At 48.6% G+C, this 53,244-nt stretch carries 57 protein-coding genes and 1 pseudogene; 34 read left to right on the top strand and 24 right to left on the bottom strand.

The features are described from left to right. Positions 1-703: 703 nt before the first annotated feature. The 7 genes from C7B65_RS19060 (at position 704) to C7B65_RS19030 (ending at position 7,529) form a co-directional block, all read left to right on the top strand. The gene (locus C7B65_RS19060; RefSeq protein WP_143162091.1) at positions 704-1,066 is read left to right on the top strand and encodes a hypothetical protein; all 363 of its coding nucleotides are present in this window, start codon (positions 704-706) and stop codon (positions 1,064-1,066) included. A gap of 47 nt (positions 1,067-1,113) precedes the next feature. Beyond that, positions 1,114-1,557 carry a hypothetical protein gene (locus C7B65_RS19055; protein ID WP_073074305.1) on the top strand — a complete coding sequence of 148 codons (444 nt, stop codon included), beginning with the start codon at positions 1,114-1,116 and terminating at the stop codon, positions 1,555-1,557. Positions 1,558-1,617: 60 nt separating this feature from the next. Then, positions 1,618-1,779, top strand: a complete 162-nt coding sequence (locus C7B65_RS27970) for a hypothetical protein (RefSeq protein WP_181314443.1) — start codon at positions 1,618-1,620, stop codon at positions 1,777-1,779. 106 nt (positions 1,780-1,885) lie between these two features. After that, the gene (locus C7B65_RS19045) at positions 1,886-2,374 is read left to right on the top strand and encodes a GNAT family N-acetyltransferase (protein ID WP_223257449.1); all 489 of its coding nucleotides are present in this window, start codon (positions 1,886-1,888) and stop codon (positions 2,372-2,374) included. A 417-nt stretch (positions 2,375-2,791) separates the two neighbouring features. Then, positions 2,792-5,476 (top strand): MGH1-like glycoside hydrolase domain-containing protein, encoded by a 2,685-nt coding sequence (locus C7B65_RS19040; RefSeq protein WP_073074302.1) that lies wholly within the window; start codon positions 2,792-2,794, stop codon positions 5,474-5,476. A gap of 273 nt (positions 5,477-5,749) precedes the next feature. Next, positions 5,750-7,126, top strand: coding sequence for a dihydrolipoyl dehydrogenase family protein (locus C7B65_RS19035; RefSeq protein ID WP_073074301.1), 1,377 nt, complete (start codon positions 5,750-5,752; stop codon positions 7,124-7,126). 13 nt (positions 7,127-7,139) lie between these two features. Further along, positions 7,140-7,529: a redoxin domain-containing protein gene (locus C7B65_RS19030; protein ID WP_073074300.1), complete on the top strand. Its 390-nt coding sequence runs from the start codon at positions 7,140-7,142 to the stop codon at positions 7,527-7,529. Positions 7,530-8,595: 1,066 nt separating this feature from the next. Here the strand turns inward: C7B65_RS19030 and C7B65_RS19025 are convergent. Beyond that, the gene (locus tag C7B65_RS19025) at positions 8,596-9,108 is read right to left on the bottom strand and encodes a transposase (RefSeq protein WP_073074299.1); all 513 of its coding nucleotides are present in this window, start codon (positions 9,106-9,108) and stop codon (positions 8,596-8,598) included. 762 nt (positions 9,109-9,870) lie between these two features. Here C7B65_RS19025 and C7B65_RS19020 point away from each other — a divergent pair. The 3 genes from C7B65_RS19020 to C7B65_RS19010 all read left to right on the top strand — a co-directional run bounded on the left by C7B65_RS19020 (position 9,871) and on the right by C7B65_RS19010 (position 12,158). Beyond that, a complete protein-coding gene (locus C7B65_RS19020; RefSeq protein ID WP_073074298.1) occupies positions 9,871-10,959 on the top strand; it encodes a 30S ribosomal protein S1 in 1,089 nt (362 codons plus the stop codon). Positions 10,960-11,029: 70 nt separating this feature from the next. After that, the gene (locus C7B65_RS19015) at positions 11,030-11,770 is read left to right on the top strand and encodes an HAD family hydrolase (RefSeq protein WP_073074297.1); all 741 of its coding nucleotides are present in this window, start codon (positions 11,030-11,032) and stop codon (positions 11,768-11,770) included. Between the two features lie 25 nt (positions 11,771-11,795). Next, positions 11,796-12,158: a hypothetical protein gene (locus tag C7B65_RS19010; protein ID WP_083583119.1), complete on the top strand. Its 363-nt coding sequence runs from the start codon at positions 11,796-11,798 to the stop codon at positions 12,156-12,158. Here the strand turns inward: C7B65_RS19010 and C7B65_RS19005 are convergent. From C7B65_RS19005 to C7B65_RS18995, 3 genes are read right to left on the bottom strand one after another with little or no spacing between them, the layout of a single operon-like run. Beyond that, entirely contained in the window at positions 12,155-12,448 is a 294-nt protein-coding gene (locus C7B65_RS19005) for a hypothetical protein (RefSeq protein WP_073074296.1), read from the bottom strand. The two genes, C7B65_RS19010 and C7B65_RS19005, sit on opposite strands and share 4 nt — an antisense overlap. Positions 12,449-12,452: 4 nt before the next feature. After that, positions 12,453-13,253 carry a DUF3598 family protein gene (locus C7B65_RS19000; RefSeq protein ID WP_073074295.1) on the bottom strand — a complete coding sequence of 267 codons (801 nt, stop codon included), beginning with the start codon at positions 13,251-13,253 and terminating at the stop codon, positions 12,453-12,455. A 9-nt stretch (positions 13,254-13,262) separates the two neighbouring features. Beyond that, complete coding sequence (locus C7B65_RS18995; protein WP_073074294.1) at positions 13,263-14,165, bottom strand: cell division protein FtsX; 903 nt, start codon at positions 14,163-14,165, stop codon at positions 13,263-13,265. A 183-nt stretch (positions 14,166-14,348) separates the two neighbouring features. Here C7B65_RS18995 and def point away from each other — a divergent pair, with 183 nt between their 5' ends. From def to C7B65_RS18975, 4 genes are all read left to right on the top strand, one after another. Further along, positions 14,349-14,912 carry a peptide deformylase gene (gene def / locus C7B65_RS18990; protein ID WP_073074293.1) on the top strand — a complete coding sequence of 188 codons (564 nt, stop codon included), beginning with the start codon at positions 14,349-14,351 and terminating at the stop codon, positions 14,910-14,912. 160 nt (positions 14,913-15,072) lie between these two features. Next, positions 15,073-15,270, top strand: coding sequence for a hypothetical protein (locus C7B65_RS18985; RefSeq protein ID WP_073074292.1), 198 nt, complete (start codon positions 15,073-15,075; stop codon positions 15,268-15,270). Positions 15,271-15,422: 152 nt separating this feature from the next. Continuing rightward, positions 15,423-16,778: a PrsW family glutamic-type intramembrane protease gene (locus C7B65_RS18980; RefSeq protein WP_073074291.1), complete on the top strand. Its 1,356-nt coding sequence runs from the start codon at positions 15,423-15,425 to the stop codon at positions 16,776-16,778. Between the two features lie 157 nt (positions 16,779-16,935). Further along, positions 16,936-17,889 carry a hypothetical protein gene (locus C7B65_RS18975; RefSeq protein ID WP_083583117.1) on the top strand — a complete coding sequence of 318 codons (954 nt, stop codon included), beginning with the start codon at positions 16,936-16,938 and terminating at the stop codon, positions 17,887-17,889. A gap of 187 nt (positions 17,890-18,076) precedes the next feature. On the opposite strand, the gene C7B65_RS28465 is transcribed toward C7B65_RS18975, so the two are convergent. The 6 genes from C7B65_RS28465 to C7B65_RS18950 all read right to left on the bottom strand — a co-directional run bounded on the left by C7B65_RS28465 (position 18,077) and on the right by C7B65_RS18950 (position 22,215). Beyond that, positions 18,077-18,268, bottom strand: a complete 192-nt coding sequence (locus tag C7B65_RS28465) for a hypothetical protein (RefSeq protein ID WP_219898650.1) — start codon at positions 18,266-18,268, stop codon at positions 18,077-18,079. 98 nt (positions 18,269-18,366) lie between these two features. Beyond that, on the bottom strand, positions 18,367-18,795 hold the full coding sequence (locus tag C7B65_RS28460) for a glycosyltransferase family 2 protein (protein WP_073074290.1): 429 nt from the start codon (positions 18,793-18,795) through the stop codon (positions 18,367-18,369). Between the two features lie 91 nt (positions 18,796-18,886). Continuing rightward, positions 18,887-19,654 (bottom strand): methyltransferase, encoded by a 768-nt coding sequence (locus C7B65_RS18965; protein WP_143162090.1) that lies wholly within the window; start codon positions 19,652-19,654, stop codon positions 18,887-18,889. Between the two features lie 84 nt (positions 19,655-19,738). Then, positions 19,739-20,869 (bottom strand): iron-containing redox enzyme family protein, encoded by a 1,131-nt coding sequence (locus C7B65_RS18960; RefSeq protein WP_073074289.1) that lies wholly within the window; start codon positions 20,867-20,869, stop codon positions 19,739-19,741. Positions 20,870-21,029: 160 nt separating this feature from the next. Next, positions 21,030-21,998 carry a UV DNA damage repair endonuclease UvsE gene (gene uvsE, locus C7B65_RS18955; protein WP_073074288.1) on the bottom strand — a complete coding sequence of 323 codons (969 nt, stop codon included), beginning with the start codon at positions 21,996-21,998 and terminating at the stop codon, positions 21,030-21,032. A gap of 1 nt (position 21,999) precedes the next feature. Continuing rightward, the gene (locus C7B65_RS18950) at positions 22,000-22,215 is read right to left on the bottom strand and encodes a hypervirulence associated TUDOR domain-containing protein (RefSeq protein WP_073074287.1); all 216 of its coding nucleotides are present in this window, start codon (positions 22,213-22,215) and stop codon (positions 22,000-22,002) included. Positions 22,216-22,398: 183 nt separating this feature from the next. Between C7B65_RS18950 and gorA the strand changes: the two genes are divergently transcribed. Further along, positions 22,399-23,742, top strand: coding sequence for a glutathione-disulfide reductase (gene gorA / locus C7B65_RS18945; RefSeq protein ID WP_073074286.1), 1,344 nt, complete (start codon positions 22,399-22,401; stop codon positions 23,740-23,742). Positions 23,743-24,251: 509 nt separating this feature from the next. On the opposite strand, the gene C7B65_RS18940 is transcribed toward gorA, so the two are convergent. Further along, a complete protein-coding gene (locus tag C7B65_RS18940) occupies positions 24,252-25,553 on the bottom strand; it encodes a Zn-dependent hydrolase (RefSeq protein WP_073074285.1) in 1,302 nt (433 codons plus the stop codon). Positions 25,554-25,664: 111 nt separating this feature from the next. Here C7B65_RS18940 and C7B65_RS18935 point away from each other — a divergent pair, with 111 nt between their 5' ends. Further along, positions 25,665-26,063 carry a gamma-glutamylcyclotransferase family protein gene (locus C7B65_RS18935; protein WP_073074284.1) on the top strand — a complete coding sequence of 133 codons (399 nt, stop codon included), beginning with the start codon at positions 25,665-25,667 and terminating at the stop codon, positions 26,061-26,063. 65 nt (positions 26,064-26,128) lie between these two features. On the opposite strand, the gene guaD is transcribed toward C7B65_RS18935, so the two are convergent. Together guaD and C7B65_RS18925 are read right to left on the bottom strand one after the other, a co-directional pair. Beyond that, positions 26,129-27,475 (bottom strand): guanine deaminase, encoded by a 1,347-nt coding sequence (gene guaD, locus C7B65_RS18930; RefSeq protein ID WP_073074283.1) that lies wholly within the window; start codon positions 27,473-27,475, stop codon positions 26,129-26,131. Between the two features lie 234 nt (positions 27,476-27,709). Beyond that, positions 27,710-28,798, bottom strand: a complete 1,089-nt coding sequence (locus tag C7B65_RS18925) for a hypothetical protein (RefSeq protein WP_073074282.1) — start codon at positions 28,796-28,798, stop codon at positions 27,710-27,712. 288 nt (positions 28,799-29,086) lie between these two features. Between C7B65_RS18925 and C7B65_RS18920 the strand changes: the two genes are divergently transcribed. The 5 genes from C7B65_RS18920 (at position 29,087) to C7B65_RS18905 (ending at position 33,106) form a co-directional block, all read left to right on the top strand. Then, the gene (locus C7B65_RS18920) at positions 29,087-29,890 is read left to right on the top strand and encodes a GH25 family lysozyme (RefSeq protein ID WP_083583115.1); all 804 of its coding nucleotides are present in this window, start codon (positions 29,087-29,089) and stop codon (positions 29,888-29,890) included. Positions 29,891-30,224: 334 nt separating this feature from the next. Continuing rightward, positions 30,225-30,932: an IS110 family transposase gene (locus C7B65_RS18915; protein WP_219898649.1), complete on the top strand. Its 708-nt coding sequence runs from the start codon at positions 30,225-30,227 to the stop codon at positions 30,930-30,932. Between the two features lie 82 nt (positions 30,933-31,014). Then, positions 31,015-31,200, top strand: a complete 186-nt coding sequence (locus C7B65_RS28455; protein ID WP_219898648.1) for a hypothetical protein — start codon at positions 31,015-31,017, stop codon at positions 31,198-31,200. A gap of 206 nt (positions 31,201-31,406) precedes the next feature. Then, entirely contained in the window at positions 31,407-32,543 is a 1,137-nt protein-coding gene (locus C7B65_RS18910) for a chloride channel protein (RefSeq protein ID WP_317615836.1), read from the top strand. 344 nt (positions 32,544-32,887) lie between these two features. Beyond that, positions 32,888-33,106: a hypothetical protein gene (locus C7B65_RS18905; RefSeq protein ID WP_073074281.1), complete on the top strand. Its 219-nt coding sequence runs from the start codon at positions 32,888-32,890 to the stop codon at positions 33,104-33,106. Between the two features lie 60 nt (positions 33,107-33,166). Here the strand turns inward: C7B65_RS18905 and C7B65_RS18900 are convergent, their stop codons facing one another. After that, on the bottom strand, positions 33,167-35,122 hold the full coding sequence (locus C7B65_RS18900; protein WP_073074280.1) for a hypothetical protein: 1,956 nt from the start codon (positions 35,120-35,122) through the stop codon (positions 33,167-33,169). Between the two features lie 230 nt (positions 35,123-35,352). On the opposite strand from C7B65_RS18900, the gene fabG reads away from it, so the two are divergent. Further along, entirely contained in the window at positions 35,353-36,117 is a 765-nt protein-coding gene (fabG, locus tag C7B65_RS18895) for a 3-oxoacyl-[acyl-carrier-protein] reductase (protein WP_073074279.1), read from the top strand. A gap of 15 nt (positions 36,118-36,132) precedes the next feature. On the opposite strand, the gene C7B65_RS18890 is transcribed toward fabG, so the two are convergent. The 4 genes from C7B65_RS18890 to minC all read right to left on the bottom strand — a co-directional run bounded on the left by C7B65_RS18890 (position 36,133) and on the right by minC (position 38,944). Then, positions 36,133-36,564 carry a universal stress protein gene (locus tag C7B65_RS18890; RefSeq protein ID WP_073074307.1) on the bottom strand — a complete coding sequence of 144 codons (432 nt, stop codon included), beginning with the start codon at positions 36,562-36,564 and terminating at the stop codon, positions 36,133-36,135. A 69-nt stretch (positions 36,565-36,633) separates the two neighbouring features. Beyond that, positions 36,634-36,984, bottom strand: coding sequence for a cell division topological specificity factor MinE (gene minE / locus C7B65_RS18885; RefSeq protein WP_073074278.1), 351 nt, complete (start codon positions 36,982-36,984; stop codon positions 36,634-36,636). Positions 36,985-37,096: 112 nt separating this feature from the next. Continuing rightward, entirely contained in the window at positions 37,097-37,903 is an 807-nt protein-coding gene (gene minD / locus C7B65_RS18880; protein ID WP_073074277.1) for a septum site-determining protein MinD, read from the bottom strand. Between the two features lie 177 nt (positions 37,904-38,080). Further along, on the bottom strand, positions 38,081-38,944 hold the full coding sequence (gene minC / locus C7B65_RS18875) for a septum site-determining protein MinC (RefSeq protein WP_244913241.1): 864 nt from the start codon (positions 38,942-38,944) through the stop codon (positions 38,081-38,083). A gap of 88 nt (positions 38,945-39,032) precedes the next feature. Between minC and C7B65_RS18870 the strand changes: the two genes are divergently transcribed. Next, positions 39,033-39,773, top strand: a complete 741-nt coding sequence (locus tag C7B65_RS18870; protein WP_083583113.1) for a phosphatase PAP2 family protein — start codon at positions 39,033-39,035, stop codon at positions 39,771-39,773. A gap of 199 nt (positions 39,774-39,972) precedes the next feature. Here C7B65_RS18870 and hemW read toward each other — a convergent pair whose 3' ends face one another. Next, positions 39,973-41,193 (bottom strand): radical SAM family heme chaperone HemW, encoded by a 1,221-nt coding sequence (gene hemW / locus C7B65_RS18865; protein WP_073074275.1) that lies wholly within the window; start codon positions 41,191-41,193, stop codon positions 39,973-39,975. Between the two features lie 411 nt (positions 41,194-41,604). Between hemW and C7B65_RS18860 the strand changes: the two genes are divergently transcribed. Together C7B65_RS18860 and C7B65_RS18855 are read left to right on the top strand one after the other, a co-directional pair. Next, on the top strand, positions 41,605-42,684 hold the full coding sequence (locus C7B65_RS18860; protein ID WP_073074274.1) for a PIN/TRAM domain-containing protein: 1,080 nt from the start codon (positions 41,605-41,607) through the stop codon (positions 42,682-42,684). 12 nt (positions 42,685-42,696) lie between these two features. Beyond that, positions 42,697-42,876 carry a hypothetical protein gene (locus tag C7B65_RS18855; RefSeq protein WP_073074273.1) on the top strand — a complete coding sequence of 60 codons (180 nt, stop codon included), beginning with the start codon at positions 42,697-42,699 and terminating at the stop codon, positions 42,874-42,876. Between the two features lie 7 nt (positions 42,877-42,883). Here the strand turns inward: C7B65_RS18855 and C7B65_RS18850 are convergent, their stop codons facing one another. Next, positions 42,884-43,510: a restriction endonuclease subunit R gene (locus tag C7B65_RS18850; protein WP_073074272.1), complete on the bottom strand. Its 627-nt coding sequence runs from the start codon at positions 43,508-43,510 to the stop codon at positions 42,884-42,886. Between the two features lie 41 nt (positions 43,511-43,551). After that, entirely contained in the window at positions 43,552-44,802 is a 1,251-nt protein-coding gene (locus C7B65_RS18845; RefSeq protein WP_073074271.1) for a vWA domain-containing protein, read from the bottom strand. Positions 44,803-45,050: 248 nt separating this feature from the next. On the opposite strand from C7B65_RS18845, the gene C7B65_RS18840 reads away from it, so the two are divergent. The 5 genes from C7B65_RS18840 (at position 45,051) to C7B65_RS18820 (ending at position 48,626) form a co-directional block, all read left to right on the top strand. Further along, positions 45,051-45,734 (top strand): ATP-dependent Clp protease proteolytic subunit, encoded by a 684-nt coding sequence (locus C7B65_RS18840; RefSeq protein WP_073074270.1) that lies wholly within the window; start codon positions 45,051-45,053, stop codon positions 45,732-45,734. A 9-nt stretch (positions 45,735-45,743) separates the two neighbouring features. Beyond that, a complete protein-coding gene (locus C7B65_RS18835; protein ID WP_073074269.1) occupies positions 45,744-46,373 on the top strand; it encodes an ATP-dependent Clp protease proteolytic subunit in 630 nt (209 codons plus the stop codon). Positions 46,374-46,396: 23 nt separating this feature from the next. Further along, positions 46,397-47,005: an ATP-dependent Clp protease proteolytic subunit gene (locus tag C7B65_RS18830; RefSeq protein ID WP_073074268.1), complete on the top strand. Its 609-nt coding sequence runs from the start codon at positions 46,397-46,399 to the stop codon at positions 47,003-47,005. Positions 47,006-47,152: 147 nt separating this feature from the next. Then, a complete protein-coding gene (locus tag C7B65_RS18825; RefSeq protein ID WP_073074267.1) occupies positions 47,153-47,839 on the top strand; it encodes a J domain-containing protein in 687 nt (228 codons plus the stop codon). Between the two features lie 334 nt (positions 47,840-48,173). Further along, positions 48,174-48,626, top strand: coding sequence for an ATP-binding protein (locus tag C7B65_RS18820; RefSeq protein WP_073074266.1), 453 nt, complete (start codon positions 48,174-48,176; stop codon positions 48,624-48,626). A 173-nt stretch (positions 48,627-48,799) separates the two neighbouring features. Here C7B65_RS18820 and thrB read toward each other — a convergent pair whose 3' ends face one another. Together thrB and C7B65_RS18810 are read right to left on the bottom strand one after the other, a co-directional pair. Further along, positions 48,800-49,717 (bottom strand): homoserine kinase, encoded by a 918-nt coding sequence (gene thrB / locus C7B65_RS18815; protein WP_073074265.1) that lies wholly within the window; start codon positions 49,715-49,717, stop codon positions 48,800-48,802. Positions 49,718-49,792: 75 nt separating this feature from the next. Then, entirely contained in the window at positions 49,793-51,499 is a 1,707-nt protein-coding gene (locus tag C7B65_RS18810) for an alpha-amylase family glycosyl hydrolase (RefSeq protein WP_073074264.1), read from the bottom strand. 310 nt (positions 51,500-51,809) lie between these two features. Between C7B65_RS18810 and C7B65_RS27965 the strand changes: the two genes are divergently transcribed. From C7B65_RS27965 to C7B65_RS18800, 4 genes are all read left to right on the top strand, one after another. After that, positions 51,810-51,959, top strand: coding sequence for a hypothetical protein (locus C7B65_RS27965; protein WP_181314441.1), 150 nt, complete (start codon positions 51,810-51,812; stop codon positions 51,957-51,959). Continuing rightward, the gene (locus C7B65_RS18805; RefSeq protein ID WP_073074263.1) at positions 51,956-52,252 is read left to right on the top strand and encodes a hypothetical protein; all 297 of its coding nucleotides are present in this window, start codon (positions 51,956-51,958) and stop codon (positions 52,250-52,252) included. The genes C7B65_RS27965 and C7B65_RS18805 overlap by 4 nt, the downstream gene beginning before the upstream one ends. Before the next feature lie 83 nt (positions 52,253-52,335). Beyond that, the gene (locus tag C7B65_RS27960) at positions 52,336-52,479 is read left to right on the top strand and encodes a hypothetical protein (RefSeq protein ID WP_181314440.1); all 144 of its coding nucleotides are present in this window, start codon (positions 52,336-52,338) and stop codon (positions 52,477-52,479) included. Positions 52,480-52,628: 149 nt separating this feature from the next. Further along, the gene (locus C7B65_RS18800) at positions 52,629-52,859 is read left to right on the top strand and encodes a helix-turn-helix domain-containing protein (protein WP_083583111.1); all 231 of its coding nucleotides are present in this window, start codon (positions 52,629-52,631) and stop codon (positions 52,857-52,859) included. Positions 52,860-52,974: 115 nt separating this feature from the next. Here the strand turns inward: C7B65_RS18800 and C7B65_RS27955 are convergent. Beyond that, positions 52,975-53,244: pseudogene (locus tag C7B65_RS27955) on the bottom strand (hypothetical protein); the annotation flags it as partial.

The raw sequence follows: 53,244 nt of genomic DNA, 5'->3' as shown, positions 1-53,244 counted from the left end.
GCTCTAGAACAAACCTCATCTTATCGTTGATGCGGGAGAACAATCCAAAAGTCCATTTCTCAATCGTGGCGAGTATAGACTCCCTATTAACGCTTCGCTTTCAGTCCTTTCGTAACACGCAATCTGTGCCCTGATGCAGTATAGAAGCAGATTCTGATTATGAATCTATTCAAAAGAAGTGTAGTGCTCTACGAACAGAACTCACTAAAGATCTCCTTTCTCGACGTGGAGTTCCTGATGTCCTCTAATGGATTTCATAGATGAAAATATAAGTGATTTTGTAGAAATCATCTCTGTAGAACACTCACAAATGTAGTAATTAAACAATTTTTGATGCCAATAATTGTCTAAAATTGTCACCTAACAATTCGCTTGGAGCGGACTACGAAAGATCTTGGTGTTGAGTTCAAGGTTACTTACAGCCGCTCAAGCGAACCGTTAGACCGACAGCGCTATTTAGTTCACTTGTACTGTATGCTAAAATCTTCGTGACGCTACGATCTAACTAGCGTTGGAACCGACAACCGAATTTGCATTCTTCGTCAGTGAGCAGAACCGCTTGCGGTTGCGGCTCAACTAGGTATGCGGCTTCGACTACCCGGTGAAAGAATTGATGAATTCAGAGCATCTCTAGTGGACAAAGAATGTAAGACCTTCCGATGGGTGGGCTTACTGTGAATTTAAAAAGGGCGAATTGTTCAAATTGGCTTGGAAAGACGATGAAGCCAATGCCAATAGACTTAAAAGAGATGACTTAATTCTGCTTCGTCAGCATGGGTACGTCACTCATCTTGTTAAAGTGCTTAATCGTCAGGCTGAACGTGAAGATTCGTCAAGTGATTGGAATCTTTATCGAATTGTTGAAGTGGTTTGGGCGATCGGTGGCACAAAGCCACCCCCTTCAGTGAAGGCAGAGTTGATTTTTGGCTACCCAGAAGTTCTCGCCTACATGGGTGGTGATGTCATGAAGCTAGAAGAATTGCCCACATTCAAAAAGGCTTGGGATACTCAGGGCGGGCTTTTGGCTTTCCAGCAGCATGTCCAACACAAACTTGCAGATATTTAAATTCGATCGCTACAGCCCAATTTTATACAGTTCATGCACCGGAAATTATGACCCGAACTCCTCAATCAAATTCCAGCACCAATATCGATGCGGCAAATCCGGCACTTCTCATTACGGGCTGTGTCATCGTCGGTCTGATGATGCTCGCTTTTAGCCCTGCAACCCCAATTTTTCTAGCGCTCTTGGCTTTAGCGCCAGCGATGCTTGCGAGTGAAAAAGGCGGAAAGCCACTCAATTGGTACTGCTATGGGTTTATGCTTTGGATCGTCGCCATCATTCACGCTGCGATCATCCCAGGAAATCCAGAAAACGCCCCAGCAATGAAACGTCAGTTTTGGCAAGGTGTGAGGATTGGCGCAATCGTCGTTGCCGTCCTCAGTATCGTCATCTTTCCAACGATCGAAGAAGGCAGTCCCGCCAGAGCCTTTCTGGGGATTTCTGCGATCGTTGGGTCTGTAATGGGCGGGGTTGCTTGGACACAGAAGATTTAGGAGGTTGTCCATCTGGCTTTTTCGTTTGTTATGATGACAGAGAAGCAAACGAGTCCTCTTATGAAGTATCCACTCCATACCCAATCCCAACCTGTTTCGGGCGAAGCAGCCAAGAAACTGCTGGAAGCGATCGATTCCGGTAGTGCAGTGGTTAATGATCGGGTTCTTGCCCTTGCAAAGCGGATTGCTGCTCGTCGTCGCAAAGCCCAGAAACATGCCTAGCTCCGGTAAGTTTGATGGCTTAGACTTCTCCCAAATCGATATTGAGCTTCTAACCCCTGAACTTCGGAAACTTGGTCAGGGGTTTCGCTGTATCAGGGGTGAATTCGTGACCTATTGGAAACAGGGGCGCATTCATCGGGAAATTGATGCATCCCTTTGTCAGTGCTGGATTGTCCGGGTTGAGGATACTTTAGCTGGCTATATTACGCTGTTAGCGGATAAGTTGCAGGTTGAAGATCCCCTGTTGGCGAAAGAAGGCGTGAAGTATAGGACTTTTCCTGCGGTGAAGATCGGTCTACTGGCAGTTGATCGACGGACAAAAGGTCTTGGTATTCGGTTGATGGATTGGGCAATCGACTACGTGATTACCGAGGTTACGCCGATAATTGGCGTGAGATTCATTACCGTCGATGCGCTCTATGATGCTGATGTTGAACCCGCTTATGATGCATCCGGTTTCTATGCAAAGTTAGGGTTTGAGTTTGCCATTCCCACCGATCCTTTACCACCTGTGAATCCCTATCGAACGATGTACTTCGATCTGAAGCAATTGAGCGAAGCTCTCGTCACCGAAGATATGACAGAAGATAGCTGATGATCTTGTCGTTAAGTTGCCGCATAACAACCCCAATGCACCCGACCGCCGAGAGGTTAGCTGCTGATTGTTCAAGGCTACCTGCGGCGGGTGATTGGGAACGTTATTCTGTCTACACTTTAGATTGTAATAGTCATTTGAGATTCATCGTTAAGTTTTGGTTAGGACTCAATTTGTTTATCACTCTGCTCAAGTGATCGGTTCTAACCTAACTGATCGCACGTGCGCTTGAACTTTGAAGCCGCCAAAGGTCGATCCGTCATCTTTCTGCTCAAGCGATCGGTTCTAACCTAACTGATCGCACCCACTCATCTCTCAGACATTTCTCATCTCATCCTCAACTTTCTATTGGTTTTTAGGTAGATACTCCAATTAAGAGATTTAACACCAGATTTTCTCACATGGAGTCTTCCAACAATGGCAACCACAACCGCAGAAGCTCAACGACTACAAGAATCGCTGACTCATCAGGCACACTGGCGCAGATGGGGATCGTATTTGAGCGATCGCCAATGGGGAACCGTGCGCGAAGATTACAGTCCGCATGGAACCGCTTGGGATTACTTCACACATGACCAGGCACGATCGCGGGCTTACCGTTGGGGCGAAGATGGCATTGCTGGAATCTCAGACAACCATCAGCGATTATGTTTTGCGATCGCGCTGTGGAACGGTGAAGATCCCATTCTCAAAGAGCGGCTATTTGGGCTGACTGGCAATGAAGGCAATCATGGCGAAGATGTCAAAGAATATTACTTTTATCTAGACAATACGCCGACGCATTCATATATGAAAGCGCTCTACAAATATCCGCATCAGGCGTTTCCTTATGCTCAGTTAGTTGAGGAGAATCGCCGCCGCGATCGCCATCAGCCAGAGTTTGAGTTGTTGGATACTGGAGTATTTGAGGACGATCGCTATTTTGATGTGTTTATCGAATATGCCAAGCAATCGGCTGAAGATATTTTGATTCAAATTACTGTGGTTAATCGGGGTGCTGAGGCAAAACCGCTCCATATTTTGCCAATGCTCTGGTTTCGTAATACCTGGTCATGGGACACTGACGAAAGTAAGCCAACCTTGCAAGAGACAAAATCAAACGCGAACGCGAATGTGATTAGTGCAATTCATTCAACGCTGGGGAAACGATGGCTCTACGCATCTGGAAATGCAGAACTTTTGTTTACCGAGAATGAAACAAATTATGAACGGTTGTTTGGTACGTCTAATGCTTCACCTCATGTAAAAGATGGCATTAATGATTACGTGGTTCAAGGTAATACAACGGCAGTTAATCGTGATCAAGTTGGCACAAAAGCAGCCGTGCATTACGAAGGGTCGATCGCGCCTGGTGAAACTAAAACAATCCAGTTGCGCTTGAGTGATGCGCCCAGTTTAAGTGAACCCTTCGGCGGTGAGTTTAATGCAACCTTTGCAACCCGCAAACAAGAAGCTGATGAATTTTACCGAGGTATTGTTTCCGCATCTATTAGCGAAGATATGCGAAACGTGCAGCGACAGGCATTTGCGGGAATGCTGTGGAGCAAGCAGTTTTATCACTACGTTGTAGAAGATTGGCTGAAGGGCGATCGCTCTGCACCTCAGCCCCCACCCGAACGCAAACGGGGCAGAAATCAAGAGTGGTTCCATCTCTACACCGATGACATTCTCTCGATGCCCGACAAGTGGGAATATCCCTGGTTTGCTGCTTGGGATCTGGCATTTCACTGTCTTCCGATCGCTATGATTGATCCAGATTTTGCCAAATACCAGTTAGATGTGCTGACGCGAGAATGGTATATGCACCCCAATGGGCAAATTCCAGCCTATGAATGGGCTTTAGGAGATGTCAATCCTCCGGTTCATGCGTGGGCAACCTGGCGCGTCTATCAGATTGAGCAAAAGATGTATGGACGTGCAGATCGTCAGTTTTTAGAGCGTGTGTTTCAGAAGTTGATGCTCAATTTTACGTGGTGGGTAAATCGCAAAGATGTAGAAGGCAGAAACGTCTTTCAAGGTGGCTTTCTAGGATTAGATAACATTGGTGTGTTCGATCGCAGTACTCAACTTCCGACAGGTGGATACATTGATCAATCCGATGGCACCAGTTGGATGGGAATGTATTGCTTAAATATGTTGACGATCGCGCTCGAACTTGCCAAAACAAATCCCGTTTACGAAGACATTGCTACTAAGTTTTTTGAACACTTTCTCTACATTGCCGATGCCATGAATCACATTGGTGAGATGGAAGACACGCTTTGGAATGAAACAGAAGGATTCTACTACGATGTACTGCATCTGCCTGACGATCGCCAGATTGAGCTAAAGGTGCGATCGATGGTCGGGTTGATTCCTTTGTTTGCCGTAGAAACGCTAGAACCAGAAACGCTCAAACAACTGCCTGCGTTCAAAAAACGGCTGGACTGGTTCATCCAACACCGTCCAGACCTGCGCCAGAATGTAGCTTGTATGGAAACGGAAGGAATGCAGGCACGGCGATTGCTGGCGATCGTCTCCCGCGACAAACTAAGACGGATTTTGCAAAAGATGCTCGATCAACACGAGTTCTTAGGAGACTATGGCATTCGGGCAATTTCTCGCTGTCATGCCGATCGTCCCTATATTTTTGATGCCGATGGAATGCAGTTTCGCGTCGATTATGAACCCGCAGAGTCTACTAGCGGTTTGTTTGGCGGCAATTCTAATTGGCGAGGTCCTGTCTGGTTTCCAGTCAACTTTCTCCTAATTGAATCACTGCAAAAGTTTCACGATTATTTAGGAGACGATTTCAAAGTAGAGTATCCAACTGGGTCAGGTCAAATGCTAACGCTCTGGGACGTGGCAGCTAATCTCTCGCATCGACTGATCCAAACTTTCCTCAAAGATTCGTCAGGACAACGACCCGTTTACGGCAGCAATGGTAAATTTCAAACAGACCCACACTGGCAAGATTTGCTGCTGTTCTACGAATACTTCCACGGCGATAACGGCGCAGGCATTGGTGCCAGTCATCAAACAGGGTGGACGGGTTTGGTTGCTCAACTGATCCAGCAATTTGGCGAGATTGACGAAGCGCACAGTAAATCAGACGCGCCATAGAGCTTTTTAGAGCATCAGTTAGTAGACCTTTTGCGTGATAGCGAAGAAATTGCCCTGAAACTTATATGTCAAAAGACTTGTAGCCGTTTTCTGGCACTAATAGCTGAAATGCCTGACCCGTAAAGCTTTTAGCCATTTTTTAGCTTACGACGCAAAAGGTCTAGTGTTAGAGATATCTCAAGAAAATTAATCTCCTACTCAGTTTCTTTTCAGTGTTCTTTAAGAGCATGAGACTGTTATGAGAGAAGCATTCCCCAGTGAGGCAACTAATCGATGGAAACCGCAGATGTGATTGTGATTGGCAGTGGTCAGGGTGGTATTCCACTGGCGGCTGATTTTGCCAAAGAAGGACGCAAAGTGATGCTGTTTGAACGGGATGCTTTGGGTGGTAGTTGTATCAACTATGGCTGTACTCCCTCTAAGGCTTTTTTGGCAGCGGCTCATGCAGCAGGGCGATCGCGGCAGGCTGAGAAGTTAGGCATTCATACTCAAGTCGAAGTAAACTTTCCTGCGGTGATGGAGCGGGTGAGAGCAATTCGCGATCGCTTCAGCCAAGGAGCTCACAAGCGACTAGAAGGCGCAGGTGTCAACGTCGTCTGTGCAGAAGCTTCTTTTACAGGTGAACGCACTGTTATAGGCGGAGATGTGACGGTTCAAGCTCCCTTAGTGGTGATCAACACGGGCACCTCATCATTGATTCCTGACATTCCCGGTCTTGCAGGAACTCCTTACCTAACCAACCGCAACTTCTTTGATTTAAAGACACTACCCCCACGTTTGTTAGTAATTGGGGCTGGCTACATCGGCTTGGAGTTAGGTCAGGGATTGGCTCGTTTGGGCAGTCAAACTCACTTGATTGTGCGAGGCGATCGCGTTCTAGGTCAAGAAGAACCAGAGGTCAGCGAGGTCTTAGCTGAGGCGTTAAAACAAGATGGCATTCAGGTTCACTTTGAGGTCAATGTTGAGCAGGTGGCTCACGAGAATGATGTATTTACGCTGACCCTCAGCAATGGTGAACAACTTCAGGGAGAAGCCTTACTGGTTGTGATTGGACGGAAACCAAACACCGATGCTCTCAACGTGGCAGCAAGCGGAATCGAGCTAGATAACCAGGGGTTCGTCAAAATCAACGACCAGTTCCATACAACTGGTTCTGGGGTTTATGCGATCGGAGATGCAGCCAAACAGCCTGCTTTTACCCATGTGTCTTGGGAGGATTATCGTCGTCTCAAAGCAATTTTGTGTGGTGAAAATCGGACGCGCCACGATCGGGTTCTCGGTTATGCCATGTACACCGAACCTCAAGTCGGGCGTGTCGGCATGACGCTAGAACAAGCTCAGAAAAAAGGCATCAATGCTCGCTGTGTAACGCTACCCATGAGCCATATTGCACGAGCGATCGAGTGGGGTCACGACCTGGGATTCTACCGCATGGTGATCGATCGCGACACCGACAAAATTTTAGGAGCAACCTTAGTCGGTTACGAAACGGCTGAGTTAGTCCACGTATTTCTATCTCTAATGGAAGCGGGAGCAACTTGGCAACTACTAGAACGATCGGTACACATTCATCCGACTTACGGTGAAGCATTACCCAGCTTAGCGCGGTTGTTGGTTGGAGACGATATGCCAGGTTGCCCCAATATGTAAGGAAGATTCAACCATGACAACGAATTTGCAAGTAGGAAATCACTTTTCTGACGTTGAGTTAGCGAACCACGAGAACGAACAGATTAAACTCTCTAGCCTCACCCAAGCGAGCTTGATGGATCAGTATTTAGGGTTTCTAGATGGCTATCCCCTGATTGTCGTTTTTTACCGAGGCTTTTTTTGCCCGCGAGATCGACAGCAGTTCACCCAACTGGTTCACTTTCAGAACGAATTAATGGTTAATTATGGCAAATTAGTGACGATCTGTGTTGATCCGCCTTTGGTTCAAGCTGCATTTCGGGCAGGTTTGGGGGCGCAGTGGCAATTTCTGTGCGATGAGTCGCGAGACCTGATCAAGCAAATTAACATCCTGGACGAGACTGAACTATTAACCCGACAATGACAGAGAATGCAGGCATTGGAGGAGGATTATTAGCATAGGAACATGAAGAAACCTCTACTCCTACAAGTCAACTAGAATGAGAACATCACTCTGAAAATGACCTGCACCTAAGTTCCCGACAGTAGTAATAGCAAAGGATGATGACATTCCTCAGGACAAATTAGCATTACAAGGCTAATTTAGGCGAGGTTTGGCAATGCGATCGTACAGAAGTCATAGATCGAACCCGCACTAGACAACTACTAGGAAGACATCCCGCACCGCCGTCCATCGTGGTCTACTGGTGGGACTGAAAAAAGTGATTAAATCTCTTTTTAAGAGATACTCAAACTAGCTACCCAAGGGGATTTCAGGAATTGTTTAACTTCTTTATTGAAAAAATTCATATTTTCTTATGTCGAAACCCAAGAAAAAGCGAGAAATTGTTTAACTTTATTTTTTAGTGCTTCTAAATCTGAACGAAGAATCAGCACTTTCAGACTACAAAATTGTCTAACTTTTTTATCTCTCCACACGAACCCAAGCGCGGAATTTCCGTTTTGCTTGGGTTTCGCCTTGGCACAGTCTTTTAGAAATTGATAAAGTCATTCTTTGCTCACCCGAGGAAAGAGTAGATTGGCTGAAACCTATTGATAGGTGCTGTTTTGAAGTTGATAAATGGTCAGGCTTTTGCCGTTATAGCGCCAAAATTCGCTCACTCCGATTTCGGTTTAGAGTGCATTGGTTCGTTAAAAATGTAGTAGTATTTGTCTAGTTCTGTGCCTCAAGTCTTCACGGTCAAGCGTCGTGAATTGCATTGATTTAAGGTTGAGTTCCAACTCTTCTATCAGAATTTCAACAAATACTCAAATCAAGCAAGTGGCGTTCTTGTGTTCTTGACGGGAAGACATAATTTCTAGAATGATGCTGTCGTAGGCAATACGAGGTGATGAGCAGTCTCCTAGTGCATCTGAAATTCCTGTAAAATCTGCCAATCGCTGCTACGAATCAACACGCGCTGATTAGCCAAGCGCATTTGAAGTGTTTCGGAAGTGCTGACCATTAAGAAAGTGTTTGTAAAGGTTGGTTAAGCAGTTTTAGGCTCGCAAGCTCGTCGATTTTTGGCTAATCGTCGCAGCATTAGTCGAATCATGACGATATAAATCATCCCTTCGTGATTTTCCGGCAACCGCTCATAGTCGCGAGTCAGGATTCGGGCATTCTCCAACCAAGTCCAAGTCCGCTCAACAATCCATCGTTTGGGTTCGACCTGGCAACCTTTGGTCTCAGTTGGACGCTGACTCATCTCAACGCTCACTTGTCGCTCTGGCTCGGCAAAGTAGCGGGTGATTAATGCGCTTAAGACTTCCCGATCTCCTTGGTCTGCCAGCACTTTAGCAATCCGTTCAAACTGCTCCCACACCCAGACCAAAACCGCAGGAGCCGCCTTGACATCGGCGGTATTCGCAGCAGTGACATAACCGCCCAACACGAGTCCCAATCCCTCTACAACAAGATGGTGCTTGCACCCTTTCACCTTTTTGGGTCCATCAACCCCGTGTTCTTCCCCCTTTTGGTCCGAGTTTGACGGACTGACTATCGATGATCCCTAAGCGCGGTTGGGACTCTCGCCCTTCCCGAACCCGCACTTGCGGCACTAAAGCTGCATTCCTCATAAGGTTCACTCAATAAGGTTCACTGAGGGTCTCAACTGAGAAATAGTCGCTTCCTTTAGGTATCGCTGATCTATTCGCTCACTGGACTACTCCTTCATTTATATTTACAAACACTTTCTGAACAAGACTGGCAACCGAAGTTGCGCTCCACCCCAGACCCTGTTCCTGCATTGGCATAATTTCCTGAACATTCAAAATAATCGCTTCTCCTAGGGGAGAAGCGAGAAGGGAGAAAATTAGGCTCTTGCCCCCTCGCCCACAAGGGCGAGAGGGGCTGGGGGTGAGGGGTAAAGTCTCTCGCGACAATGAAACCACCCTGCCGGAATTGGGGAGCTAGGGGGCGTTCCCGGATTGGCAATCGCCGCGAGAAATTTCATCGAATTCACGTTAAAGAAAAAGCCCGTCTTCAAAAACGCGCGGTTTTGTAATTTTGAAGACATCATCGCCGTTTGTCTTCCATAAGCTAGATGATAAATCTTGCTAATAAAGTTTAGTCATTCAGAAATATTCAGGTGTGAAGAGGGAGCCGGGTTGCGTTATGATAATGCTTCTAAACTCTTAGTCTGTCTAAAAGCAAATCTCTTACAATGGTGGAGAGGTGAAGGTGTAGGCTGCACACAATTATTCTGTGCATCGCATCGACAGGAGGCGAACCCTTACGGAGATACCACTGGGAAACTATCAGCATGGTCAATCAGAACACTTTAACTATTGATGTCGGCTTTACTCACGAAGATTTCGCAGCTTTGCTCGACAAATACGACTATCACTTCAGCCCTGGTGATGTCGTCGCCGGGACCGTATTTAGTCTAGAGCCAAGAGGCGCTCTGATTGACATCGGTGCTAAAACTGCTGCATACATTCCCATTCAGGAGATGTCAATCAACCGCATTGACAACCCTGAAGAAGTGTTGCAGTCTAATGAAACTCGCGAATTCTTCATTTTGGCAGATGAAAATGAAGACGGGCAGTTGACCCTTTCCATTCGTCGCATTGAATATATGCGCGCTTGGGAGCGAGTTCGACAACTTCAGGCTGAAGATGCTACGGTGCGATCGCTCGTGTTTGCAACCAACCGAGGCGGTGCCCTAGTTCGCATTGAGGGTCTGCGCGGGTTTATTCCGGGTTCTCACATCAGCACTCGCAAACCCAAAGAAGAATTGGTGGGTGAAGAGTTGCCCTTGAAATTTTTAGAAGTAGACGAAGAGCGAAACCGTCTGGTTCTCAGCCATCGTCGTGCCCTCGTTGAGCGTAAGATGAACCGCCTTGAAGTGGGCGAAGTCGTCATCGGCACGGTGCGTGGCATCAAGCCTTATGGCGCGTTTATTGACATCGGCGGTGTGAGCGGTCTGCTGCACATCTCAGAAATCTCTCACGATCACATTGACACGCCTCACAGCGTCTTTAACGTCAATGATGAGGTGAAGGTGATGATCATCGACCTTGATGCCGAGCGTGGTCGGATCTCGCTGTCTACTAAGCAGCTAGAGCCTGAACCTGGCGACATGGTGAAAAACCCTGAGGTGGTTTACGAGAAAGCTGAAGAAATGGCAGCAAAGTATCGTGAACAGATGCAGATCAATCAGCAGGGCAGCGCTCCGGCAGCAGTTGCCGAAGAAGTGGCTGCGGTTGAAGAAGAAATTCCTTCTGCGGAAGAAGAGGCAGAAATTCCTCCGATCGAAGCTGTGATTGAAGAAATTCCTTCTGCGGAAGAAGAGGCAGAAATTCCTCCGATCGAAGCAGTCGAAGAATTGGTTCCCGCGATCGACGAATAGTTGCCGCTAATTGATTCACAGAAAGAGGGAGTAATATCCCTCTTTTTTATTGACCCTGATCACAAACGCTATGGCGACGATTCAATGTGGTGCCAAAACTTTCTATAACGTTGAGGCAGTTCTCTTCGACAAAGATGGAACGTTAGCCGACTCCCGTGATTTTCTGGTTGCTTTGGCGCTGCAACGATCGCGCTTTGTCGAGGCGCAAGTGCCCGGAGTCAAAGAGTCTTTATTAAAGACATTCGGACTAGTCGATGGACGAGTCAACCCCGTCGGATTGATTGCCGTCTCGACTCGTCAAGAAGATGAGATCGCAACGGCTGCCTGCATTGCTGCAACCGGGCGAGACTGGATCGAGGCAAAAACGATCGCTCACACTGCTTTGCTGGATGCCGATCGTGCCCTCCCTTGCAAAGCTGAACTGACTCCGCTTTTTGAAGGGGCACGTCTGTTACTCAAATCCTTGGTAGGTTCCGATCTCAAAATCGGCGTTCTCTCTGCTGACACCGAAGAAAACGTGCAAGATTTTGTCAAACTCTATGATCTCGCGGCTTATTTCCAGGTGCAAATGGGCAGCCGTAACGGACTGAGCAAACCTGACCCACGCCTGCTGCATCTAGCGTGTCAAGCGTTAAAAGTGTCTCCTGCTGCTACTTTATTGATCGGAGATTCTAGTGCAGATATTGAATTGGCGAGACGAGGCGGCGCGATCGCAAGTGTGGGAGTAACTTGGGGAGGCACCCATCCCCATCAATTGGCAAATGCCGATGTGATCGTCGATCGCTTCGAGCAAATTCATCAAATTCATTAAAACAATCCTGTGGAGCTTTTTGATCATGCGATATTTCATTTTATTAACGCTGTTGGTGTTTCCGTTTGTCGTCAGCCCGATCGTGCGTGCCCAATTCACCGATCCGATCGTTCAAGCCAAAGTTAAAGAAATCGAAGCACTCAGCCGCGCCAAAAATCTTGCACGTCAAGCGGGTGAAGCGGCGAATGGTGGGCTTGGCGTTTATCGGGCAGAGCGATCAATGCACGGCTCGGCCGCCCAATCTCCTTACGTTGATAAAGGTGACTTTTGGCTATTTACCTTCAAAGGAAGCGCTCCGGGTTCTGACACTCCATTTATAGAGACCGAAGTGCGCGTAGACAAAGCCGACTTCAAAACAACGGTGCTTTACAATGGTGCGATTCGTTAAGTCGTCTCAGCTTGAATCTCTTGTAAAATCGTTGAAATTTCTTCTTCCGATTGAATGTGTCTTGCTAATACTTGAGCCATTGTTTCTAGCACCCGTTCAGAAAAAACCTCAGTTAAATCTTGCCGCAGCCCTTGCCCGATATAGAGCCTCAGCAGCACTTCTAAAGGCATATCTCGACTATCTGCAACCCTTTTAAGCGATTCCAACACATCAACTGGAACTTGAAGCGCAACGGTTTTTGTCACACGAGGGCGAAGATGCAATTTGAGATTTTCTTCAGGGTTGTTCATAGGTTTAAGAAGTTTTCCTTTCGGTCAACAAAGTCAAGCTCACCCATTCTCCTTTATCGCTGTAGCGGCGGATCAGTCGTTGACGCAAATCGGGCTGAAGCAACCAACCCACTTCTAAAAACAATGGCTGACCCAATTTAATTTGCACCGGGCACGTCGAAGAAGCTCCACCTGGCAACAACAGCACTTGTATCTGCTCAAACGAAAGCACCGAACCGTGAATTGTTGCCGTTGACGCGATCGTCCTCTCTCCCCCAAACGATAATTCTTGCACCAGCCGATCGCTTCCTTCACGGTGCAGCTTTAAGGATGTTTGATAAGAGTCAGGCGATCGCCCGTCAGGATAAATCGTCACCGCTTCACCGTTCCACTCGCCCACGAGATCATCCACTGTCAAAAGCGGAAACTCTGGCGCATTCGTTCCGACTCGCTGCTCTCGAATCAGCGTTAATTGCTCAAGCTGACTCTCTTTGTTAAACAACTGCACTAGGCGAAGGCGACGATCGTCGTGCAGCAAAGCTAACTCTGCCCCAAACTGCGTGTAGGGCGCAAACTGCATTGATCCTGTAGAAAACGCCCCATTTTCACAAAATCGCAGCCCACCGCCGATCGTCGAATATTCCGCCACGAGATCTTCTTTACCTGCACGGCGCAGCGTCAGGCGCACCTTCTGATTATTGTCTAGCCCTTCTAGAGATAGCAAAGACGGCGTATCGCTGAGAATTTCTCCTCGCGGCGAGAATTGCGTAAACGAACCCTGCCACTCGCCTAGATTTTGTAGAAAACAGTCCCATTGAGATTTCATAAGGTTGAATTAGCGAGTTGCAAAACGACGAACGGCAAAGAGACTTCCTAACAAACCGACAGAGCCACCAAATCCCAGCAAGATCAGCGGCAGAGCCAGCGTGTCGATCGGGCGAACTGACAGATCCGTTGCCAAGAATTGTACAAAATCTGGCTGCTGCGCCAGCAAGCTTCTCAAAAACTGTTCGACCGCTCGAATCAAGCCCCAGGCGATCGTCGCGCCTACCACTCCAAACACCACGCCTTGCAAGATAAACGGTAGATAAATCCAGCTTGAGGTTGCCCCAACTAGTTGCATGACCTCGATCTCGTGGCGACGTGCCATAACGATCAGGCGGATAGTGGTGCTGATCACAGCGATCGCCGTCAGCGTCAATAGCCCGGTAATCATCAAACTTAGCCAATTTAAGCCGCGATTGAGTTGAGCGATGCGCTTGACGGCTTCGTCTACATATTGTACGTCTTCCACGCCCGGCAACCTTTTCAGCTTTTTAGCCAAGATGGGAACCGACTCTGAAGATTTAGCCCTGACTTTGAGTTCGTCTACTAAGGGGTTGCCTTCAAGCTGGCGATCGGCATCTTTGAGATCAGAAATGCCTAGATCTTTGACCAGGTTTGCCCAAGCTTCTTCTTTAGGAATATTCTTCACCGCCTCAGCTTCTGGAAACTTTATCACCACGGGTTTCAGGGTTGCGCCATCGACCCCAGTTTCTAAATAAACCGAAACCTCTAGCTGACTGCCCACCTGATTGAGCAAGCCTTCTAGCTGCCAAGAAGCCTGCAAACCCATGCCAAACAGAAACAGCAGCACTGTCACTGTGCTGACGGCTGCCCAATTCATCCAGCCACCGCGACGCAAACCGAGCAGCGTTTCTCGCCCCAAATAATCTAGCTTTGTCAAAAAACGAAACACACGCTATCCCCAAATTTTGGTCGTCTCCGTTATCTTTTATCACCAAGTTGGCAAAGCTTCTAAAAAATTTGGGCGACATCAAACATAAAATCTCTAACATTTGGGGGAGTCGCCAGAATTCGTTAAGATAGATTTAAAGCGGAATCAGTTCGACCTTTGTCATATTGTTGAGAAATTAAGTCCATGACTTCTGAAGTTTTGGTTGAGAAGAAAAAGTTAGCGAAGCCACCCTTAGAGATTTACCAACTGGGCGATCGGGTGTTGCGTCAGCCCGCCAAGCGTGTCTCAAAAATTGATGCTGAGATTCGGCAGATGGTGCGTGAGATGCTGCAAACCATGTATAGCGAAGATGGCATCGGGTTAGCAGCTCCGCAGGTGGCGATCAATAAGCAGCTAATTGTTGTAGACTGTGACCCTGAAAATGCAGCAACTCCGCCTCTGATTTTGATCAACCCGGTGATCAAAAAATCGAGCCGTGACTTTGAGGTTGGGCAAGAAGGCTGTCTGAGCATTCCAGGAGTCTATTTAGATGTGACGCGCCCAGAAGCGATCGACGTTTCTTTTAAAGATGAGCATGGTCGTCCACAGATCATCAGTGCCACCGGGTTACTTGCCCGGGCCATTCAGCACGAAATTGATCACTTAAATGGGGTGCTGTTTGTCGATCGCGTTGAAAATAAGCTGGCTCTCACTCAAGAACTCACCAAGCGCGGCTTTTCGGCTCATGCGGTCAAACCGATCGCTTAGGGCTATGGATTAAGTAACTTCTGATTCTATGGGTTAGGCATCTTGCCTGACCTCAAACAGCCGAGACGGCTGTTCCACCTTAACTTAATCCGCGATCGCTTAAAGTTTGAGTGAACCGATTAAATAAACTTTAGAATTATTAAAATTAGGGGCAAAATCTGTGACTCCAAAAAGTGGTGTGTTTTTAGGCGGATCGTGTGTGGCAGCGATCGCCGCAGTCGGTTCGGTTTTCGAGTTATCGTCTGGCAACCCTCAGCTAGGTGGACTGACCACCGGAATTATTCTCGCAATCAGTGTGCCGCTCACAGCAATTTTCTTTTACACTGCCGTCTTAGACACCAAAGCGAACCAAAAATGAACCTCAAGTCATTGAGTTTGACTGGCAGATTCTTCATTCAAACTTGATGATTTAGCCAAAAGGGTTCAAGATTATGTATGAAATGTTTCCTATAGCCTGACATCTTCTACCGGGTGCTTCTGGCTCATGCCATCCGCTGAAATCCGCGAACAATGACGGGCAACCCCCTTGCGATCGCTTCACTGCGACAACTGCCCAGTGGAAGCTTTTCTGCACAGAAACAGCCAACCTATTCTCTTTCTACTGAACAAATAATGGCGATCGGGCGTGACCCTCGTTGCCAAGTTGTTCTCGACTCGACTGTCTATGGCTCGGTTTCGCGTCGTCACGTTGAGATTCGCCCAACTGCCACCACTGCAAACGGGCGACCTACCTGGTGGGTGTGTGATCTCAATAGCTCAAATGGCACTTATCTGAATGGCAAACGGTTGCGAGGATGCAGAGTTTTGAATGGGGGCGATCGAGTTTCGTTGGGGCAAAATGGCCCAGAGTTTGTGTTTGACTATTGCGCTCCTCCAAACCCTTCACCGCCTGTCCAGACTCTAAAGGAGATGAAGCCGCTCCTACTCGTGCCACGGGTTCCTAGAAATTCTGTCACGTTTACTCAGCTTTTTCCGATCGCTTCGGCAGGGCTGAATCTGCACCAAAAAGCCTATCTTGCCCCCGCCATGATCACGGTTGGCTTTGTGGTCAGCCTGTTTGTAGCCGTCGGGAACGCGGTTCTATTTAACCTTTTATTAGCCACTTATATCGCCCTGGCTGCTTACTATTTTGTCTATCGACTTTGCGGCAAGCACAAACCCTGGTGGGTGCTGTTGAGCGCAGGGTTGACGACGGTGCTGTTGTTGCGAAGTCCGGTTTTGCCGCTGTTCATTGTGCTGTTTCGACAACTCTTGCCGGGGCAAGTTCCCGAAGCGGGAGAGCCGATGAACTTTATGGTGCTACTGATTCGGATGTTTTTTGGTGCGGGGTTAATGGAGGAGCTACTTAAAGCCCTGCCGCTTTTAGGTTTTTATCTTTTAGGACGATTGCTTCCAACTCCTTGGAAAGAGCGCGTTGGCATCTCAGAACCGCTCGATGGCATTTTGTTAGGGGCGGCTTCTGCTGTAGGCTTTACTCTGCTGGAAACTCTGGGGCAGTATGTGCCGGATATGATTCAAAACACAACATTGCAGCTTGGCGATGGGCCCCGGCAGCTCATGGGGCTGCAACTGCTGATTCCTCGTCTGTTAGGTTCAATATCAGGGCACATGGCTTATAGCGGCTATTTTGGCTATTTTATTGGGTTGAGCGTTTTGAAGCCTAGACAAAGCGCAGTTATTTTGGGGATCGGCTACCTTTCGGCGGCTAGTTTGCATGCTTTGTGGAATGCGATCGGTTCGGTGAGTCCTTTTGTTTTGGCACTCGTCGGAATTTTGTCTTATGCCTTTTTAGGGGCTGCCATTCTTAAAGCTCGCACGTTATCACCGACACGATCGCAAAATTTTGCCACTTATCTAAGGAGATAAAAAAAGATTTTTTCACCCTCTGAGATTGCAGATATTCCTTCTTTAGAGAGAGGGTTCAAATGACGTTCGTTCTTACGCTCTAAAAGTCAAGCTGAAAAGTCAACAGCGCTTTTTGGTGGCGATCATAAACCTACGTCTAGAATTTATTAGATAAGCTATGAAATTTAATCTGTTTCGGTTCAAACGTGTTTTCTTACCCCTAAGTTTTGTTTGCCTAGCTGTTTTTGCAGGCAACTTAAAAGCACAGGCAGAAGGCCCCAGCAGCGATCATGCGCCACTTGCAGAAAGCTCTGTTAGTGCGTCGATCGCTGCCCCATCACAACCGATCATGCCTCGCGTGGTTAAGCCAGTTCCGGGTAAAGTGGCTCAGTCTGCGATCGGGCTGTCGAGTCTCCGATCGCCTCAGGAAGCGAAGACTCCTGCTCAAGCCAATTTTACAGAATCTCCTATTTCACCTGGAACCGCTGTGGCTCAGAACACAAGCCCATCTGGGACTTCTCAACCTGACACATCGGGGACTCCGACCCAAACTCAGAGCGCTCCGCAGCCTGTTCAGACCCCAGTTCAAACTGAGACGACTCCCACTCAAACGACTCCTCAGATTCAGCCTACTGTTCCGACTGAGACGACTCCCACTCAAACGACTCCTCAAACCACACCAATTCTGAATCAAGTTTCTCCGGGGCAATCGACTCGATCGGGTTCTAGCTATGTGGGGATCGGCGGCAATATTGGCATCGGCAGTGGCGACACTTCACTGGGCGAAGGCAGCTTTGCAGTGATCAGCAAGATTGGCTTACTGCGTTCGTTTTCGGTGCGTCCTTCTTTGCTATTTAGCGGTGACGTGACAATTTTGCTTCCGGTTACTTATGATTTCTCGTTTGGCGAAGGCCCGACCGAAACGCTAGGCTTTACGGCTGCCCCTTATGTCGGGATCGGAGCCGCGATTTCGACCGGAGATGGTGGTGACGTTGCGCTGCTGCTAACGGGTGGAGTTGATGTTCCTATTAGCTCACAGTTTACGGCGACGGCTGCGGTAAACGCCACTGTGACTGGAGAAACGGCTATTGGCATTTTGGTAGGCGTTGGGTACAACTTTAGCGGGTTCTAACTGAACGTCAGTTCGACGAGGTTTTTCGCTTCGTTGTCAGCGGCTTCTGCCCCCTAAATCCCCCATTTTGGGGCACTTTGAACCGGAGATTTTGGCTTGAAGTGAGCCAGCTTTGGGGATTTAGGTAGCTCTCCCGAATTCACAACCGGAGCAACCCACTTCTATCGAACCGACGTTAATTGAAACGTCAGTTCGATGAGTTCTTTTGCTTCGTTCTCCAGCGCTTCAGCCCCCTAAATCCCCCAAAATTGGGGGACTTTGAACACTGTTGCCAAAACCGGAAGCCGCCCACAGTGCGAAGCTTGGCAGTGTCATACATCACACATCCGCCGACCCAGGCAACGCGATATTTGCGCGATCGCTCAGGAGTGAGTCCCATTTTTGCTGAAGATGATAGAGATTCGCTGCGTTGTGCAGCCGCCAGCGATCCCACTCAAGCATTCCAGGTTCTAGAGTTTCTGACTCAACTTTTCCCTCCTAAAACTCGATCGCTTGCTCATGAGTTCTGACATCTTCAATAAAGCTCAACCCGCTTGCGCTGCCCACAAAACCGCAGCCTTCTTCTTGAATCGCGGTTAGCATTTGTTGAACGACATAAGATTCTAAAATCAGATCGTCATCTAAGAATAGAGCATAGGGAGCCGTCACTTGGTCGAGCAGAAACTGCCGATGTTCTGCCATGCCCAAGCGTGGTAAATGCTTGTGAATTTCGATCGGTTGACCGTGCGATCGTAAGGCTCTTAAAACGGCTGTCACCTCCGCGATCAAGCCACTGTCAAAGTCTTCAGTCTGGTCAGAAATAACGACGCAAAAGTCGCGATAAGTTTGAGAGATTAGACTGGCGATCGTAATCGCTAATGCTGCTGGGCGATTATAATTAGGAATCAGAATATCAACGGTTGCCATTTCACACACGCCTCACCAACAGCTACAAAAAGAGAATAGGTAATGAACTAATTATTCATTACCTATAGATTCTGAATTGACCATGAAAACATCACAAAGATGTCATCACTTGAATCAGTTCGGTAGATATATCTGCATCACAAAGAGAATGTTTCTTAAACAAAACACCTGCCAAGAAGTAAATGTTGCCAGAATAAAAGGCTTTACGATTTTGGCGCAACTCAGAGATGTGATTTTTGACCTTGGGTTCTGAACTGTAATAACCGAATTTTAGCGGTGTAATCATAAAATCAGCAACACTATAACCATTTGCCCGTGCATGCTCGATCGTGCCAACTGGATTAGAGTAGCTAGAAATTAGCAGCATCACACTCGGATAGTTGAGCGATAGCAATCGATTGGTAATGGTTGCACCGTCAACCCCACCGTGTAATAAAGGCATGGAAATATTGTTATCGGGTGCGGGAATGTAAGGCGGATTAGCAATCAGATATTGAGCATCAGGTTGAGATGTTTCAAAAAAGGACTGATTGTAAACTGTGTATTGATGGTTGAGATTGTGTTGGTTAATTCTAGATTGAGCAACTGCATGCGCTGAAGAATTCAGTTCATAGCCGTGCACTTTGCTGTTAAAATTAATTCTGGTTAAAGAATTGATAACCGGAGTGCCATCACCACAGCCAAACTCTACGACTAAATCAGAATTGCTGCACTGATTAAACACCAAACGCTCTAAACAATGGGAATAGAAGTGGGATTCTTCAGGGCAGAAAAAGACTTCCTTTTCAGAAAAAGACTTTTTAGACTCAGGGGATTCGCTTTGTGAAGCTCCAGAAGAGCGCAGCAATATTCCAGTCAAGGTAATAACCTCACTTTGTGATAGGGAGTTAATAACAAAATTTAGTGAAGGGCAAGCGATCGCCCGTCCTAATCAAATCGAGCGCTAGGGTGCTGGAATGACGGGCAAAAGGTCAGTCTGTTCACCCTGACGAATCACTTGCACAGCCGCAGCGCTGGCTCGATCACCCATTAATTTTTCCTGTTCATAGCCCAGCACGATCTGCCAAGCCTGATCGGGATACATCTGCACCAAAGGCAGCGTGACGTTTTCGATCATCCAGCGTCCGTGCCGCTCGTCTTCTTTGATGTGCAAATCCCAATAGCCCATCGCCCCATCAGAAAGCTGCAACCGTTGGGCTGCTGCTAAATAAGTGCGATAAGCTGACGGGCCTGCCACCTCAAAATAGGCAAGTCCTCCGTTGTAGCGCAGAAAGTGGCGCTTACATTCTGTGAGCAGGAAGTTGTGATTAATGCTGGCCAAAACTTCCCAGGGCACCAACTCAAAATAGGCTTCTGGCTGGGTGCTAAGTCCGAGTTCGGTCAGCATTTGAGCAAAGAATGTGGAATGTTTTCGCGAGAGACGACCATTGCCATATTCTTCAAGCAGCACTTTGGTTAAAGTGGCTTGTACCTCATTAGCTGCGCCTCCTAAAATCCGAGACAGCCGACTGGCTTCGATTAGCCCATCAAACGACGTAATGGCAAGTAAGTAACGATAGCCCTCAAAGGTCATTTGCTCGCGCATATAATGAGCATCCGACGAGAGAGGCGGATCGAGGTCGGCGGCAAAGCGATCGAGCAGTGCCTGTTTTGCATCTAGCGATCGATAGTCATCGACTGCCAGCTTTGACAATTCCCACTGTTGCCACGGGGTTTCGATGCGATCGCGGATTTGGTGCAGATAGAGCGATCGCTCGTTGGAATAGTGACGCAAATCATCGTACCAAAACAGATTGAGCCGATTGATGCGATAGAGGACTCGTTGAATAAAGCGATGAGCCGCCTCCAACCCTTGCGGAGTTTGATATGCGTCTTCGAGAGCAGAATTAAGCGCGTTTTCAAACAGGCTAACCGCCGCAGCGTGAGTCTGCAAGTTACGATCTAAATCTTCGACCTCGACTAGAGTGATAAACGCTTCTTCGGCCGCGTAGTAGGCATTGTGTTTTAGCTGAGTTTTTAGGGTTGCAGGAATTACCCGCGCGGTTTCCGGGAATGCAACTAAGCTACCTTGCATAGGTCGTGACTTCTATTTGTACTCTCTCGTACATATTGGATTAAATATTTGATGAATTCTATCTACTCAAGATATAGATCAGTCAATCTAAAGGTAGAGTTTAGGCGTTCTAGTTTTCATCCCTAGATAGACGGATCTACGAGTTTAGAAGCAATTTCTGCTAGTGCAATAAACTAATCTTATCACTCTCTTTTCCAGGGGTTAACTGAGGCGGCTCTGAGATTACAGGAGTCAACTCATTCACGTTAGAAAACAACCATTCATCTTGCAATTTTTTGATTGCCAATTCTTTCTGCTTGGCTTCTACCTCGATCCAAGGTGCTTGACGATAGGCGCTCGGCATTACCGTGATGTAGTCGCTGTGACGCTGATCCATAAAGGCTTCGGCTCCATTTGAAATATGCACTACTTGCCACTCTGGAACCGCCCAAGTCGATCGGGCTGCCTCCAACATTGCGGCAACGCTCGGATCTTCATAGGTGTCTAAATGCTCGTGAATCACATGATGATGCGCGTCGAATAGCATTGGCACATTTGCCGCTTGACAGACTGCAAAAATATCCTGACTGCTATAGGTATATTCATCATTTTCTAAGGTCAGGCGCGATCGCACATTGTCAGGTAGCGCTTGAATGACCTGAATTAATCGCTCTGCCCGATCGCCCTTGCCGCCGTGAATATTCATCAACGCCCACGGTGATTGAGGCAATCTCAAAAAATCAAAGATTCGAGCGTGAGTTTTGAGAATTTTGATGCTGTTTTCGATCACTTCAGGACGATCGGAACTGAGTACTACAAACTGATCTGGATGCAACACTAAACGGATGTTTAAATGAGAGGCACGAGCGCCAACTAGTCCAATCTCTGCTTCAAACTCTTCTAAGACTTTCTCACCGATCACATCATCTGCAAACGGAAACAGCGCAGAACTGATCCGATATAAACGAATTTGATTGTTGCTGCAAAACTCGATCGCCTCGCTCAAGCGCCGCAAATTATCGGCATAGAGATCGCGCAACATTCGCGCTTGCTCTGACGAATCGAACTGAAACAGCCTCTTACGGGTCACAGTTCGATAGCGCACTGCTTTTGATGCGGTGATACAGACCAATCCCAGTTCTGGCATCATACTATTTTTCAGTTTTCTTGAGTGATCCGGGCTTGTGAATGGCTTCCTTCCCCGTCTTGTCACTCTCTACCAAATACTCAGGGTTCTCTTTTGAAGCCTCAAAGTGGTGTCCCTTAAGCTCGGTTGGCTCAGTAATTTTTTTCTTAACTGTGCCTTCGACCTCGTTACCAGAACTGTTCCACTCAACTTGATCGCCTTTCTTAAAGGTTTCAGTCATTGTTGCTAATCTATTGTTTTCACATTTTTAAAGATATTCTAAAGCTGCGATCGTCAACCTCTCTCTTTTGATAACAGATCCTCAATTTCACCTCACAATTTTTCTCTTTCTATAGGTAGGTGTCACGATTGATGCTAACTCCTTAGAGTCACGACAGATGGGCACTCTCAAACTGACTTAGCTATGACTGAAGATTATGATTTGTTTGTGATTGGGGCAGGCCCTGGGGGCTTGGCAGCCGCAAAGCAAGCAGCCCACTATGGCGCACGGGTCGCGATCGCAGAAGCCAACTACCTCGGTGGCACCTGTGCAAATTTGGGGTGTATTCCTAAAAAACTCATGGTTTATGCGGCTGATTTTGCTCACTATGCAGACGCATCTGAAGGCTATGGTTGGAGCGGCGATCGTCCTCAGTTTGACTGGGCAAAATTTGTCAAAGCGCGAGATCAGGCAATGGCTCAATTTCGGCAGAACCATGAGCGATCGTTGATCCAAAAGGGGATTCGATTAATTCACGATCGGGCAGTGTTAATCGATGCTCACACGGTAGAAATCGCCGATCAGAAAATCACCGCCGATAAAATACTCCTCGCAGTCGGCAGTCATCCCAACAAACTCAACATTCCTGGCATTGAACACACCGTCACGTCTGACAAGATGTTTCACCTGCCGCAATTGCCGCAAAAAATTGCCATCATTGGCGGCGGATATATCGGCGTTGAATTTGCCAGCGCGCTACGCGGATTTGGGACAAAAGTGTTTGTGATCAACAACGAACACTGCATTCTGAATGGATTCGACCCCGCGATTAGCAACGCCATTCACAATGGCTTAACTCAGCGAGGCATTGAGATTGCTTGCAGCACGACCGTTAAAGAAATTATTGCTGGCGATCGCGCCTTGCAGCTAACGTTGTCAGACCACCCGACCCCGATCACCGCCGATCTGGTTTTGTGCGCGATTGGACGCACTGCCAATTTAGACAACTTAGGCTTAGAGCGCGTCGGCGTTGAGATTGATCGGGACGCGATCGCTGTCGATGCCCACAGCCGCACCAGCCAGCCCAATATCTTCGCGGTTGGAGACTGCACCAATCGCAAGCAGCTAACCCCCGTCGCGCTATCAGAAGGTCGCGCCTTTGCCGACACAATCTTTGGCGACTATGCTTGGACAGTGGATTATGACAGCGTACCATCGGCGGTTTGCTGTCGCCCCGAAGCGGCATCGGTAGGAATGACTGAGCCACAGGCACAGGCACACTTTGGCGAGGCGGCAGTTCGCTGTTATCAAAGCGAGTTTCAGCCGTTATTTCACAGCTTAAGTGGTCAAAACGAAAAGGCTTTGATCAAGCTTGTTGTGAACTGTAGCAATGATCAAGTGATCGGCATTCACATCGTGGGTGATCAAGCAGCCGAAATGCTACAGGGATTTGCATTGGCAATGAAAAAAGGAGTTACTAAACAAGAGATTGACTACACGATCGGGATTCATCCTTCTTCTGCTGAAGAGATTTTCTCGATGCGTTGAGGCAATGTGACGTACAACAGCAAGATTCTCAGGTTCGTGGTCTTTGCGAATTTGACAAGCGTCCTCTAGAAAAGCCAACTCTAAACCGCATTATCTCACTCTCTCCTATTCAGGCACTAATACCGTCGTCAATTTAACAAGATAGTTCATAGATGCTTCTAAAGGTGAACAGCAAAAGCTAAGCTGCAAATAAAATGAAAGGTAAAAGCGCGTCAAGTAATCGTAGATCAGTAAATGAGCAAACCCAAAGAACATACTGCCGCAAACGATAAAATCAATACTCAAGCGAACGCAACGGCATCTAAAGTCGAAATCCTTGCCAAAACTCTATCTAGAAAGTAACCCTGCTGAAATTTCTGATGCCACGATCGCAGAACTCTATGATTAGCTCTGGAGTGAGTTTAAGGATACCCCGCTAAATATAGAATTTTCATGGTATGCGCGTTACAACGAATTTAAGACAGGAGTTTTGTGATATCCAAAAAACGATCTCATCCAATGCAATCGCGTCATAAAGTTTCAGAGGTGTATGGGGGCATTGAGGCTGGCTTATTCTCTGGAACATCCCTGATGGGATACAGCCGATCGAGACGAATCAACGTCTGCAACAGCATCTCTACGCCCTGAGCACATTCTTCAGGTGAGGTGTATTCGTCTTCGGCGTGGCTGATCCCAGCTTGGCTAGGAACAAAAATCATACCCATATCAGCGATCAGCCCCATTTCTTGAGCATCGTGACTCGCGCGGCTGGGCAAGTGGCAATAACTCAAACCCATTTCTTCGCAAGTTTGCACGATCGCCGTCTGAATTTGAGGAGTCGCTAAAACTGCTTCGGTTTGCAGAATGGGCGTGATTGTGATTTCAGTTTGGCTCGATTTAGCGATCGCTTGTAGCTGTTGCTGAAGCTGCTCAGATAATAAGATCAAATGTTCTTGATCAACGTCACGCATGTCGATCGTCAGTTCGACCTGTCCTGGCACAATGTTGGCAGCGTTAGGAACGACGTTTAATGCGCCAACCGTTGCAACAGGCGAACCCGAAGCGTTTTTAGCGAGATTATTGACTGCCAACACAATTTGAGAAGCGGTCACTAACGCATCTTTTCTTAAGTGCATCGGCGTAGTGCCTGCGTGGTTCGATCGACCGATCACCGTCACGATATAGCGGTGTTGCCCAACGATTCCCTCGACGACTCCAATTTGTTTGCTGTAGTGTTCTAAAACTCCGCCTTGCTCAACGTGTAGCTCAATAAATGCAGCAATGTCAGAGGGATTGCGTTTGGCAGTGGCGAGTTTTGACCAATCGCCGCCCACTCGCTGGAGACAAGTCTCGATCGAGGTGCCATCATCGCGCCGATAATATTCAGGCTCACTGAAAGCCGTTCCTGAGATGGCTTTTGCGCCAATCATCCCGCCTTCTTCGTCGGTGAAAACCACTACCTCTAGGGGATGGTCGAGTTGAATCGAGCGATCTCGCAGCACTCTCACGACTTCAATTCCGGCTAATACTCCGAGCGCTCCATCATAACGTCCGCCAGTCGGAACGGTATCAATGTGAGATCCTGTAACTAGGGCAGGTGCCCCCGATCGCTTTCCAGCATAGGTGCCGATAATGTTGGCAGCCGCATCGATGTGCACAGTCATTCCGGCTTCTCGCATCCATCGCTGCACCAGTTGCCGCGACTGAATCACTTCGGGACTGTAGGCAATGCGGCACACGCCTCCATTGGGCAGCTTGCCGATCGTAGCGAGTTCAGCGATGTTTTGGTTGAAGCGATCTTGGTTAACAAAAGATGCGGTAATCACAGTCATGATGATTTACTGTTTTGAAGACGACAGAGATATACAATTTCAAGCAAATCGCTAATGTGTTGTCATATACTTTTCTGCAATATAGTGTTCCTACGCTAGGGAGATAACGTTATGACTGAAACAAGTTCTGAGGCAAAACGCGTGTTTATCTGTGGATCGGCACTCAAGGGGCAACCCGACCACGGAAATCTCCAGTCTGCTAAGTTTATTCGATCGGCTAAAACTCGTGCTTTATATCGTCTTCATTCAGCCGCCGATGGTTGGCACCCAGCGATTTATCAAGTTGAGAAAAACGGAGTCAGCATTCCCGGTGAGGTCTACGAACTGACGTTAGAACAGTATGACTATTTGGTGTCAACCGAGCCGCCTAATATGTATCCGAGCGATGTGATTTTAGACGATGGGGAAGTGTTAACCGCGATGCTTTATCCGCGTGAGTTGGTCGAAAAATTTGGCTGGCTAGATATTTCTGACCTTGGAGGCTGGGCGGACTATAAGGCGCAGAGTTGAAGCGTAAAAATTCTCTTCCATGTGTTGATGTTTATCATCGCGCGTAAAACCCTGTGCCTCAATCTTTACGAGTCTGAGGGCTTGATCTCATGTGCCAAATTCCCTTTTATGTAAGTTGCTTTTACAGCCCGATCGTCGCCCAACATCATCAGGGCAAATGCACTACTCGCCAAATCCTCTAAAGATGCCGTTAAAGTGGGGTTCCGCAGTGCCATTAGCGGCGTTGCCTGCAAGTCTAAAACGATAAAATCTGCTTCTTTGCCCCCATCAAAACTTCCCAATTTATCATCAAGCGAGAGTGCTCTGGCAGACCCCAACGTTGCCAAATAAAACGCCTGAAATGCCGATAGCTGCCCTCCTTGAAGTTGAATCACTTTGTAGGCATCCGCCATAGTTTGCAGCAGTGAAAAGCTGGTTCCGGCTCCAACATCGGTGCCAAACCCGACGTTGACAGGCTGCTCGATCGATTTAGCTTTGCCCAAGCTAAATAAGCCACTGCCTAAAAATAAATTAGAAGTGGGACAGAATGCGATCGCGGCTCCAGCGTTGGAGAGGCGCTCAAATTCTGAATCGCTGAGGTGAATGCCGTGGGCAAAAATAGAGCGATCGCTGACTAATCCAAATCGCTCATACACCTCAAGATAGTCTTTGTTCTCAGGAAAAAGCGCTGATGTGAACTCAATTTCTTTAAGGTTTTCTGAAAGATGACTGTGTACATAAACATCTGGAAACTCTGCTTTTAATACCCCCGCCAGCGTTAATTCTTCATTCGTGGAAGTAATCGCAAATCGAGGCGTAATCGCATAGAGAAGCCGATCTTTGTGATGCCATTTGCGAATCAGTTCCCGATTTTGTTCGTAGGCAATTTTGGCATCGTTGAGCAAAAAATCGGGCGCATTGCGAGTCATTAACACCTGTCCGGCAATCAGGCGCATATCGCGCCGTTGAGCTTCCTCAAATAAGACATCAACCGAGTGAGGAAAAATTGTGGTTAACACTAGAGCAGTGGTCGTGCCATTCCGCAAAAGTTCGTCTAAGAAAAAGGACGCGATCGTTCTTGCATACTCTACGTCTCTAAATTTTGCCTCAGTCGGAAACGTGTATTTGTTCAACCATTCCAGCAGTTGTTCGCCATGAGCGGCAATCATTTCGGTTTGCGGATAGTGAACGTGCAAGTCGATGAATCCTGGTAAAATTAAGTTACCTGAATAAGTGGTGATATCTAAATCTGCGTACTGATCTCTGAGAGTTTCGTAGTGATCAAATGCTTTGATTTTGCCGTTTTCAATCACCAATAAACCATCTGCAAGATAGCGAACGCTTTCTGACTCAGCGATCAAAAACGGATCATCTACAAAATCTAGAAACGAGCCGCGAATCGCGTGAAGCTGTGAATGCGTTGCGTCAGACATCATGATATTTTAGTGAATCTTTTGGGCGCGGTCTTTTAGTATAAATCCACCTCGATCGTTTTGAGAATCTTGCAATCTTGTTAAGGATCGTGGATTAAGTAAGACCCGGATTTGCCCTCACCCCAAGGAGAGGGAGCCAGAGTTGGGGAGAAGGGTTGATGAGGGCGAAAGGCTACAACGTAGCCCAAACACTATGCAGTTTTATTTAACTTACGATCCTAAGTATCTGACTACTTAGTAGCGCAAAAGTCGACCGAGCCGCTCACGCAGCCAAAGCTCGTAGCGAAACACTAGAAACACCATCAGGGGAATCACCCCACAGCCGATTAAAAAAACGTTCGCAACAACCGATAGATCAACGCTGAAATAATCTTGCGCTAAAATTACAAAATCGTTATCGATAACGCCACCAATACCGCCTTCATACATCTCTCGATAGTCGGGATCATGGGTTAGCTTCCAGGAAAACTCAAAATCGGCAAATAAAGTAAAAAATCCCAACATGCCATAGATTGAGCGATCGCCCGCAAAACGGCAAAAATATCCGCTTAGTGATAAATACAAACAGACTGCGATCGCGACTAGCTCCATGCCGTGACCCATAAATGTCGAAAGCATTAAATTAGTAGAGGTCAATAGACAAAAACTATAAATGCTAGTGAAAATTCCTAGCAATACTAAAATAAATCGATAGTGCCGACAATAATAAATTAGAAAAGCGATCGCAAGATAAACTGAACAAATAACCGCTATAGACTGATCAAAAACTAACGTGATGCCTCCACCATAAACAAGATTAACTGACGGAATTGCAGGACGACCAAACAACCAATGAGTCACCGCGTGTCCGATTTCATGCACCAAGATCAGGAATCCGTGAAATACAATTCTGAGCGGACTGATGATCAGTGAGATTGCAAGAATTAATCCAGTTAGCAATGCACCTAAGCCTTTCGAGTCAATGGATCTGGTGAGCGATCGCGAATGCTTTTCTACAGCCCGATTCTGATGATGAATTGATGGGGTTGATGAAGGCAAAATCACTGTCTCAGTCCAGAGAGTCTGATTGACTTCAGTCACCCGTCCCAAAACCTGAATTGATTGGATGCGATCGTACCTCAAATCCTGCATTTTTTCTTGAATGAGCGCAACTGCGGATTCAGAGTCTGGCACTCGATCGGACTCTAATAAAATTCGTAAACAGTTCGATTGCAGACTGACCTTCACCGTGATTTCTCGATCGGCAAATGCCTGATTGAGTAAGGCTGAGATTGCCCACACCTCGCCCTGGTTAGCGAGTTCCATTAACTCCGATTCATTCATTAGGTGATCACCAACGGTTTCTAGGATTAGATTTCCCGGCGTTGCTGAATGAATGTATGAATTGCCCTCCTCACGAAGTGGGGCGAAGCCCTCGCCAACCCTTCTCCCTGGGGAGAAGGGAGCCAGAAGTCTTGTTCCCTCTCCTTCTGGGAGAGGGCTAGGGTGAGGGCGAATTTAGCATTTCATACCGCAATTCAGCAATGCCGATTTCCCTACCTCCCAGTTTATTGACTCAGGAGCTTTTGCGAGTGAACTTAAAATAGAGTGAATTTAGCGGAGTGAACCACCATGCTGCTAGGAATTGATGTATCAGACTTTCAAGGACAAATCGATTGGCGAACCGTGGCAAAGTCTGGCGTTTCTTTTGGGTTTGCTAAGGCAACCGAAGGAGTCACGCTCGTTTCATCCACCTTTGCCGCAAACTGGTCAGGCATGAAAGCAGCAGGTGTGATGCGAGGCGCTTATCACTTTTTTCGCCCCGCTAGAGACCCGATCGCCCAAGCAAACTCATTTTTGAGAACGGCGAAAATCTCGATCGGCGATCTGCCTCCAGTGCTCGATGTTGAAGTCAACGACGGACTCAGCCCCAGCGAATTAAATCGTCGCGTCAGTCAATGGCTCAACGTGGTCGAACCTGCCACAAAACGCCAAGCCATTATCTACACGTCGCTTAATTTTTGGCGAGAGTCGCTCAACAATTCTGATGCGTTTCGAGGTCACCCGCTTTGGATTGCTCAATATGGAGTCGATCGCCCTGAGCTTCCTGGAAATTGGTCGCAGTGGTTGTTTTGGCAATTTTCAGACTCAGGTCGCATCGCTGGCGTAGCGGGAGACGTTGACCTCAACCGCTTTAATGGCAATCTGGCAGCCCTACACGATTTAGCACAGGGCTATGTCTGGCTGATGCAGGGCAATCGTGGACCCGCGGTTGTGGCACTTCAGCAAAAGCTGCGGCAAAAGGGATTTAACCCTGGGGCCGTCGATGGCGTGTTTGGAGCCGCGACTAGAGCCGCTGTGATTGCTTTTCAAAGATCTAGAAAGCTGAGTCTTACGGGTGTGGCCGATGCGGCAACTCAAAAAGCGCTTGCGTAGGGTTGCTTACATTCTTACGCGATGTGCAATGAAGAACCCTCACCCCAAACCCCTCTCCCGCAGGAGAGGCAGCAGGGTGGTTTCATGGCCATTAAAGAGAAACCGCTAAGTGGCTTGAGCCTGCTCACGCAGTGGGGCGAAGCCCTCGCCAACCCTTGTATCTTAAGAACAGAGAGATAGAACCGTAAACCCTGGGATGCAAGACATCGGGGAGAAGCTAGAGTCATCTCTCGATTCAAACAGTCAAACTCGAATCATCGGTTGGGACTCAAGATCCCGCATGACGCAAGGTTGAGTCAAAGACTGCCCCATCCATATCAATAGGCAGGGTGGAATGGCAAGCATTGAGCAGTGGATTGGGATCGATGTCTGTAAACGCTGGTTAGCTGTCCATATTCGTCCCCAAGGCATCAGCTTTCGGGTCAGCAACAACGAGAGTGGCATCCGCGAGTTTCTGACACATTTACAAGTGCCCGGGGAGGTGGGACGGATTGTTTTGGAATCAACGGGGGGCTATGAGCGGCAGGCGGCGTTAAAGTTGTGGGCACTGGCCTACCCAGTCGTGGTGATTAACGCCCGGCAAGCCCGCAACTTTGCCAAAGCGGCCAACCAACTGGCGAAGACTGACCCAATCGATGCTGCAATTTTAGCTTGGTTTGGCGAAGCGCTGAAGCCGCCGATTCGCCCCTTTGCCAGTGAAGCGCAGGCGCAACTCCAGGATCTCGTGACGCGCCGCTGCCCGTTGGTGGAGAGGCTCACCGCCGAACAGAACCGACTGTCAGGACTGCGGGGAATGACGCCAGTGGATGTGGAAGCGCATCTCGAATGGCTGCGCGAACGCATCCAACGATTGGATCAGCAAATCGAAGCGCAAATCAGCCAATGCCAGGAGTGGCAAGTCAAGCAGACCCGACTCAAAAGTGTTCCAGGGGTCGGTAAAGTGGTTGCCGCCAACTCTACTGGCACTCTTGCCAGAACTCGGAGCGCTGTCCACTCAAAAAATCAGTACCCTCGTTGGAGTCGCTCCGCTCAATCGCGATAGGGGACAGATGCAGGGCAAGCGCACCATCTTTGGCGATCAAGCGGCCGTCCGCCCAATGTTATCCCTGGCAACCTGAGTCGCGGTGCGCCATAATCCAGTCATTCAAGCCTTTTACGAGCAATTATTGAAACGGGGTAACCCGACAAAAGTTGCTTTAGTTGCCTGCCTGCCCAAGTTGTTAACTATTCTCAATGCCATGATCAAAAATGGCACCGACTGGCAACCGTCCCAACAAGCGATGTCTCAGCCTGCTGCTCTATCGACCTGATTTCCTTGACATTCAAGATAATCGCTTCTCCCAAAATAGGAGAAGGGAGCATGATTCAAAGTCCCTCTCCCGCTCTGGGAGAGGGATTAGGGTGAGGGCGTTTCGCGGCATCTTACATTTAATTAGGTCTGTCCACTTAATTCTGTTGCTTAAAGCTTGACTCGACAGAATTTGGTATCAGATCCTCCCACTTTTCGGGCAAAGCCGTGCAGGCATTAGTTCCCCGCAAAGCCGCTCTCCCCAGACGGCTGCTTCCTCCACCCACCTGGTACTCCTTCCCCCGCGATGTTGCCCGGGCTGATCTCACCGCCGACGTGGTGTCCACGTCCGGAGCCGAAGAGCGCTTCCCCTGGAATCTGGCACCGTTGCGCGCCCTTGCCATCCTGCCCACCGTCGGGCTTGGTGCGGCGATGGGAACAGAATCCCCGGCGGCCCATCTCGGCGTTGCGGCAGGAACCTGGCTGGGCAGCACGAATCCAGCGCTGCACCAGTTGGTGCGGCCCGCTGCGATCGGCGGGGGTGCCGCTGGTGTGTCCGCCCTGATGGGAATCCCATTGGTGGGAAGCTTCTTCATGCTTGAGTTGAGCCAGCGACGAAAGGTTCCGCTCAGCCTGGAACGGGTAACAGCGGCGTTGGCGGGGGGACTGGTGGGATGGGGGATCAACCTTGCCTTTAGGCTCGATCTGATCCGGCTTGTCGTGCCGAAAGTTCCCCCCAGTGACCTCTGGGATGCGGTGGCTGCCGCTCTGTTCATCGGAGCGATCGCGGGCACTGTCACGTCGCTCTCCGGCGAGGCAATCTACTGGGCCCGAGGCTGGAAGTCCAGTCCAGTCATTCGTCTCCTGGTCGGTGCCCTGGCTATGCTATCCCTGGCGGCGGTGACAGCGCTGGTCGCTACACCAGCAGCGGCCTTCGGTCCAGGGGGGGCGGCCATCATCTGGGCCGAAACCGTCCAAACTACCCCCTACCACCTGCTGTCCGTGGCCCTGCTCCGCGCTGCATCCACCACGGCTGCCGTCGTGGCAGGGGGCTGTGGCGGAGTGTTTGTGCCCTTTCTGGCGATCGGCGACCTGAGTGGTCGGGTGTTTGCGGCAGCCTTCGGGGTGCCGCCGGATCTGGCGGGTGCTGCTGGGGCGGCAGCCGGTATTGCTGGCGGCTACGGGCTACCGTTCACAGCGGTGGCGATGGTGCTGGGGGTCGGTGGCCCAGAAGCAGCCAAGCTAACCTGCCTCGCCACAGTTGTGGTCGCCGCTCTCTCTGGCTTGGTGACCGCACGGGCAGTCAACACACTCTCCAGTTCCCTGCTCGCCACGATCCGCCGGGTGCGATCGTCAAGGGGCTAAACCTGGTTCAAAGCCTGCTTTCGCTTCAGCATTTCCGTGGTCGTCTTGCCGTTGGCTGCAATGTCTCTGTCCCTACTGATTCATCTCACCACTCGCAACGCCTTACTCTGCTGAAAATTCACCTTCCAAGTACAAATTTCTGCCCACTTCAAGCTTGGCATTCGACCCGCTACTGTAGAGAAATTGAGATTTACGTCGATCGTTCTGAAACCGAAGCAAATTGGATCGAACTTCCACCCGTCGAGTCAGTCGAAGAACTTCAGCAGTTCCCAGAATTCTTAAAGAAAATCGATACAGAAACAGCGAAGTAAAATAGGAACATATATATAGTTTGGAGCGTTGAAATGATCACTGTAGAATTTCAAGCAAAAGTTAAGAATGGAGTCATTGTCATTCCTGAAGAGTACAAACAAGAACTGGCAACAGCAAACACCGTTAAGGTAACCGTGCTAAAGCAGCCCAAGCAACAGATTTTAGAAACTGACATTCTGGCAGAACTGATGCGTAATCCCATCTCAGTTCCCGAAGTGCGATCGATCACCCGCGACGAAATGCACGATTAGCGCAAAGCGCCACTCCGCAGGAACCGCAACCCATGATTGCATCGCCTTTCTAAATTTCGATTACCGTCCTAGACTTCTTCTCCAAGCGTCAATCTGAAGTTGGGCTTGAGCATAAGCTTCGGTGCGAGACGGAACCTTTTGAGCCGTCACGATCGCGCCCGCCATATCAGTGTCTGCCTGACTAATTGCCGCTTGCAAAATTTGCTGACTCCACTGCTCGATCGCTTGAGTCGCCTCACCTCGCAGCGGACTTGCACCCGGCACCCCATTCGCTAACCTAATCGCCTCTGCTAAAGAATCTGGAGTGCCGCCATTTGCCGCAATCCGGGCTTGTTGAAGTCCTTGTTCGGCTTGCTGTCGTCTCTGCCAGGTTTGCACCTTTGATTGAGCATCGCCATACACCGCGCTGCTAGAACCGATGCCTTGAGCGGCTGCGATCGCACCCGATAAATCGCCTGACTCAGCCAAGCTGTCTGCCTGATCTAAAATTGGCTCATCTTGCAGTTGAGCCACTTGACGATTCCACTGCTTGATTCGGTTCTGGGCTTCTTTATAGAGGGCATGTCCCGGTGCGATCTGGCTGGCTTGATCCATTGCGGTTTGCAGGTTGGCAACATCTCCTCGACTCGCAAGCTGATCGGCTCGGTCAAGCAGCGGACGATCTTGCTGAGTTTGCATCTGCCCGTTCAGGTCATTGGCGAGTTTTTGAGCTTCTTGAGAACGGGGATTATCGGATGGTACAAGAGATGCTTGAGCGATCGCCGCCTGCAAATCTTCGGGTTTGCCTGATTGAGCAAGCTGACGCGCTTTTTCTAATTGGGCAATGTCACTCTTCTCAGATTGCCAGCGAACCAAGAGCGCCTGAGCTTTTGCGTAGAGCGGGCGACCGAGTTCTACTTTTTGAATTTGAGCGATCGCCGCCTCAATGTCGGCAACGGTTCCGCCCCAGGTTTTTGCTTGGGCGTTCGCAATCACTTCAAAATCTTCTGCTTCGCGCTGCAATTTGGCGATCGGCGGAATCTTACTGACAATATCCAGCGCTCCCTGCAAGTCTTTTCGAGTTAGGGTGTCTTGTGCCAGATCGAACATTTTTTGCCCAATGTTGGCGATCGTATCTTGCGCGTCTTGGTAGACATAACTCTGTTCGCCCACATTAGATGCGAGTTTAATGGCCTCTAGCAGGTTAGAAATGCCACCGCGATCGGCTAAATCTTTTGCCTTGGCAATCTTGCTGATGTCGGCACGAGTCAGCGTGATTTTTTCGGTCAGTTCTTGATATTTTGTGGTTTGCCAAAAGTTATTCTCAATGGATAATAACCGAGCCGCATCGGATGAGGCTTTGCGCCAATTTTGATCTCGCAACGCATCTTCGACTCGTCGATAGATTGCTTCGGCTTCTGACCAGATTGTTTGCCAACGGTTGATTCGTCCTTCGACTTCGCCATAGATGCTGGCACTTTTAGGAACTTTGCGCGCCATGTCGATCGCGTCACCCAGTTTCCCTTCATTAAAGGCATCATCGCCTAACTGTAAAATCTCTTTTGACCACTGCTCAATCAATCGAGATGCCTCTTGATGCAGCGGGTGATCGTCTGGCAAGCTGTTGAGGAGCTTAATAGCTTCTAGCAAATCATTGACCGTTTGCTTGTTGGCAGCCAGTTGAGCGCAGTGCAACCGCAGCGAGGCAGAGGCTAAAGGCCAAAAAATAGCCGGACAGTTAGGAACGGCAGGCAGCTTAAAGAGAAACCCGATCGCGAGCAGTGACAACCCACCCGTCAGGGCTAACCCTAACCCTGCGGCGAGTCTCCAATCGGTCAAGACTCGTCCTAGACGTTTTTTGAGGAAGGTTTTTGAGGAGTTTTGGAACCCAGGAGAATCCGATCGAGTTGCCGCGATCGCATCTGGAGACTGGTTAGGCAGAGACGATGATGGGAGGGGTAAGTCGAACGGTTTCCCTGCGTTCTGCGAGTTAGGATTGGGAAGCCGACGCTTTGGAATACCGCGATCTCTAGTCATAGCCTCTTTTAAGAACAGCGTTATCGCTTCAGTTTTGCCAAATCACAAATCAAGACAATAGATGCAATCCTACTCTTCATCTCGCAAAAAACCAACTTTCTGCCCCAAAGGTTTGAGTGTTAAGAGTCACCCCTTGCAATTTTAAGCGCCTAAGAGCAAAAATTCAAAATTCAAAGTTCCCCGTAGCTCGATATGATGATAGCCGCACACTTTTAATCAAGCACATTTTTATGGAAGCATTGCCGATCGCGTTACAACAATTGCAGGGAAAAGTCGCGATCGTCACGGGGGCATCTCGCGGCATTGGGCGATCAACCGCGCTGGCGCTGGCATCCGAAGGCGCAAATGTGGTGGTCAATTACGCCAGTTCAAGCAGTGCGGCTGACCAGGTGGTTGCAGAAATCGCCGCGATGGGTAGCGAGGCGATCGCTGTGGCTGCCGATGTCTCTAAAGCCGATCAAGTCGATGCCCTGGTCAATGCTGCAATGGAGAAGTGGGGCAGAATTGATGTGCTCGTCAACAACGCTGGCATCGCTCGCGATACATTGCTGCTGCGAATGAAGCTCGAAGATTGGCAAGCCGTGATCGACCTGAATCTCACAGGCGTTTTCTTGTGCACCAAAGCCGTTAGCAAAATCATGCTCAAACAGCGATCGGGGCGGATCGTCAACATCACCTCAGTGGCAGGGCAAATGGGCAACCCCGGACAGGCAAACTACAGCGCAGCAAAAGCGGGAGTGATTGGCTTCACCAAAACTGTTGCCAAAGAGCTGGCTAGCCGGGGCATTACTGTCAATGCGGTGGCTCCCGGATTCATCACAACCGACATGACTCACGATCTAAAGTCAGATGAGATTCTCAAATTCATTCCGCTCGGTCGATATGGTCAACCCGAAGAAGTCGCAGGCATGATTCGTTTTCTCGCATCGGCTCCGGCAGCGGCTTATATCACAGGGCAGGTGATGAATGTCGATGGTGGCATGGTGATGGCGTGACCTTTAAGGCTCCAACTATTTTGGTTTCACAACTAACACTGAACAGGGGGCATCGGTGACAATCTGACTGCTGACCGACCCTAATAAAATTCGCTGCATTCCCGTCAAGCCTCGACTCCCAATCAAAATCAGGTCAGCTTTGTAGATGTTGGCTAACCGAATAATTTCTTCGACTGGCTCACCTGTCACAATTTCGATTTGACTCTGACAAGGCAGGTTTTTTTGATGACTGTGTAGCTGCTTTTCGATGCGATCGTGCGGAAAGCTCTCTAAACCCGCTTCAGGTCGATCGACGATGACCTCTACTTCGGTCTGCGTCGCCACAATCACATGCGCCAAAATCACAGTAGTTGAAGGCTCAAGACGAAGCTGCCGCAAGGTCTGCATGACTTGACCTGCGAGGGGATCAGGCTCGACATCCAAAGCAACCAGAATCGTTTTCAGCATCGCACCGCTCTCCGATCGCATTACCTATTTATCACCCTACAACGATTTTAGAAGCGGACAGTCAAAGGTTCACTTATCGTTGCTGAGTGAGTCGGCAGTCACGGGTTCAGTCAAGGTCAAATCAGGTGCATTGATCGGATCTACAACGGTCTCGTCTCTCGGTCTGACTCGCTTAATTTGCAGGTTGGCAATTAACGCTGTGGCTCGTTGATTGTTTTCTAGCGAGATCTCGGTCGCTTCATCGTCGAGTTCGACATAGCGAGAAACGACTTCTAGAATTTCTTTTCGCATCGCCTCGATCACACTAGGAGGCAAATCTGCCCGATCGTGAGCCAGCACCAGTTTAAGACGGCGCTTAACATCTTGGCGGCTGTTGTCACTTCCGCGAGGAAAAAGTCGTTCTAGAAGTTCAATGAGCATGGAGAAGTAGAAAATAATCAGGTGTAGAGCGATTGAGAGTCTGGAAGCGTTGAGGACTCAATGTAGAAGCTAGTAAGTTTCACCCTCTCCTACTGTTTCACGTCTGAGGGGTTTAGATCACTTTTTTTGATAACATTTTACGCAGTCGGGAAAAAAAGTTATCGTCGGGCACCGAAAGAGCTTGGAAGGGCACCTTTTCACCCTCTAAGCGACGAATGATGTTATCAAAGGCAGTGCCAGCCATAGAAGGCGTTTCTGATAAGACGAGCGGCTCACCTTTATTGGTCGAGACAATCACCCGCTCATCATCAGGAACCACCCCAATTAAAGGCACCGCTAAGATCTCTTGCACATCTTCGACGGACATCATATCGTTTGCCGCTACCATCGCTGGTTTGAGGCGGTTGACAATGAGGTGAATGCGTTTGACGTTGTTGGCTTCGAGTAGACCAATCACGCGATCGGCATCGCGCACTGCCGCAATTTCGGGAGTCGTGACGATCAGGGCTTCTTTGGCGGCGGCGATCGCGTTTTGAAAGCCCATCTCGATCCCGGCGGGGCAGTCAATCAAAATATATTCATAGACTCTTGCCAAAGCATTGACCAACTGCCGCATTTGGTCAGGGGTCACAGCATCTTTGGTGCGATTTTGCGCCGCCGGAAGCAGCACTAAGTTATTAAACCGTTTATCTTTGACGAGGGCTTGCTCTAGGCGGCACTGCCCCGACAACACTTCAACAGCGGTGTAGACCACTCGATTTTCTAAACCTAGCAGCAGATCAAGATTTCTCAAGCCAAAATCGGCATCAATCACGGCAACTTTGCGTCGCCGCTTTGCCAGAGCCATGCCTATATTTGCTGTGCAGGTGGTCTTGCCGACTCCACCTTTACCCGATGTGATGACGATGATACGAGCCATTGCAATGATGCGATTACAGAACGATTAGCGTTGACCCAATCGGATCAATTCTGATGAGCTTTTCAGAATGATGATCGCGCTTCAGCCAAGAGTATCAGAAAACTCGATCGATAAATTAAATTAAGACGCGAATTTACGTACTTAATTCGCAATCCTAACCCGCTTTAACCCGCGTTTCTAACCCGTTTTTTCTGGAGCGGGTTGGCGCACAAAATCGCTGGCTCTAGCGATGCGAATATTGCCTTGAGGAGCAACGTATGCCACTTCGGGGTGATATTGAGCCGGGGGAGTTTCGGGCGCTCTAGCAACCACATCCGCAATGCGAATCTGAGTCGGCTCAAGTTGCAGCGCCATGATCAGACATCGGGCATTACCTTTGCAGCCTGCGTGAGCCACTCCCCGCAGCCGCCCCCACACGAGAATGTCACCTTCTGCAATCACACTGCTGCCGGGGTTGAGATCGCCCAAAACCACCACCGTGCCGCTGTGACGAATTTCGGTGCCCGATCGCAGCGTCATCTGGAGATAGAGCGGCTCATCCATCGCTTGCCCAGCTTCGGTTTGCGCTTGGTTGAGCGGAGTCACTGGGGCTGGAGACTGCTGCTCGATCGAATATCCAGCAGTGGCGGCGGCAACGGCGGTTTGACGACGACTTGTGAAGACTCGCTTGAGTTGAAGTTGCGCTTCGGTCAAAGCATCCCCGATCGCTTGAAGTTGTCGATTGTCGAGGAGACGATCGTTGACCACCAAATCCACGCTGGTTGCGGGCTGCCAAAATCGCTCTTTAGCATCGAGCTGCTGTTTAAACTGCTGCCAAATCTCTCCCCACGACAGCGCAAGTGAGGCATTGGCATCGGTCGCTTCCGATTCGGGGGGTAGGGTCAACACGAGTCGTCCCCCTTCACTTTTGAGCCGTACCTGAATCGGGGGATTAACCTCAACAGGGGGAGTGCTGGGAGGTGTAGAGGAGGTTTCAGAAGTCATGCGAGAGATTGGCGGCAACGGATCAAATATATTACTTTTGCTCGACTTCAACAGCACGAGTCAGAAACTTCGTTCTTTGGGCTAGGAATAATCGGCAACAGATCGTGAATTAATAGAAGCATCCGTCAAAAAAATTACGTCTCCAATGTTATTTGATTTAATTCGCAATCTGAGTAAACAAGTGATTGCTTGGTGGCGGCAGAAAGTCGGACTTAAGCTGCAACCGCTTTTAACCACAATTCGGTTGGGGGGTTTGGCACTGGCAGCGATCGCGCTTTGGCTGTTTACTTACATTGCCGAAGAAGTTTTTGAGAATGAGACGCAAGCCTTTGATGCGAATGTTTTGTTGTCTATCCGATCGCTGCACCGATCGTGGCTCGACCCAATCATGGTATTCATCACGAATATCGGCGATCCCAGAGTGCTGCTGGTGATTTGCGTCAGCTTGAGTGTGATTCTGGTGCTACGACACTATAAAGCAGAAGCGATGACGATCGCGATCGCCGGGTTTGGTGCGCTAGGTCTAAATTTTGTACTCAAAAACTTGTTTGCGCGGGCACGTCCTGAGTTGTGGTCACGCATTGTCGATGTGACAAACTACAGCTTTCCGAGTGGTCATGCAATGCTGTCAATGGTGATGTATGGGCTGTTGGGCTATCTATTAGCGACTCGGTTTTATCAGTGGCGGGGAGTCATTGCTACAATTTCAACGCTACTAATTCTGCTCATTGGCTTCAGCCGTCTCTATCTGGGCGTTCACTGGTTTACCGATGTGATTGGTGGATATGCGGCAGGGCTGGTTTGGCTCGTGACTTGCATTCTCAGCTTAGAAATCTGGAGACAGCGCCATGATTTAACTCAATCGAAAGCAGATTTGGATGTCTGAAGGTCTACTGGTTAAATTCCCGTCAGTTCGACAGAAATGGTTCGCTCCGGTTGTGAATTCGGGAAGCCCCCTAAATCCCCCAATTTGGGGGACTTCCAGCCAAAAATCCGGTTCAAAGTCCCCCATTCTGGGGGATTTAGGGGGCAAAAGCCGCTGACAACGAAGCGAAAAAACTCGTCGAACTGACGTTAAATTCGCTCTAAAGATCACGATCGAACGTCTCAAATAGTTTGACCAAGATGACATTAGAAAACAGAAACCCTTCGGGATCGGTGAGTCTGATTTGTCCTTCACTGGGTAAATGAGAATTGACTGAGATTGGTTGACGATCGCGATTCAAAACCTCAATCCATCCCGATTTCTGGTAAGGCTGCAAGCAAGTCAAAACTTCTGCTACTTTCGCTTGACCAAACTGTTGACTCAACTCAGATAAACTTAATCCTTCTGCTAATCGCAAACCTACCATTAACGTGTCTAAAAACACATCCGTAGGATCGGTAATGTTTTGACTTTCGCTAATATTTTTCTGAACCCATTCGTAATATTCGCGAGTTTTTCTAGGATGAGCTACGCGATCGCCGTTCACATAACTGGTTGCACCCATCCCAAACCCATAGAACGATTGATTTTTCCAATAAACTCGATTGTGGCGGCACTGAAATCTCGATCGCGCATAATTCGAGATTTCATAATGCTCATATCCTGCGGATGTCAAAATTTGTTGTGCCATTCGATACATTACAGCAGTCGCTTCATCAGTAGGTAAAGGCGTTAGTCCCGGTTGATAGCGTTTGCCAAAAGCGGTCATTGGCTCGATCGTTAAATCATAAATAGAAATGTGGTTTGGAGATAGCGCGATCGCTTTATCTAACGAGTCTTGCCACTGAGCGATCGTCTGGTTTGGCAACCCCGAAATTAAATCTAAGCTGAAGTTAGAAACTCCGGCTTGATGAATTAATTTAATCGATTCATAAACATCTTCAACGCGGTGAGTTCTTCCACAAGCGGTTAGCAACTCCGGTTGAAAGGCTTGTATACCTAAACTGACACGGTTGATCCCGGACGATCGATATCCTTGAATTTGAGTCAGATCAAAAGTACCGGGATCAACCTCCATCGAGATTTCAGCATCGGACAAAATGCCAAACTGTTGATCTAAAGTGTCAAGAATTTGACTCAGTTGATTAACCGACAATAGCGAAGGCGTTCCACCTCCAAAGAAAACTGTTTTGAGCGGTTGCCCTAAATTTTTAGTGAGTCGAATTTCATTACAAAGAACCTCGACATATCGGACGATCGTGCCTGAATTAGTGCCGTTGCGTTTGTCGCCAACCACTGAGATTGGAAAATCACAGTAAAAACAACGCCGCCGACAAAACGGAATGTGAACATAAGCAGAACTCGGAACGCTAAACTCCATGAATCTTTTCTAAATTCCTTCTATTCTCAAACTATCGAAACGAATCTTCTTTGATTCCGGTGTTTTTTATTGATTTTTGTATCGCAAATTACACACGATAGGGGGGTTAACCGCCTATGGAGAAAGGGATTTGCCTGAAACTTCTACAAACTCGCAGGATATAATGATGAGAGGTTAAGCTGATTGCTGCCTCTGATTGCGCTTTGCTTTGTCATGTGACGAGCGATCCTGCCCCGATTCACTCTTAGCAATTATGTTTGGCTAGGGATGTTGGACTTTAGATTTTGGATTGCTTTTGATTTTAGAATTCCTCACTTCTAAAAAGCTCTAAACCTCACTTTCGCTAGTCTATTCAATCCAAAATCGTTAATCCAAAATCCAAAATCGACAAACTCCCTTACTCCAAAGATTATGCTTGATGCAGTCATTATCATTTCATTCATCCTAGCAGGAGTGGGAATTGGCTTTCACGGCATTGAAGCGTTGCCGGGTGGCGTTTTGCAACAGGTGACAAACCCTGAGGCGCTGCGTTTAGTTTGTGCAGGCTTTGGTGCCCTGATCGGGTTGGCGGTGGGCTTAATTGCCCAGACTAGCTACCGTCGAGTGGCTCGCCAGATTCGCGAAATGCCTGCTGCTGTGCTGCTGAGTCGATCGGTGGGCTTAGTCCTCGGTCTATTAGTCGCAAATCTGCTGCTGGCTCCAATTTTTCTTCTACCAATTCCTCAAGAATTTTCGTTTATTAAGCCGCTTGCCGCCGTAGTGGGAAGCATTATGTTTTCGGTTTCGGGTGTGTCATTGGCAGATGTGCACGGGCGATCGCTCCTACGGCTGATCAACCCCAACAATGTTGAAACGATGATGCTTGCAGAAGGCTCCCTTAAACCCTCTAGCACCAAAGTTCTAGACACAAGCTGCATTATTGACGGTCGCATTTCTGCCCTGCTTAACACTGGGTTTTTAGAGGGTCAGCTTCTCGTTCCGCAGTTTGTCTTACAAGAATTGCAGCAAGTAGCAGATGCCTCCAACGATCAAAAGCGAGTTCGCGGACGGCGAGGGCTAGATGTCTTAAATCAGATTCGGGAAGCTTACCCAGAGCGAGTGGTGATTCATTCAGCCGATTATGATGACATCGCGACTGTAGATGCAAAACTGGTGCGGCTCGTGCAAGATATTAACGGCACGTTGCTGACGACTGACTACAACTTAAATAAAGTTGCGACCGTTCAGAGTGTCCCAGTGCTGAATGTGAACGATCTGACTCAGGCGGTTCGCCCCTCCTATCTTCCAGGCGACAGCATTGATCTCAAGATTCTGCGAGAAGGTAAGGAACCTGCTCAAGGCGTTGGCTATCTCGACGATGGCACGATGGTGGTGGTTGAAGAAGCTCGTGCCTTTGTGGGGGGTGAACTTCAGGTCATTGTTACCAGCGCTTTACAAACTTCTGCGGGACGAATGATTTTTGCGCGCCCGAAAGCGTCAGCGATCGCTTAACTTAAAACTGGGATGGTGCGATCGCGTCAAAAAGCCTGTTCTCTCTGCAAAAAACCCGCTCCAATGCTCTACCGTGTGCAACACGACGAGTTAGCCCAGTGGATTTTTGTTTGTCATGACTGCTGGCAGAAAGTCAGTCAAGATAATCCGTTTTACGTCTACGGCGGCACTTGGAAAGCGCAAAAGAAATAAGCTTGCTCTACTGAAGAACCACTTCTTTTAAGTGTTTCAGAATGCTTAAAACGCTATACAACTCATTGCCAGGATTACGCAAAGAAAATAGTCGAGACAGCCCGTACTGAGGAGTTTGTTGTTTAACCAATTTCACAAATTGAAACTCTGTTCCATTTAAAAGAAAGCCAAACGTCGGGGTCTCATGGTTAGGACTTGACATCATGTGAAAGAGAGCTTGAGCGAGTCCCTCACTCACATTCAATGAATGGCGTTTCGCTTCGACAACCACCGCCCACAAGCGTTCATGTAAAATCAAAACGTCAATTCTGCCACGAATCACTTCATTTCCATCTTCAAACGAAATTTCGACTGGCGTTTCTGCTTTTGGGAAAAATGGCGGACTTGTTAAACCTGCTGAAAAAAGTAAATGGGCAAGAACAGTTAATTTGATGATTTCTTCAGAAGGCGAATATTTGGCAATAACCAAAAAGTCTTCTTTCACTTTGTCTAAAATCTGCTTCTCAAAGCCAGAAGGCGCTGACATCTCTCCTTGCCACTCTGAGAAGAATTCCAGATCTCGAACTTCTTGCAGATTGAAGCGCTCTTCAACCTCGTGGAGTTCGAGATTGCTAGCTTGAATCACTTGAACCATAGCACTTTCAACTCTGTGGAATAGTTTTAGTGTATCGGCATCTAAGACTCATTCGATTGCAGCGTGGTTTTAGAGACGATGCGGGTTTTCTTACGATCGCCCTCCGATAATTCTTGCCCTGCCTGAATTTGCGTTGCACTATTTTGCAGCACGGTTGCCGCTCCCTGATCGCCCATTTGTAGAGCCGTTTTTGCTGCCGTTTGCAACATCGTTGCCGCCCCTGAGCGATCGCCCTGCTGCAATTTCGCCTCGGCAATTTGCGTCTGTCGATACTTCGCGAGTGCCAAAATTTGATTTTGCACATCGGGATTTGGCGCAGGCTGAAACACACTCAATGCAGAAACCTCGATCGGAAACTGCTCAGACAGTAAGCCTTCCTGCCCCAATGCCGGATCGTCATAGCGAATTTGCACCGACGCGATCGTTTGCTTCCCTTCGGGCAATTGACCGACATACAAATTCGCTAACACAACGCGAGACGAATCGACCATCAAATCACCTAAGCGCACCGTAATCTGATTGCCATCTTGATCGATCGGAAGCTCGATCGTGTCGGGGGCGACTTGCGCGATCGGCTTCAATTCTGCGAGTCGTGCCCCTGGAGTCAGCGACAAAATCAGGTGAGCATTGGTCAAGCTGACCGACTGGATGCGATCGAACAATCGGCTAAACTCACTCGTCGCCTGGTCGGGTTGCTCAATAAAAGACAGCGTTCCGCCACCTGCATCTGCAAGCTTCTCTAAGACGTTTTGATTCCAAGCATCGCCAAATCCAAACGTGTTCAGCGTCAGATTATAGCCCGTTGCCAATTGAGCCAATTTTAGGCAGCGATCGTTATCACCATGCTCATTCTCACCATCGGTTAATAAAAACACTTGCGAAACAGCATCTTTTTTGCCCTTCGCGAGTTCTTCGATCCCCACGCGCAACCCTTCATCGATCGACGTTCCGCCCGCCGCCTCTAACTGATGAAGCGGAATTCTCAGATTGCTCAAATCGTCGATGACTTGATTGGGCACCAAGACTTTTGCTTTGTGGTTAAAAGTGACGATCGAGATGCGATCGCCCGGAGACAGACGTTCTAAGATTCGCTGGGCAGCTTGCTTAACGGTGCTAATGGCTCGACCTTCCATTGAGCCACTCTGATCCAAAATCAAACACAAATTCAACGGCACATTACGACCCCCTTCTTCGGGGATCGCAACGATCGCAATAGAAACCTGACGCTGGCTGTTAAGCTGCGTTGCGTCAACACCAGCATCACTCAACGCACACTGTAAGCCGACTCGCATACCGGGAAGCTCCTACATTAAGCAGTGAAACAAAACCAGAACACTCCACAGCAAACCACAAATCTTAGACATTCGGCAGTTAACTACAGTTCAATCCCGCCATTTCCGCAGTCCCGCCAAAAAACTTTTCAACCGAGTCCTCCTTCCTTGCAAAGCGGGTCGGATATCTCCCTACTCTCTTCTCCTTCATGAGCGGCTAATCCCGCGCTACTATGGATAAAGCGCCACCGTTAAGGCATCATTACGCTATGGAATCACCCATCAAAGCTGTTCAGTCTACAAATTATGGCGATGCCTACTATCGCACGCCTCCTCCTGACCTAGCCTCACTGCTGCTGAAAGAGCGCATTGTTTACCTGGGCGGCCCTTTACACTCGATCGACGAATATCGCCGCAACCCTGGTCAAGACGTGACTCGGCTGATCATCGCCCAGTTGCTCTACCTCCAGTTTGACGATCCCGATAAGCCCATCTTCTTTTATATCAACTCCACAGGCACCTCTTGGGACGGCGAAACGATCGGGTTTGAAACCGAAGCCTTTGCCGTCTGCGACACGTTGAGCTATATCAAGCCTCCCGTCCACACAATCTGCATCGGTCAGGCAATTGGTGCAGCCGCAATGATTCTATCGGCAGGCACTAAAGGGTTTCGAGCCAGTCTGCCCCACGCCACGATTGTCCTCAACCAGCCGCGTTCGGGCGCACGAGGTCAGGCAACCGACATTCAAATTCGGGCAAAAGAAGTCTTAGAAAACCGCGCTGCAATTTTGGATATCCTCTCGAAGAACACGGGGCAAACGACTGAGAAGATTATCAAAGACACCGATCGGACGTTTTATCTCACTCCCCCAGAAGCCAAAGAATATGGGCTGATTGACCTCGTTTTAGAAAGCACCAAACAGCTTCCCGCTCCCGTCCCTGCTCTGACCTGATTAGGATTTATGCAAGTTCCCTATCGCCTTCCGGGCAGTCAACAAGTGCAGTGGGTCGATCTTTACACCCGCATGAGCTTCGATCGGATTGTCTTTCTAGATGAAGAAATCGACGATAATTTCGCCAACTTCGTCGTCGCCCTCCTGCTCTCCCTCAACTCTGAAGACTCGACTAAGCCGATCTTCTTATACATCAACTCTCCCGGTGAGCAATCGGCACGGCGAACGGGAGGCATGGTTGCCAGCATGGCAATTTATGACACCATGCAATACATCAAATCTCCCGTCCACACCATTTGTTTGGGACAGGCAGGCGGCACTGCTGCGATGTTGCTCTCTTCAGGTGCCAAAGGCTCTCGTTTGAGCTTGCCTAGCGCCGAAATCGTGCTCTCTCCGCAATACAACCGAACGGGCGGACAGGCAAGCGATATCGAGATTGATGCCAGAAAAGTCGTCGCCGATCGAGCCATGTTCGTGGAGATTTTGGCAAACAACACTGGGCAATCGACTGAAAAAGTACATAAAGATCTCGATCGTCGCTTATATTTCACCCCAACCACTGCCCAGGAATATGGGTTGATCGATCGAGTCTTAGACCCCAAGCAACTGCCTGCCCCCGTTCAATCGCGTTTGACTTAATACCCTTTATTCCCCTCTGTCTTATGCCAATCGGTACTCCCAAAGTTCCTTACCGTCTTCCTGGTAGCTCCTATGAGCAGTGGATTGATATATATCAACGCCTGAGCCTAGAGCGAATTATCTTTCTCAGTCAGGAAGTAGACGACAACATTGCCAACGCGATCGTTGCCTCCATGCTTTATCTCGATTCTGAAGATCCGGGTAAACCTATTTCGCTCTATATCAACTCGCCGGGCGGCTCTGTCACCGCAGGCATGGCGATCTACGACACGATGCAGCACATCAAATCGGATGTTGTAACCATCTGCGTGGGTCTTGCCGCCTCAATGGGTGCATTTCTCTTAGCTGCTGGAACGAAAGGTAAGCGGTTTGCATTGCCCCATGCGCGAATCATGATTCACCAACCTCTGGGCGGCACTGGACGCAGCCAAGCCAGCGACATTGCGATCGAGGCCAAAGAGATCCTTCGCATTCGCACCCAACTCAACGGGATCTTGGCGGATCGCAGCGGACAGCCCCTTAGCAAAATCGAGAAAGATACCGATCGTGATTACTTCTTATCGGCTCAAGAGTCGAAAGAATATGGTCTAATCGACAAAGTGATTGGATTGGTTCCTGATGGGCAACCTTAGCTCATAACACCCGGATAGAAGCGCAGAACTTAGAATTGTGAACTATATAGTTTGTGCCTTTCCGGTAGTGTGGTTCCTGGGTCTTTGTGTGTTACTCCTTGCTTTAAGGGCAGAACTCTGAAATAGTTCTGCCTCTTTTCATATCTAATGAACATTGCAGACTGCTATCGACTATTAGGATTGAGAACGGGAGCGTCGTATGAGGATGTCAAAGCCTCTTACCGTCGATTGGCGCGGCAACTTCACCCTGATGTCAACCCAGATCAGCAAGCAAACGAAAAATTTATTCAAGTTACAGAGGCTTATCGGTTTTTGCTAGGAGTGGTGAGTCGTTCGGGGATCAATGAGTCCTCGCCTCAAGTTTCGCAGAGTCGCCCTCAGTCAGAAGTTGCAAAACCAAAAATCACGGTCACTCGCAAAGAACCCTCTGCTGCCGAAAATGGGGTAAAGCCAAAGGTGACGGTTACTCGCAAAGAAGACCCCCCAAAAGCCAGCCCAGTTAAACCTGATCCCAAACTTTCTTATGTAGATCAGCAGCTTAAACAAGCGTCTTACGAGCAGCTACAGCAGCTATTGAGGGAAAAGCGCTTTCCGAGAGCGATCGCCCTTGTAGAAGGACTGGCGCAACGACTTCCCACCGACCCTGAGATTCGGCAGTGGCAAGGCATCATCTATCAAAGCTGGGGGCGGCAACTGATTCAAGAAAAGCAGTTTGATAAAGCCCGTCTCTATCTCAAAAAAGCGCTTCGTACAGACCCCCACAATCGATCGCTCTGGGGCGAAGTAGAAAAAGACTTTCGTCGCCTTGAGCAAGTTATTTATCAACGAAAATAGCGTCAAAGGCTGAATGAATCTGGGAAAATCTACTGAATGGGGAGTCCCGACCCTTCAAGAGGGGATGCTTTTCTATCCGTACTTTGGTATATTGTAGATACAGATAAATAGCTACTCAGTAGGCACTGATGAAGATTTTTTCTATCAGGCGCTTACAGGTGTAGACTAAACTTTTGTAGTGCCCGAAGACTTTAAGAGGTTTGCTCTAATCCGCAAATCTTCAGATTTAAAATATCGTATAGCCAAATCTTGAATCGGATATAGTCGCGTGTTCTAAAAGCACGCTGCATACCAAGAGTACGCTTATCCACTTGAAAGCTACGGGGTTTTCCGAGTGATCGCTATTTCACCTCGTCCCACTGGGCATAACTGGAACACAGTTAGTTTCGCATCCACTCTTTACTTGATTCCGATCCTTGATTTGCTCTTGGCAAAAGTTCCTAACCAGTGGAAGGCTGAGATCAGACTAGGTTTGCAAGAAGCTCTGGTCAATGCTGCTAAACATGGCAACAACTTAGACCCTTGCAAGAAGGTTTTAGTTCATTTTTCGACTGCCTCTGATCATTACTGGTGGGTGATTACGGATCAAGGTTCTGGATTTAAGCCTCCTCATTGTCATGACGACCCAGTGGTTGATCGGCACCTTCCCTGCGATCGGCATGAGTGCGGGCGCGGACTTTATATTCTTCGTCAGGTGTTTGATGAAGTTGAATGGAATAGCCAGGGAACGGAACTACGACTGTGTAAGCAGGTGAGGACATCAGCAAGATTACCCTTGGTACTCTAGTACTAAACTGTGGTGAGGACATCAGCAAGATTACCCTTGGTACTCTAGTACTAAACTGTGGTTCTTGTCAAGGACAAAGCCAAGAAGTCTGAATTAGACAATATTGGTAACGCATGATGCAGACAGAGATGTCAGTTTCATGCTTTCACACTGTTTTTGCTATTTCAGAAAGATTACTCTACGATTGCTCCCTGGCGATCAATCTGCAACAATTTGACTTGAGCATCCACTTCTTGTCCAGCCCAAGCGCTGCTCATTGCTGATCTGACTGCTTCTGCGCTGGCTGAATCTGCCAGTGCTAAAAGAGTCGGGCCCGCTCCACTAATCACCATTCCATGAGCACCAGCGTTAAGGGCGGCTGATTGCACTGATTCATAGCCTTGAATGAGCGCTTGGCGATAGGGTTGATGAATTCGGTCTTGCAGAGCGGATCTGAGCCAGTCAGAGCGTCCTGTCTCGAGCCCGCGCAGCAGTAATCCTAAATGAGAGGCATTGAATATTGCATCAGCGCGAGTGTAATGGTTCGGCAAAACTCGTCGTGCCTCGGCGGTAGAAAGCTCAAAATTGGGAATGGCGACGATCGGCACCACAGACCGATCCCAAGGGATATCACAAATTTCCCAGTCGCGATCGATCCCCGATGCTGCAAGCTGACACCCACCCATCAGGGCAGGCACTACATTATCGGGATGTCCTTCAAGGGCGATCGCCAAGTGCAAGACTTCTTCTGGACTGAGGGGCGATCCTGCTAGCCGATTGGCACCCAATAAGCCTGCTACGATCGCCGTTGCCGAACTGCCTAACCCACGCGCTAAAGGTACATCCATCGCGATCTCAATTTGCACGGGTGGGGGCGTTTTGCCCAAGTGCTCATACAGTTTGGTAAACGATTGATAAACCAGATTGCTGGCATCAGTGGAGACCCGATCGGCTTCGGCTCCGGTGGCAATAATTTGCAAAACTTCTCTGGTAGACAGAGAAAATCGGAACTGGTTGTAAAGCGTCAGGGCAGCCCCCAGGCAATCAAAACCAGATCCGAGATTGGCAGTCGTTGCCGGAACTTTGACCTTAACCGTAGAAGTAGCAGACATTTGCAACCTGAAGTGAATGAACCTGTTGGAGAAAAGTCTCCATCTGATCCATTTCATCAGATTAGGGACTCGATCTCATTGCAAAATCACAAACTGATTGGGTTCAAGCTCAAGCTGCACAAACAGCGATCGAATATCTGGGTTTGGATGTGATTGAATCGATACCGTCCCGGCTTTGCCATAGAGAAACTTCAGGCTATCCCCAGCTTTGTGTAAACCTCCATCAATGATCACAAAATCTTGGCGCGTTGCGATCGTAGACGTATTGTAAGCAATCAGCACTTCTTCCCCCGCCAAAATTCGTGAGAAGGCAAGGGTGCAGGGTTGCCCTTGCGGAAGCCCAAAATCGTGTCCGTTGCCTGAGATTTCTCGAAAATACATTCGCCCAAAGCGCAGCGCTTCGATCTGTTGGTAAAGCTTGGCAATCTGACCGATCGCCTCATAGATATTGCAGCTTTGGTTGAGATAGTTGACAGTGGGATCGTTGAGATCAAACATGGCTTCGCGAATAAATTCGTCGCCATTGCCTTTGCCTGACAAACCCTGCTCAGTGCCGTAATAAATGCAAGGAGTGCCCAACGCACAGAGCAGATATCCGATCGCGGCGATCACTTGAGCATCTGGAGTGTCTGCGGCAAATCGACGTTTATAGTCTTGCCCGATCTGGTCGTGGTTATCCACAAACGTGACCAGATATCGTCCTAGTTCGCCTCGACTCAGGGCGCGTTGTCGCTGCGCTTCATAGCGGTTAATCAAATCAACCGGAGAACCAAAGCCCTTGATCGCTCCTGGCAATGTCCAATAAAGCGGAAAATCGAGAACCGACGTTAGCCCAAAGTAGACAGTCTTGCTGCCCAACTGAGTCGGAGTATTAGGGCCGATATAGCGGTTAATGGCATCGTCACCGCCAACCAACTCGCCATAAAGTAAAAACCAACGCTTGCCGAGACGATAGGCATATTCACGAATCTCTGAGCAGAAACGGGCGATCGCCAGTTCTCCCATGTGCTTGACAGCATCGAGGCGAAATCCATCAATGTCGGCTTCGCGCATCCAATAACAGTGCGCTTTGATCAGGATTTCTTGGAGCTTCAGCCCGTCATAATCATCGTCATTGTTAAAGCCTTTGAGAGAAAAGAAGTCTCCGTTCTGCGTTTCAGGATAGTCATCCCAGTTGCGGATTTCGCCCCGACGATTGTAGAAAGCCGGGTTTCGCAACTCAGAAGGCGAAGGACGATCGGGCTTTCGCCAACCCCCAAACGGAAACTGTCGATCGCGATCGTAATAATAGGCAGTATCACCAAAGTAATACCAATTATCGCCAGAGTGATTGGCAACCACATCTAAAAACACGCGCATTCCTTCACGGTGAGCGGCATCGACTAAATCAATCAAGTCTTGCTTAGTGCCAAACCGGGGATCAACATCCAAATAGTTCTGAATCGAGTAGCCGTGATATTTATCAGAATCGGGATTTGGAGCCTCGTTGTTTTCAAAAATCGGACTGAGCCAGATCGCAGTGCAGCCCAAATTTTTGATGTAGTCGAGATGATTTTCGATGCCTTTAAGCGTACCGCCGCAAAACTTTTTGAGTTGGGCTTGGGTGCCACTGCCTAGCGATCGTGCCTGAGTCTGAACCGATTGGCGATCGCGATCGTCATGAAAGCGATCAACCATCAAAAAGTAGATAAATTCTTCGCGCCATTCTCGATCGCAGTTCCAATATTTCTTGCCAGGAATGGGCGTTAAATCAATTTCGGCAATAGAAGTAGGGGCATTCATGAGCGGCTCCTAAACGACTGACTCATCATAGATGCGGGATTTACAGAAAAAAGTTATCCCTGTGCATTGTGTAGGAATCGATCGAGATTTTACAATGACCCGATCGGGCGACTTAATCGAATATTGGATGGGATTGTAAACGCTAATCAGAGTCAAAGGAACTAGAATGATCGCCATCTGCATTTCGCTCTATCCACGCAATGCAGATGAGGGAATTGGGTTGGGGATTTATATAGTACATCTATACTATATAAACGATGTATGATGAGAATTCGTGGCAAGATAGGCGTAGGAGGACTTTGGAGGCAATATGGTTCAAGTCGTACAGGCTTGTAAGGCAACGCTCGGATTCCTAGAAACTGAATTCGGCTTCGCCAATGCCAATCCCCAATTCGCTCTGCTCCAACAAGTCGGGCAAGATTGGATCAACCCTGATCGGATCGAACTCGTCCCGCTATGACACAGCAGGATGCTCTCATTCAAAGTATTCTTCGGACTTTGAAAGTAGAAACAGAGCGGAGTGGAATGGCAGGTCAATTGCTAGTCGATAGCCTCAGAACTGCCCTAGCGATTCACCTATTACGGAAGTATTGCACCACGTACCCCAAACTCTCTAGTGATTCAAACGGGTTGTCTCAATCTAGTTTGAAACAAGTGATTGAGTATATCCATGAGCATCTCCATCAGGATTTGAGATTAGTGCAGTTAAGCGCGATCGCTCAGATCAGTTCCTATCATCAGAGAAATGGGTAGAAACCCCGTCCTTTAGCAGAGCGAAGGACGGCTTTACGAGAGGTTGTGGTACGATTGCATGGGTCGTTGACCCACCCGTGACGATGGATCAGACAGCCTATACGAGCGAAGTTCAGCCCTGTGCTGGCGGCGCAGCAAAATCGGTAGACCGGGAAAAGCTGAAAGGGCAATGGTATCCATCCCTGGAAGACGCAAAACGCATCAACTTTTGGTTTGTGACTCAGTAAAACCGCGTGGCTCGCGGGGTTAGTCTGTGGAGCGAACATAAGACCCAAACTCCTTGAGGGTAGAGGCAGTTGCAATGAAGCAGAAACTCAAATCGTGAGGTTTGGGAATCACCGCTCCTTTAGGACGGTGAGGATGTCAATTTCTACGTCTGTTCAAACAACAGAGGGGAATCACGCCGCATCAATACATTTTGCATTGTCGGATCGAGAAAGCTAAACAGTTATTCCAACACAGTGAGTTGACGATCGCAGAAATTGCAATCCGCACAGGTTTTTGCGATCAAAGTCACTTGACGCGCAGCCTGAAGCGGATTACTGGTATGACTCCGAAACAAATTCTGAGAGAGCGTTTTCAACCCAACTCTAATGTCGAAGCTTAGGATGATTTCGCATGGACTTATGAATCTTCTTCCAGCGTTCCTTCTCAACGAGTATTGCGCGTTGATCCTGTTGGGAGCATCTCACCTTTGCGATGAGCATAACTACTCAATTCAATCAGCCAACCCTGAGCCAAGGTTGAGAGCGCGTGAAATCGCCATTGAGATAAGCAGAGCGGTGCTTCAGCCCTTGAGGCACATTGTGAGCACTCCACTGTGCCCCTGAAATCTTCAAGCGGCGATTGATTTGTTTCACTAACGATTCCACTGCCCCCGACCCAATCGTAACCCCTGCCTGTTGCAACGCTTGGTAATCAGGAATTCGGGTGCGATGGGTTTGCAGGTAGGCAATGAATTTGAGGGCTGAGTCAGTGGCATCGCGCAGCAA

This window comes from Phormidesmis priestleyi ULC007 (assembly GCF_003003695.1).
Taxonomy (GTDB): Bacteria; Cyanobacteriota; Cyanobacteriia; order Leptolyngbyales; family Leptolyngbyaceae; genus Phormidesmis_A; species Phormidesmis_A priestleyi_A.
This window is presented reverse-complemented; position numbering and strand designations above follow the sequence as displayed.

Coding starts and splice junctions, on each gene's coding strand:
- uvsE (WP_073074288.1), bottom strand. CDS start 21,998: ATGATGCCAGAACTGGGATTGGTCTGTATCACCGCATCAAAAGCAGTG.
- C7B65_RS18810 (WP_073074264.1), bottom strand. CDS start 51,499: ATGAATGCCCCTACTTCTATTGCCGAAATTGATTTAACGCCCATTCCT.
- gorA (WP_073074286.1), top strand. CDS start 22,399: ATGACTGAAGATTATGATTTGTTTGTGATTGGGGCAGGCCCTGGGGGC.
- C7B65_RS19030 (WP_073074300.1), top strand. CDS start 7,140: ATGACAACGAATTTGCAAGTAGGAAATCACTTTTCTGACGTTGAGTTA.
- C7B65_RS28460 (WP_073074290.1), bottom strand. CDS start 18,795: ATGGCAACCGTTGATATTCTGATTCCTAATTATAATCGCCCAGCAGCA.
- C7B65_RS27965 (WP_181314441.1), top strand. CDS start 51,810: ATGGTTCAAGTCGTACAGGCTTGTAAGGCAACGCTCGGATTCCTAGAA.
- C7B65_RS18925 (WP_073074282.1), bottom strand. CDS start 28,798: ATGAATGAATCGGAGTTAATGGAACTCGCTAACCAGGGCGAGGTGTGG.
- C7B65_RS19000 (WP_073074295.1), bottom strand. CDS start 13,253: ATGAAATCTCAATGGGACTGTTTTCTACAAAATCTAGGCGAGTGGCAG.
- C7B65_RS18805 (WP_073074263.1), top strand. CDS start 51,956: ATGACACAGCAGGATGCTCTCATTCAAAGTATTCTTCGGACTTTGAAA.
- C7B65_RS18905 (WP_073074281.1), top strand. CDS start 32,888: ATGATCACTGTAGAATTTCAAGCAAAAGTTAAGAATGGAGTCATTGTC.
- fabG (WP_073074279.1), top strand. CDS start 35,353: ATGGAAGCATTGCCGATCGCGTTACAACAATTGCAGGGAAAAGTCGCG.
- C7B65_RS18850 (WP_073074272.1), bottom strand. CDS start 43,510: ATGGTTCAAGTGATTCAAGCTAGCAATCTCGAACTCCACGAGGTTGAA.
- C7B65_RS19010 (WP_083583119.1), top strand. CDS start 11,796: ATGCGATATTTCATTTTATTAACGCTGTTGGTGTTTCCGTTTGTCGTC.
- C7B65_RS18975 (WP_083583117.1), top strand. CDS start 16,936: ATGAAATTTAATCTGTTTCGGTTCAAACGTGTTTTCTTACCCCTAAGT.
- C7B65_RS19035 (WP_073074301.1), top strand. CDS start 5,750: ATGGAAACCGCAGATGTGATTGTGATTGGCAGTGGTCAGGGTGGTATT.
- C7B65_RS27970 (WP_181314443.1), top strand. CDS start 1,618: ATGAAGTATCCACTCCATACCCAATCCCAACCTGTTTCGGGCGAAGCA.
- C7B65_RS18940 (WP_073074285.1), bottom strand. CDS start 25,553: ATGACTGTGATTACCGCATCTTTTGTTAACCAAGATCGCTTCAACCAA.
- C7B65_RS18960 (WP_073074289.1), bottom strand. CDS start 20,869: ATGCAAGGTAGCTTAGTTGCATTCCCGGAAACCGCGCGGGTAATTCCT.
- C7B65_RS18855 (WP_073074273.1), top strand. CDS start 42,697: ATGGTGCGATCGCGTCAAAAAGCCTGTTCTCTCTGCAAAAAACCCGCT.
- C7B65_RS19020 (WP_073074298.1), top strand. CDS start 9,871: ATGGTCAATCAGAACACTTTAACTATTGATGTCGGCTTTACTCACGAA.
- C7B65_RS19015 (WP_073074297.1), top strand. CDS start 11,030: ATGGCGACGATTCAATGTGGTGCCAAAACTTTCTATAACGTTGAGGCA.
- C7B65_RS18840 (WP_073074270.1), top strand. CDS start 45,051: ATGGAATCACCCATCAAAGCTGTTCAGTCTACAAATTATGGCGATGCC.
- C7B65_RS19005 (WP_073074296.1), bottom strand. CDS start 12,448: ATGAACAACCCTGAAGAAAATCTCAAATTGCATCTTCGCCCTCGTGTG.
- C7B65_RS28465 (WP_219898650.1), bottom strand. CDS start 18,268: ATGGGACTCACTCCTGAGCGATCGCGCAAATATCGCGTTGCCTGGGTC.
- C7B65_RS18845 (WP_073074271.1), bottom strand. CDS start 44,802: ATGCGAGTCGGCTTACAGTGTGCGTTGAGTGATGCTGGTGTTGACGCA.
- C7B65_RS18830 (WP_073074268.1), top strand. CDS start 46,397: ATGCCAATCGGTACTCCCAAAGTTCCTTACCGTCTTCCTGGTAGCTCC.
- C7B65_RS18920 (WP_083583115.1), top strand. CDS start 29,087: ATGCTGCTAGGAATTGATGTATCAGACTTTCAAGGACAAATCGATTGG.
- C7B65_RS18890 (WP_073074307.1), bottom strand. CDS start 36,564: ATGCTGAAAACGATTCTGGTTGCTTTGGATGTCGAGCCTGATCCCCTC.
- thrB (WP_073074265.1), bottom strand. CDS start 49,717: ATGTCTGCTACTTCTACGGTTAAGGTCAAAGTTCCGGCAACGACTGCC.
- C7B65_RS27960 (WP_181314440.1), top strand. CDS start 52,336: ATGGATCAGACAGCCTATACGAGCGAAGTTCAGCCCTGTGCTGGCGGC.
- C7B65_RS18825 (WP_073074267.1), top strand. CDS start 47,153: ATGAACATTGCAGACTGCTATCGACTATTAGGATTGAGAACGGGAGCG.
- C7B65_RS18950 (WP_073074287.1), bottom strand. CDS start 22,215: ATGACTGAAACCTTTAAGAAAGGCGATCAAGTTGAGTGGAACAGTTCT.
- def (WP_073074293.1), top strand. CDS start 14,349: ATGACTTCTGAAGTTTTGGTTGAGAAGAAAAAGTTAGCGAAGCCACCC.
- C7B65_RS19055 (WP_073074305.1), top strand. CDS start 1,114: ATGACCCGAACTCCTCAATCAAATTCCAGCACCAATATCGATGCGGCA.
- C7B65_RS18870 (WP_083583113.1), top strand. CDS start 39,033: ATGTTATTTGATTTAATTCGCAATCTGAGTAAACAAGTGATTGCTTGG.
- minE (WP_073074278.1), bottom strand. CDS start 36,984: ATGCTCATTGAACTTCTAGAACGACTTTTTCCTCGCGGAAGTGACAAC.
- minD (WP_073074277.1), bottom strand. CDS start 37,903: ATGGCTCGTATCATCGTCATCACATCGGGTAAAGGTGGAGTCGGCAAG.
- C7B65_RS18860 (WP_073074274.1), top strand. CDS start 41,605: ATGCTTGATGCAGTCATTATCATTTCATTCATCCTAGCAGGAGTGGGA.
- C7B65_RS18835 (WP_073074269.1), top strand. CDS start 45,744: ATGCAAGTTCCCTATCGCCTTCCGGGCAGTCAACAAGTGCAGTGGGTC.
- C7B65_RS18980 (WP_073074291.1), top strand. CDS start 15,423: ATGACGGGCAACCCCCTTGCGATCGCTTCACTGCGACAACTGCCCAGT.
- C7B65_RS18915 (WP_219898649.1), top strand. CDS start 30,225: ATGGCAAGCATTGAGCAGTGGATTGGGATCGATGTCTGTAAACGCTGG.
- C7B65_RS18900 (WP_073074280.1), bottom strand. CDS start 35,122: ATGACTAGAGATCGCGGTATTCCAAAGCGTCGGCTTCCCAATCCTAAC.
- C7B65_RS18935 (WP_073074284.1), top strand. CDS start 25,665: ATGACTGAAACAAGTTCTGAGGCAAAACGCGTGTTTATCTGTGGATCG.
- C7B65_RS19040 (WP_073074302.1), top strand. CDS start 2,792: ATGGCAACCACAACCGCAGAAGCTCAACGACTACAAGAATCGCTGACT.
- guaD (WP_073074283.1), bottom strand. CDS start 27,475: ATGTCTGACGCAACGCATTCACAGCTTCACGCGATTCGCGGCTCGTTT.
- hemW (WP_073074275.1), bottom strand. CDS start 41,193: ATGGAGTTTAGCGTTCCGAGTTCTGCTTATGTTCACATTCCGTTTTGT.